The following is a 57,671-nucleotide window of genomic DNA, read 5'->3' on the forward strand; positions in this document are numbered from 1 at the left end:
TGCTTTGTATCTTGGTCAATTAGCGTCTAAAGACGGTAATGCTTCTAAAGCTTTAGAGTATTATAACCAGTCTGCAGAGTTAGAAGATAACAATTTAGATAAAGCAAGGGTTTATAAAATGATAGCTGGTAATTATAAGAGCAGAGGTCAATATTCTTCTGCAAGAAAATATTATCGTAGAGCTTTAAAAGCGCAACCATCTTTGGGTAGTGCCTATTTGCAAATAGCTAGTATGTATGCAAAAAGTGCTAACGACTGTGGTGATAATATTTTTGAAAAAAGAGCGGTATATTGGTTAGCGGCAGATTATGCCAGAAGAGCTGGTCGTGTAAATCCTGCTATTAAAAGTTCTGCAGATCAGGCAGCCAATAGTTATATGGGTCGTGCCCCGCAAAAATCAGATATTTTTCAATACGATTATAAACCCGGTTCTAGAATTAACATCGGGTGTTGGATAGGAGAGAGCGTTACCGTTCCTTCTTTATAAGAAAATATGCAAATAACATATTCTAATATTATTAAAAGCATTGTTGTAATGATTTTTACAACAATGCTTTTTTCTTGTCAGAACCGTTTAAATCAAGTTAGAAGCTGGGATAAAGATGAGCTGGCCGCACAAACTTCTGGAGAGGGTATTAATCTTTTTTATACCGATAGCGGAAAAGTTAAAGCCAATTTACGCAGTCCGTTTATGTTAGATTTTAGTAACCAAGAATTTCCTTATCGGGAATTTCCAAAAGGGCTAGAAGTAGATTTTTATGGCGAAGACAACAAAAAAAACACTGTAATTGCAGATTATGGTATTGTGTATCAAGAAACCGGCTTGGTAGATTTGCAAGGAAACGTAGAAATTGTAACTAGTGATAGTACCGTATTACACGCAAAGCAATTATACTGGGACCAAAAACAACAATGGGTTTTTTCTGATATAGATTATAGTATAAAAATGAAAAGTGGCGCGTTAAATGAAGGAGAAGGCTTTGACGCCAACGAAAATTTTAATAAATTCAATTCTAGGTCCAATATTGGAACGCAATATATAGACAACGATAAAAAATGATGAAATTTTATAAGTTTTTTGAATATGCCTATTTGGTAGTAGCCGCATTTTTTACCTACCAAGCCATTGTAAGTTGGGCAGACCAACGCGGCAGGGCAATTATGTTTGCTGCCTTTGTGGTAGTGGCAATATTTATGTATTTCTTTAAAAGACGTTTCCGTAAAAAAATAGAGCAACATAAAGAAAAATAATGCAAGTAGATATACTTATAATAATTCTTTCTTTGTTATTTTCTGCTTTTTTTTCCGGAATGGAAATCGCTTACGTTTCTTCTAACAAAATACATATAGAAATAGAAAAAAAGCAAGAAGGTTTTTTGTCTAAAATTTTAAAAAAGCTTACCAAAAAACCTTCTAAATTTATAACCACCATGTTGGTGGGAAATAATATTGCTTTGGTGGTTTACGGATTTTTCATGGGCGATTTAATCGTAAATTTGCTGGCAGATTTAAGCTTTGATAGCGCCTTAATAAACTATTGGTTAACCAACGGTATTTTGCTTACCAAAACCATTATTTCTACAGTTATTATCTTGTTTACTGCAGAGTTTCTTCCAAAAGTATTTTTTCAAATTTATGCCAATTTCTTTTTAAAATTCTTTGCCTTACCCGCCTATTTATTTTACCTGCTTTTTAGTTTTATTTCAGACTTTGTAATTTGGATAAGTGATGTGGTGCTAAAACTTTTCTTTAAAACCGAAGGGGATGAAGTGCAATTAGCCTTCAGTAAAGTAGAATTGGGTAACTACATTAGCGAGCAGATGGAAACCGTAGAAAGAGATGAAGAGGTAGATTCTGAAATACAAATTTTTAAGAACGCTTTAGAATTTTCCGAAGTTAAATCGCGCGAAGTTATGATACCGCGTAACGAAATTGTAGCAGTAGATGTGTCTGAATCTCCCCAAAATTTAGTAAAGCTCTTAACAGATACCGGTCTTTCAAAATTGTTGGTATATAAAGAAACCAACGACGATATTATTGGGTATGTGCATAGTTTTGATTTGTTCAGAAAACCAAAAAACATTCGGGAAATCATGATGAAAGTGGTTTACGTGCCCGAGACTATGTTGGCAAAAGACGTATTAAACCTGCTTAGCAAAAAACGTAAAAGTATAGCCGTGGTTATAGATGAGTATGGCGGTACCAGCGGTATGATGACGGTAGAAGATATTGTAGAAGAGTTATTTGGCGAGATAGAAGATGAGCACGACCCAATTGTTTTAATTGAAGAAGAATTACCGGAAAATCGTTATAAATTTTCTGCACGCTTAGAAGTAGATTATATAAACGAGCATTACCGCCTAAACCTTCCGGAAGGCGAAAATTATGAAACCTTAGGCGGTTTAATTACCAACCACACAGAAGAAATACCAGAACAAGGCGGTCAAGTTATTATAGATAATTTTAAGTTTAGCATTTTAGAGGTTTCCAATACCAAAATAGAATTGGTGCAAATAGAAAAATTAGAAGAAGATTAGCCAAAACCAATCTAGAATTTTAAAGAAAGCTTAGCCCAAATTATGTTTGCTAAAAACTGCCATTCTCTTTGGTAGCTATACAAGTACTTTGAAAGTCTACGCAAAGAATAAATAAATTCAAAATATAAGTACAACTTTTTAAGAACTTTAATTTTATAATTTAAGTAATTATCTTATTTTCGCCCCCTATATTTAGACAAATACAATAAAAATGGCAGTATTAAATAAAATCCGGGAACGTTCTGTTTTTTTAATCATAATAATAGCCTTGGCGCTATTTTCATTTGTTTTGGCAGATGTGATTCGAAATGGTGGTTTTTCTTCACAAAAATCGCAAAACGTAATCGCAACCGTAAACGATGAACCTATAGATAGAGAAGAATTTGCGCGACAAGTAGAATCTTACCAACGTAACTCTAGAGGTAACATTACAACAACGCAAGCTGTAAACCAAGTGTGGAACAGCATGTTAAACCAAGCTTTATTAAAAGAAGAGTTTGAAAAACTTGGTATAGAAGTAGGACAAGAGCAAATTAACAACGTATTGCGTCAGCAATTTGCAGGCAATCCTAATTTTACCAACGAGGCCGGTATGTTCGACATAAACTTGATGCGCGAGTATATTGCCAATCTAAAAGCAACTTCTCCCGAAGCTTATAGCCAATGGATTGATGTAGAAGAGAATATTGCAGAGCAAGCAAAAGCCAATATTTACTATAATATGGTAAGAGCCGGTATTGGCGCTACCAATTTAGAAGGTAAACAAGCCTATAAATTAGAAAACGATAAAGTAGATTTTAAATTTGTTTACCTACCTTATGATACAGTAGAAGACGAAGAAATTTCTAAAAGCGAAATAAAAGATTATATTAATAAGCACAAAAAGCAATACGAAACCGAGGCTACAAGAAATATTCAATATGTGTTTTTTGAAGAAAGCGCTTCTAAAGAAGATGAGCAAGCTGTAGAAGAAAATGTAACCCGCTTATTGCAACAGCGAGAAGTTTATAACGAGGTTTCTAAAATGAACGATACCTTAAAAGGCTTTAAGGATGTAGAAAATAACGAAGCTTTTTTGGTAGAAAATTCAGATTTACCTTACCAAGAACGCTTTATGTTTAAAACAGATCTTCCGGCAGAAAACGCCAATAATATTTCTAACTTAAATCAAGGCGAAACTTTTGGTCCGTACAAAGAAGGTGGTTTTTATAAAGTTTCTAAAGTAACAGCGGTAAAACAAATACCAGATTCAGTAAAAGCAAAAGATATTTTAATCTCTTACCAAGGTACGCCGGTAGGGCAAGAATTAACCAGAACCAAAGAAGAAGCCAAGCAATTGGCAGATAGTTTGGTAGAGGTGTTAAATAACGATACAAGTAAATTTGGTGAAATTGCAGCCAACTATTCTAGCGATACTTCTACAAAAGATAACGGTGGTGATTTAGGTTGGATAACCTACAGCCAAGTAAGCCAAGACTCTGATGTAATTGACTTTTTGTTTACCCAAGACGAAGGCAAAGTAGGAATTGTAGAAGACGAAGAGATTGGTTATTATATCTTATTGCCAGAAGAACAAACTGAAGCTAAAAAGGCTTTTAAAGTAGCAACCTTAGGAAAGGAAATAGAGCCTTCAGAAACTACCCAAAACAGATTATTTACAGAGGTCACCAAATTCGAAATTGCTTCGGGCGAAGGAGATTTTGTAAAACAAGCCGAAGAAAAAGGCTATGAAACTAAGCCGGTAAAAAGTATAAAAAATATGCAAGAAAACATTCCGGGTATTGGTAACCAAAGACAAATTGTACAATGGACTTTTTCTGAAGAAACGAAAGCTGGTGATATAAAAAGATTTGACACGCCAAACGGTTATGTGGTGGTGCAAGTTACTGCAGTAAACAAAAAGGGTTTGATGAGCGTAGAAGAAGCTTCGCCAAAAGTAACACCTGTATTGCGTAGAGAGAAAAAAGCAGAGAAAATAAAAGCGGAAATTAACAGTAGCTCTTTAGCAGAAATTGCCAGCAGTCAAAATGCCTCTGTGCAAACCGCTAACGCTGTTACTAGAAAAAATCCAACTATTCCTGGGGCGTCTAGAGAGCCTAAAGTAGTAGGTGCTGCTTTTGCTTTAGAAACCGGAGAAACCAGCAAGCCTATTGCAGGCAGAAAAGGAGTTTATGTAGTAGAGGTAACTAACAAAACAGAAGCTCCAGAGCTAGGGTCTTATGCTACTTTTGCTAAGCAGGAAACACAAGCGAGTAATGCAAGAGTAACACAACGCCTGACAGAGAGTTTAAAAAATAGCGCAGAGATAGAAGATAACCGTGCTAATTTTTACTAATTGGTAAAAATGAATAATATAAAAAAAAGCTTGTCTGTTTTAAGGCAAGCTTTTTTTGTTTAAAATCATTTGGTGGTAATCTAAAATGGTAGAATAGTTTTTACTTAAAAAGTAGTTCTTTTGTTTTTGGCTGCCGGTAGCCAAAATAAAATCGCCACCCCAACCGCCTAAACTCTTTATACTGCCGGAATAATCGGGAAATAAGCGTTGTTTAACAGGGCGAATGTTTAAAGCCTTTGCTACAATTTCTTCGTGCAGATCTAGAAGTCTTTCAAAATCTGACAGATTTTTACATGCTAGGATTTTCTGCGTGACCTTATTTATTGCTTTTAAAGATTTTTGATGATTCTCCGGCTTTTGTTTGCGATAATGCGCAATAGCTTCTCTACTATCTTGTTTCTGATTAAGGTGTACAAAAAATAATTTTTCCGTAAAGGAAGGTTTAAAATCTACCGTTTTAATTATCGGTTTCTTATCTTTTAAAGCATATAAAATGGGCGTGTCGTGCATTGCACAGGCAATGTCATAACCGCTGCCGCCAAAACTGTTTTCCAATAGTTTATACGGATTTATATTTGCCCATTTTGCCAAATTAGCAATTAAAGTAGAAGAGCTGCCCAAACCCCAATCTCTATTAAAATCGAGATGGGTTGTAAAAGCTAAACTTTTATCGGTAAATAAATCTGGTTTTTCCTTTTTGAGGAAATTTAGAAGCTGTACAATTCTTTCGGCGGTTTTTTCTTCCGTAAAGTTTAAATTGTTCTTCAACTTTAGCACGCCAGAATCGTTTTCTAGCTGTAGGGAGAACCAGCAATTTTTTTGGGCATCATAACTTTTCCAGCTAATAGTATTTTCTGCTTCCGTAAAGCTTTTAACGCGCAAATCCTGGCCGTAATTGCTTGGTAAAGCCAAGGCTGTGGCGCCATCTAAAACAAAATATTCTGCGGTTAAAAGCAACTTGCCGTTACTGTAAAACTTATGCTCCATTTCTAATATTTTCTAGGACTTTTACTACAGAGCTATGCGAAACCGTATGTGATTTAAAGTATTCTATTACTTTTTCTTTTTCTGAATTAGTGGCTTGAAACTGGTTTAAAATATTCATTAAATGCATTTTCATATGTCCTTCTTGAATGCCGGTGGTAACCAAACTTTTTAAAGCTGCAAAATTTTGGGCCAATCCGGCTACGGCAACAATCTGCATTAATTCTTTTGCAGAAGGTTTTCCTAACATTTCTAAAGCCAGTTTAACCAAGGGATGCAAGCTGGTTAAACCGCCAACGGTTCCTAGAGCTAAGGGCACTTCTATCCAGAATTTAAAAATACCATTTTCTATGCTTGCTTGCGTTAAACTGCTATACTGGCCGTTGCGGGCAGCATAAGCGTGTACGCCGGCTTCTACTGCTCTAAAATCGTTTCCGGTGGCTAAGATTACCGCATCTATTCCGTTCATAATTCCTTTGTTGTGCGTAACGGCACGGTAAGGTTCTATTTGAGCAATTTTAACGGCTTCTACAAACTTTTGCGCAAACAACTTTGCTTCTTCTTTCTCGTCTAATAAGTCTGCCACCGGACAAGATACTTCTGCGTGTGCAATGCAATTGGGAACATAATTAGACAAAATACTCATAATAACTTGCGGTTTTTTGTCGTCTAATTGCTGGATTGCCAAATTTTTAAAACTGCTAGCTATCTGCTCTAAACACGAATTTATAAAGTTGGCACCCATGGCGTCAAGGGTTTCAAAAGTGCAATAGAGTTGGTAATAATTCTCTAGGTCTTTTGTTTTATCGCGAAGCTCTAAATCTAAAATTCCGCCTCCGCGCTTAACCATATTGGCGGTAATATTTTCGGTTTCTTTTAAAAGTTGCGCTTTGTTTTTATGGAAGAAATCTTTTAAAGTAGAAAAATTACCCGCATAAGTAAAGTGAACTTGTCCTACTTTTTGGGTGTCTATAACCTTTGCGGAAAAACCTCCTTTGTCATTCCAGAATTTGGCTGCTTTACTAGCCGCGGCAATCACAGAACTTTCTTCGATAGTCATTGGGATAGCATACACCTTATTGTTGATGGTAAAATTTGGAGCTACGCCAAAGGGAAGGTAAAAGTTAGAAATGGTGTTTTCGCTAAACTCGTCGTGCAATTTTTGCAATTTGAGATCGCTGTTCCAGTACAGTTGCAGTAATTCGCGAGCTTTTTGTGCATTGTCAAAATATTTTGTGGTTAGCCAAGCTATTTTTTCGTCTTTGCTGAATTTAGAAAAACCGGAAATTTTTGTCATTCTTTTTTGTGTTCTTGTCTGGTGCAAAGATACAATTCTTGGCTTTTAAGACTGCTTAATAATGATTTTAGCAAAGATTTTTTAGCAAATTCAGCTTTGGTAAATATTCCGCGGAAGCTTAGTTTAACAAAATGTTAGTATTTAACACTAAAAGTAGCCTGTTTTTGCTGTTTTTTTAGTAAACTTGACCTGCAAAATTTCGACGTATAATTTTTATGAAAACTACAGGTTTATTTTTGGTGACCTTTTTAACGGTTGCCAGTATTTTAACAGCCCAAAAAAAACAAATTGAATTAGAAGAATTGTGGAACGGCACTTTTAGACAAGAACGTCTACAAGCCTTGCAATCTTTAGATAACGGCAAAGAATATGTGGTGCAAAACTACAACCGTGCTACGCAAAGTGTAAGCGTAGACAAATACAGTTATAAAACCGGTGAAAAAACCGGAACTTTAATCGATTCTAAAAATATACCGGAGCTAAATTATTTTCAAAGCTATACATTAAGCGAAAATGAAAATAAAGCTTTGTTGGCTACCCAGTTGCAGCAAATTTATAGACGCTCTGCGAAAGGAATTTATTATGTATACGATTTACAATCGGAAAAACTAACCCAAGTTTCGGATAAAAATATACAAGAGCCTTCTTTTTCTCCGGATGCCTCTAAAGTGGCTTACGTGTACAACAATAATATTTACGTAAAGAATTTAGAAAACGGAGAAACAAAACAAATAACCTTTGACGGGATAGAAAATAAAATCATAAACGGGATAACAGATTGGGTTTATGAAGAGGAATTTGCTTTTGTACAAGCATATGAATGGAACAAAACCGGCGATAAAATTGCCTATCTGCGTTTCGACGAAGAAGAGGTTCCAGAATTTTCTATGGATGTTTATGGCACTTACGGAAAACAACTTTATCCGCAGCAAGATGTTTTTAAATATCCTAAAGCCGGTGAAAAGAATGCAGAAGTGAGTTTGCATATTTACGATTGGAAAACAGAAGAATCTTCGAAAATAGATTTCGATAAAGATTACGAATATTTACCGCGTTTAAAATGGAGCAACGATAATCAAATTTTAAGCGTACAGGCAACCAATCGTCACCAAAACAAATTAGATTTACTCTTTGTAAATACAAAAGATAATAGCACAGAGTTGGTTTTAGAAGAAACAGACGAAGCTTATATAGATGTTACAGACAATCTTACTTTTTTAAACGACAATAGCTTTATTTGGACTAGCGAAAAAGACGGATGGAACCATATTTACCATTACGGAAAAGATGGCGATTTAATCAAACAAATCACTAAAGGTAACTGGGAGGTTACCAATTATTATGGTTTTGATCCGCAAACAGGTAGAATTCATTACCAAAGCACAGAAAACGGCAGCATAAACCGCGATGTATTTTCTATAATGGCAAGCGGTAAAAACAAAGCGCAATTAACCCAAAGACGCGGCACCAACAGTGCAGATTTTAGTGCAGATTTTACTTATTTTATCAATACTTACAGCAGCGTTTCTACACCAAATGTTTATACACTGCACTTGGCACGAAACGGTAAGTTGGTGCGTAAAATAAAAGATAATTCTAAACTGGAAGAAAAATTAGAAGACTATAAGATTTCTAAAAAAGAATTGTCTACCATCAATATTAACGGCAACGATTTAAATATGTCTATGATTAAGCCGTTAAATTTTGATCCTGAAAAGAAATATGCGGTTTTAATGTACCAATATTCCGGTCCTGGTTCACAATCTGTATCCAATAGTTTTTTGGGCACGAATGATTATTGGTACCAAATGTTGGCAAACGCCCACGATATTATTGTGGTAACTGTAGATGGTCGTGGTACCGGCTTTAAAGGCGCCGAATTTAAAAAAGTAACCCAAAAAGAATTGGGAAAATTAGAGTTGGAAGATCAAATTGCAGCGGCAAAAAAGTTAGCTCAACGAGAATATATAGATGCAAATAGAATTGGTATTTGGGGTTGGAGTTTTGGCGGTTTTATGTCGTCTAATGCAATTTTTCAAGCCGGCAATACTTTTGAGTTGGCAATTGCAGTTGCCCCGGTAACCAGTTGGCGTTTTTACGATAGTATTTATACAGAGCGTTATATGACAACACCACAAGAAAACCCTAGTGGTTACGATCAAAATTCGCCAATTACGCACGTAAACGAATTTGACGACAGTAATCATTATTTATTAGTACACGGAAGCGCAGACGATAATGTGCACGTGCAAAACACTATGCAATTAATAGAAGCTTTGGTGCAAGAAAATAAGCAATTTGATTGGCGTATTTATCCCGATAAAAATCATGGTATTTATGGCGGTAATACCCGTTTGCATCTTTACACGCTTATGACAAATTTCTTAAAAGAAAACTTATAAAAATAATTTAAACAGCTATATGGCAGCAACGATAAAACCGGAGAATAAAGAACTATTTGGCCACCCAAGAGGTCTTTATGTGTTATTTTTTACTGAAATGTGGGAGCGTTTTTCTTATTACGGAATGCGCGCAATTTTGGTACTATATTTAGTAAGTGCAACCACAGATGGCAACGCAGGATTGGGATGGACCTCTGCAGAGGCTTTTGCCCTTTACGGCTGGTATACAATGTTGGTATACGTATCTTCCATTCCCGGAGGTATGATTGCCGATAAATTGCTTGGTCAGAAAAAAACGGTACTATGGGGTGGCGTAATCTTAGTTGCAGGTCACGGTATTTTGGCTGTAGAAGAAATGTGGGCCTTTTATACCGGTTTAGTTCTAATTGTAATTGGTGTTGGTATGTTAAAAGCCAATATCTCTACTATGGTAGGTGGTCTTTATAAAAAAGGCGATATTAGGAGAGATAAAGGTTTTACTATTTTTTACATAGGTATCAACTTAGGAGCCTTACTTTCCAGTATAATAGTAGGTTATGTAGGCGAGCAAATTGGCTGGCATTACGGCTTCGGAATTGCTGGAATTGCGATGGCCTTAGGACTATTGGTTTACTGGTGGGGACAACCTTACCTTAGAGAAGTAGGTAATTTACTTTCTAAAGCAGAACGAGGAGAAGGCGCATCTTTAGGCGGATTATTTAAAGATTTATTTAAAACCCGATTACAGCTTATAATTAGCGCAGGCTTGATGCTTTTTTCAATTTACTGGTTAATAGTAGAAGATATAGCTTATGGTCTATTATTTATATTTTTAAGCTTAGTTACCGCGATGATGCTAATGATCTATGAAGATCTTACCACCAAAGTAATGAAAGACCGTTATATTGTAATTGTACTTTCGTTTTTATTGGTAATTGTTTTCTGGGGAGCTTTTGAGCAAGCCGGCGGTTTAATGAATATTTACGCACTAGAAAAGACGAACAGAACTTTACCTTTTAGCCTTCCTTTAATCGGATCTGAAGTGCCGGCATCCTGGTTCCAAGCTTTAAATGCCTTGTTTATAATTATTTTTGGTGTTTTGATTGCCAATTTCTGGGCCAAGCGTAAGATAAAAAATAAAGAGGCTTCCAGTCTTTTTAAAATGGCAACCGGCGTTGTAATTATGGGGCTCGGTTTCTTGTTTATGGCGGGAGCAGCTTGGCAGTACGAAAATGAAGGCGCCGCAGCTATGTACTGGCTGGTCTTAGCATATTTATTACATACTATAGGAGAGCTTTGCTCGTCTCCGGTAGCTTTGTCTTTTATTACCAAATTATCGCCGGTACGTTATGCTTCTTTAATGATGGGGGTGTATTTTGCCGCAACCGGTTTGGGGAATAAAATGGCTGGGGTAATTGGAGAATTTTCGCAAGGTGAACCTACTAAAATAGATCTTATTGCTTCCAAAAGCGAAATAGAACCTTTCTTAAATCCGCAAGACAGTGTTTTGGTTATGGATAAAAACTTCAAATTAGAAGCTAAAATTTATCCAACCGAAGATGGTGTGCGTACCGAAGAAATAAATACAAACGAATCTCTTTTAAACCTGATTAAGTTTCATTCCGAAAAGGGAGAAGACGAAATAGCAGCAGTGTTAAGAGAAGATAATATTACTGCGCAAAATCCTTATCACGCAGAGCTAAGCTTCAAAAAAGCAGAAGACTCCGCGCAAGCAGAAGAAGGTTTGGGTTATACAGGAACTTTAATTATAGAAGAATTACAAACAGAAATGGAGTTCCGTACCTTTATAGGTATAACCATTTTTACCGGTTTGTTTGGGTTTATAGTAATCTTAATGCTAAAACCACTTAAGCGTCTAACCCACGGGGTAGAAGACAACGAGGTAGAAATGTTAGAACAAGAAGGTTACGAAATATCAGATACAGAAAAAGAGAAATAAAATGGCAGCAATAGCTTCAAACGAGCACGAAGAGTTTTTTAAAAGTAAAGTATTAGGTCATCCCGCCGGACTTTTCGTATTATTTTTTACTGAAATGTGGGAGCGTTTTTCCTTTTACGGAATGCGTGTTTTGCTTATCAACTTTTTAACAATGGCAGCGGTTGGCTACAATCCTGGTTGGGAATGGACCACCGAAAATGCCGGAGCACTTTTTGGTACCTATGCAATGTTGCTTTACATTACGCCAATTATTGGTGGGGTTATAGCAGATAAACTTACCGGTTATCGCTGGGCAGTTGTAATTGGAGCAGTAATTATGACGTTGGGGCACGCCGCAATGGCTGTTGAGACAGAATTTTGGCTGTATGTAGGGCTTGCGCTCTTAGTAATTGGTACCGGTTTCTTTAAACCAACTATGACTTCTATTATTTCTGAAATGTATAAAGATCTTCCTAAAAAGAAAGATGGAGCATATACCATATTTTATATGGGAGTAAATGCAGGGGCTTTCTTTGGAATGATGCTTTGCGGTTACTTGGCAGAACGTGTAGGTTGGTCTTGGGGCTTTGGTTTAGCCGGAGTTTTTATGCTTTTAGGAACTTTACAATTTTGGCTTGCCAAACCTTTATTTGGTAAAATAGGAGATGTGCCCAATAAAGAGGAAGAAACAGAAGAAATTACTGAAGGAGAAACCACTACCAGAAAAGAGAAGAAAAATATTAAGTACAATCCGTTTACGGCTTTAGATAAAATACTTATTGTAATTACTTCAATAATAGGGTTGGCTTATGCTATAAACGATCCTTTATCAAAAATTGCTAACTTTAACTTATTCCCGTTTGAGTTTCAAGGTATGGAAGGTCAGTATGTAGTAGTGCTTTTTGGCTTGGTCTTATTCTTATATTTGGTAATAAGCAGGATAAATAGATATGCGCCGGTTGTTAGAAATAGAATGTATGCTGTAATAGTTTTTGCTTTTTTTACGGTTTTATTCTTTTTAGGATTTGAGCAAGGCGCGACTTCTCTTGTCTTGTTTGCACGAGATTATATAGACAGAGAACTCATAGGAAATGCGGCAATAATATTTAATATCGTAAACGCCCTTTTAACTATTGTGCCATTAGCCATTATTACCTACGTTCTTATATTATTGGCAAAACGAACCTTTGGGAAAATTCCCGGTTCAAACATTGTTTTAGCCATCTGTTTTATTGGTATTTGGGGCGTAGTAATTTATATGCTAAACCGCGATTTTAACACTACGGCTTACGAAGTAGAGTTTGATGCACAAAAAGTGGCGGTAATAGATGAAAATACCGGTGAACCGAAAGTAACCAAAAACGGTGATTTTGTATATTTAGAAGTTCCTGTTTCTACAGACCAAAATATAGACGAAGTAGAAAATGAAACTTTCTCTAAAAAAATGGTTATTGGTGAAGCTTTTAGCGATTTTAAAGAAGGTCAAGAGATTAATATTATTACCAAAGACGAGAATTACAATAAATTTGGATATTTAACCCCAGAGCGTTTAGAAGATGCAGAGAAAAATGCAGAAAGTTTGGGTAGAGATAGCGGGGTTGTAAAAGCCACCGTTACCGAAGTAAAAAACCATTGGGTAGAGATTACTGCCTCTTGGTTTAGTATTTTAAACTCTTTCTTTATCATTGCTTTTGCCAGCCTGTTTTCTAAGTGGTGGGAAAGCAAGTACAATCCTTCGGCACCACAAAAATATGGTATAGGTCTTATTTTATTAGCTTTAGGCTTTGGAATGCTAGCCTTTGGTACCTTTGGTGTTGCAGAAGGCGTAAAAGTAAGTATGATTTGGCTTATTCTGGCCTACCTCTTCCATACCTTTGGCGAGCTTTGTATATCGCCGGTTGGTCTTTCTTACGTAAGTAAACTGGTGCCGGCAAGAATGATAGCTTTTATGTTTGGTATGTGGTATTTGGCAATTGCCATAGGAAATAAATTTGCCGCCGTTCTAGGAGGTCAATTAGAAAATATTCGCGAAGAATACTCGTTAACCACCTTCTTTTTAATTTTTACCGTAGTACCAATTTTAGCCGGTTTATTAATTATTGCTATTAATAGACCTATCAAAAAATTGATGCAAGGGGTGAAATAATTTTTTTTTGGAATGAAATTTGAAATAATGTACAGTATGAGATGGATATACACACTTGTAATTTTTTTATCAGTTTTTGGCCTTTCGGCACAAGAAATTAATTGGATGACGATGAACGAGGCTTTAGAAGCTCAAGAAGAAAAACCCAAGAAAATTTTTATGGATGTTTACACAGATTGGTGCGGTCCGTGCAAATTACTAGATAAAAGAACCTTTAAAAATAAAGATGTTGTAAATTATGTAAACAAACATTTTTATCCGGTAAAATTCAATGCAGAAGGTACAGAAAAAATAGACTATCAAGATTTTACCTATACCAACCCAAATTACAAAGCCAGTCGTAAAGGGCGTAACAGTCAGCATTTATTTGCACATGCACTTAAAATAACGGCTTATCCTAGTATGGTCTTTTTCGATGAGAATTCAGATATTATATCGCCGGTTACCGGTTATAAAACAGCAGAAGAATTAGAGGTTTTTTTAAAAATGATAGCTTCAAACGATTATAAAGAAGTAACTACAGGCGAAGCTTGGAAGGATTACCAAAAGAATTTTAAAGGTACTTTCAAAAATAAAAACTAAATTGAGGTTGAAAATTCGCTAAGATGTTCAATACTCAATTACAAAAGCTCCTTTTTTAGTAGTGTTATAAAAAAGGAGCTTTTTCTTATTACAAGTTTTCTTCCAACGCTTTATATAACTACGATAATTACTTCCGTCTGCTATGATAGTTGTAGGTTGCAAATACTGCAAAGCACGCTCTAAATTTATTTTAGGAGAATTGCGCAATAAGAGATATTCTACAGGAAAATTGCGTTTAGGATACACACCTAAACTGTCTATTACCAGCAACTTTTTTTCAGCCAGCTTATAATAATCGGGTATGGGTTTTACTGTATTTTGTCGGCTGGCCTGATGTGTTAAAACGGGGTCTAATAAATATTTCTTTACGGAAGCAGTTAATGCAGAATCACTAAAAACAGTTAAACCGCTATGTTGTTTATCTGCCAAAATCGTACGTTTATATTGCTGAAAAACATAAAATTTCTTTACGGAATTTAACGCGCTTCGTTCCCAAATATAAATACCTTGAAACATGATTATGCCTGCCATAAATGCAAATAGCCAAACTTTTTTACGCTGGTAAATATAAAATAACAACAAAAGCAAAAATCCGTAGAAAGACACCAACAAAAGTTCCGAAAAATAGATGTTTTTCATCACATAGGCTTTTTGCGAAGAAACCATTTCTACCGTTTGTAGAAGTAAGTTTAATCCGGTTTCTAAAGTCAATTTTAAAAATTCGGGTAAGATACCGGCCAAACTTAAAAAAACACTTAAAATACCCAGTGCCAATAAAATTCCTAAAAAAGGAACAATTAAAAGATTGCTTATAAAAAACAATCCCGGTAACTGATGAAAATAGAACAAACTTAGCGGCAAAACCCCAATTTGCGCGGTAAAAGTGACACTAAAAATTCCCCAGAAATAGTTTACAATTTTATTTTTTGGTCGCAGCAAGCCATAAATTTTAGGTTGAAAACAAACAATCATAAATACGGCAGCATAACTCAACTGAAATCCCACCGAAAAGATAAAATAAGGTTCTGCTATTAACAACACCAAGGCAGACAAAGCCAGCATATTTAAAGAAAACACTTTCCGGTTGCTTGCCAAGCCTAAACCCAGGAAGGAAAACATAGTAACTGCGCGCAAAACAGAAGGACTAAACCCCACCAAAGCTGCATATAACCATAGTAAAATAATGGCAATAAGCATACGTATTGTTTTTCCTTTACGGAATCTTCCCAACGGAAATAACAAAGCATAAAGCAAATAAAGTATAATACCTACGTGCAAGCCCGAAACTGCCAAAACATGCACCACGCCGGCTTCGGTAAAGCTGGTATAAACATCTTTAGAAAGTTCTTGTTTTTGTCCCAGAATTAAAGCTTGTATAAGATTAATATGCGCGGTACTAAACCCGTTTTTTGCCAGAGATTGGGTAATAGAAGTTCGTATGTGCGAGGTTTTAGTAAACAAATTTTGTGCAACCGGCAAAACCCGAATATTTTCTTGATCAAAACTAACGGCTTGTCTTAAAACTCGTTGTTTTTCTAAATAATTTCGGTAATCAAATTGGTGCGGATTTCCAGATTTAAAAACTGGTTTTAATTGTGCATTTAGCATAAGACGTTGCCCCGGCGTGTAAACAATAGAAGAAGAATCTTTTCTAACAGAAAATAAAATTTTCCCTTGGGTAGTTTGGTTATTTAGACGGTTTATTTCTGCTATATAATTATGGTAAAAAGCAGAAGATTTTAGTTGTTTACCAATTTTAATCGCAATGCTGGCTTGGGTTGGAGCTTTTTCAGTAAAATGAATATAATGCTGTTTGTTGTTTTGTGGTTGCTTATTAAGTGCCGCCAGATAACCCAAACAAATAAAAGCCAAAACTGCGCCACCGGCAAAAAACCGATCTTGAAAAAGTAAGAAATGTGTACGGATAAAACTTCCCAAAAAAACGAGGAAACTCGCTGCAAAACAGAACCAAAAATAGCCTGATCCAAAGTTAAAATTTAAACAAAGGATAATACCAATTATAAACGAAAAGCAAAGCAATAAAATTGCAGGATTGAGCAGTTTCATGAATTAAAACTACTAAAAAGCTTTAAAATATCCTACAAAATTCTTCTGGCCATTACAAAAGAACGGTTCCAATATTTTTCGTTTAATGAAGAAATTATAACCCCACGCGAGGTAGAAGAGTGAATAAAATTTACCTCTCCCGGAATAATCTGTACAATTAAACCAACGTGGTTAATTCTTCTACCGCTTTTTCCGGTTTTAAAAAACACCAAGTCTCCTACATTGGCTTTGCTTAAATGTATGCGGTTACCGCGCTTGGCGATGTCTCTGGAAATTCTGGGTAAAGCTATTCCTTCTTTTTCAAAAGCCAAATATACAAGTCCCGAACAATCTAAACCGCGTTTGCTCATCCCGCCATACTTATAACGCGTGCCGTGATAATGTAAAGCATTATTGGCTACTCTTTTTGCAATTTCCGGCGGTTCTTGGCGGTAAGAACTGCTTTCTTTTATTGGTGCATTCCCAATGTTTTTAGAGCTGCCACAAGAGGCCAAAACAAAAACTAAAGCGAGAATCGGAAGAATATTTTTCATACAAACTTGGCTTATAGTCCCAAATATAGAAGAAAACTGAAAAGTAGCCTGCCTAGTTTTAAAATTTATTGCCTCAGTTTGTTATAAATAAGTTTTGCGGTGGTTTGGCTTGCTCCTGTTCCGCCAAGTTTTTCTTCCAATGCATTGTAATTCTCCATCATTTCTGTTCTTTTTTCAGAATTTAGAATTTTGTTGAGTTCTTGTTTTAGACGCTTGGCATTAAAATCTTGCTGAATTAATTCGGTAACTATCTCTTTATCCATAATTAGATTTACCAAAGAGATGTAATTTAATTTAATGATGCGTTTGGCTATCTCGTACGAAATTTTGCTGCCTTTATAACAAACTACTTCGGGCACTTTAAAGAGCGCGGTTTCTAAGGTAGCGGTGCCAGAGGTTACCAGAGCAGCCGTAGCAACGCTCAATAAATCGTAAGTTTTGTTTTGTATTAAAAAAACATTGCTCTTTTTAAGATAGGGCGCATAAAAAGATTCTTCTTGGCTGGGCGCGCCGGCAATTACAAATTGATAGTCCGGAAAGTCTTTGGTTATTTGCAACATGGTTGCCAGCATTTTACTTATTTCTTGCTTGCGGCTGCCGGGTAGTAAAGCTATAATGGGTTTATTGGAAAGTTTGTACCTTTCTATAAACTGATTAAAATTTATTTCTTTTCTAGCGTGAATAGCGTCTACCAAAGGATGCCCCACAAAATGCACCGGAAAATTATGTTTGTCTTCGTAAAACTTTTTTTCAAAAGGCAGGATAACATACATTTCGTCTATATCGCGTTTAATTGCGTTAATCCGGTTTTCTTTCCAAGCCCATATTTGTGGCGAAATATAATAATGGGTTTTATAGCCTTCTTTACGTGCCCATTTAGCAATTCTAAAATTAAAACCAGGATAGTCTATAAAGATAATAACATCTGGTTTATAGCGTGCAATATCTTTTTTACAGAGCTTGATGTTTTTGAAGATGGTACTAATATTCAGTAAAACTTCTACAAAGCCCATAAACGCTAAATCGCGATAATGTTTTACTAAAGTTCCGCCTTGCGCTTGCATCAAATCGCCACCCCAAAACCTAAACTCTGCATTTTTATCTTCGGTTTTTAAAGCTTTCATCAGGTTGGCAGCGTGTAAATCTCCAGATGCTTCCCCGGCAATTAAATAATATTTCATAGGCAAAAGTTTAGATTTAGCTATTTTAGGTTAGTAAAACTTAAAATAAATTATTGCTATTGCGGCAAGTATAGTAGCAATTACCACTCCACGAGAGCGGTAAATTTGTCGTTTTTTTAAGAACACAAAAAACGGTAGAAAATTGGCAATGGCTCCTAAAGCAATAATACTGCCCATATAATCGCCTTTTATGGCTTTACCCAACGTTACTTCAAAACTATCTGGCGAAAACGCAGCAATATAGAGGTAAATTCCTGCTAAGTTCGCAAAAACACCCACCAAAAATCCAATAAGAATTTCTTTTTTAATCATTTAACTCCCAGTCGTTTAAAGTTTTTATAGCGTGGTGCGCTGTCAAATCAAATTGTACGGGCACTAGAGAGACATATCCTTCAGAAAGGGCGTGTTCATCTGTATCCAAACCTTCATCTTGATTGATGAATTTTCCGGTAAGCCAGTAATAATCACGCCCCTGCGGATTGGTTCTTTTGTCAAACTCTTCTACCCAATTTGCTTTTGCTTGTCTACAAACCTTTATACCTTTAATTTCCTTTTCGGAAAGTTTTGGGATGTTTACATTTAAAACCACGCCGTCTGGTAAACCATTTTTCAAAACATTTTTGGTAATGGCTTTTACAAATTTAGAAGTATGGCTAAAATCTGCCGTAAGGCTATAATCTAGTAGAGAAAAACCTATAGCCGGAATCCCTTCGGTGCCAGCCTCTACTGCTGCACTCATCGTACCGGAATAAATTACATTTATAGAAGAATTAGAGCCGTGATTAATGCCACTAACACACAAGTCTGGTTTGCGTTTTAGAATTTCTTGCTTGGCAATTTTTACGCAATCTGCCGGCGTACCGGAACAAGAAAATTCTTTGTGTTTTTCGTTGTTGTTAAGTTTTACAGGATCGCAATATAAATTGTTGCTCACAGTAATAGCATGCCCCATTCCGCTTTGTGGACTATCTGGTGCTACCACTACCACTTCGGCAATTTCCTTCATTAATTTAATTAAATGTCTAATTCCGGGAGCTGTAATTCCGTCGTCGTTGGTAACCAAAATCAATGGCTTTTCTTTTTTCATAAACTATATTTTTTCGCGCCACAAAAATAAACAATAAATTTGCAAAAAATCCTTTTGTCGCTTTAAGATAAAGAATTGCTTAGATTATAATTATTTTATGAATTAGGTATAAAAAAAGTCTTACTTTTAGCTTGCCTTTTTTAATCTTGCAGTTTTGCAGGATTTTTTAAAAGTAAAAGATTGGCATAGTTTTTAATGTATTACAGCATAGGATGCGAATGAAATTAACGAAGTATATGAAAAAGAATTCAAAGATATTTTTATTAGGGCTACTGCTTGCGGTAGCTTCTTGTAGTTTTACCACCAAAAAATTTGATACAAATTCAGACAAAGACGCTGTTTTAATCGAGTTAATTACTTATGTTTTACAAAAAGGGCATTACGACCCAAAACAAATTAACGATGCGTTCTCGCAAGAAGTATTTGATAGTTATATCTTGAGTCTAGACCCGAGAAAACGCTATTTTTTACAAGAAGACATCGATAAATTTGAGGACTATAGAAATAAAATAGACGATGAAATTCATAATAAAAAAGTAGATTTTTTTAACCTTACCTATAATACCTTACAACAACGCATAGAAGAATCTAAAGAGCTTTACGGAAGTATTTTAGACAAACCTTTTGATTATACGAAAGAAGAAGATATCAATACCAATTATAAGGAAATACCTTACGCAGAATCTAAAGCTGCGTTAAAAGACCGCTGGAGAAAACAACTAAAGTTTACGGCTTTAAGCAACTTTTACGATTTACAAAAAGACGAAGAAAATAAAAAGAAAGACGATCAAGAGTACACGCCAAAACCAGACCCGGAGTTAGAAAAAGAAGCAAGAAAATCTACTCAAAACTCGTTGGAAGAAGCCTATGATATTTTGGATGATGTAGATCGTAAAGATTGGTTTTCTATGTACATTAACTCTATTGTAGAGGTTTTTGATCCGCATACCAATTATTTTGCTCCTCGCGATAAAGAACGTTTTGATATTCAAATGTCTGGAAGTTTAGAAGGCATTGGTGCTCGACTTCAAAAAAAGATGGATAATATTAAAGTATTAGAAATAATCTCAGGAGGTCCTGCTTGGCGCGGAGAAGAACTAGAAGTTGGCGATATTATTCAGAAAGTAAAACAAGAAGACGAAGAAGAACCTGTAAGTATTATAGGTATGCCATTAGACGATGCGGTAGAACTTATTAAAGGTCCAAAAGGAACCGTTGTTACTTTAACCGTAAAAAAAGTAGACGGCACGGTAGAAGATATTAAAATGGAGCGGGATATTGTAGAAATAGAAGAAACCTATGCAAAGTCTTCTTTGGTAGAAAAAGATGATTATAAATACGGACTTATAAACTTACCACGATTTTATTTTAACATCGAAGATTACGACAAACGCAATGCTGCCAGCGATATTAAAAAAGAAATAAAGCGTCTTAAAAAAGAAGATATGGACGGCTTGGTATTAGATTTAAGAAATAACGGCGGTGGTTCGCTTTCTACAGTAGTAGATATTGCCGGTATGTTTATAGAAAAAGGTCCAATAGTGCAAGTGCGTACTAGTGATAATCAACGAGAGGTTTTACACGACGAAGATAAAAGTATTTTGTGGGACGGTCCATTAGTAATTTTGGTAAACGAACTTTCAGCTTCAGCATCAGAAATTTTGGCAGCCGCTATGCAAGATTACCAACGTGCAATTATTATAGGAAGTAAACAAACCTATGGAAAAGGTACTGTGCAAAATGTAATAGATTTAAACCGTTGGATGCGAAACAGCGATTTAGGCGATATGGGAGCTCTAAAAATGACCACGCAAAAATTTTATCGCGTAAACGGTGGTTCCACCCAATTAAAAGGTGTAGAGAGCGATGTAGTAGTGCCAGACCGTTATAGTTATATAGATATTGGCGAGCGCGATATGGAAAACCCTTTACCTTGGGATCAAATAGAACCGGCAGATTATAATAAATGGACCGGTTACGTAGATTTTGATAAAACTATAGCAAAAAGTAAAGATAGAATGACTAAAAGCGCGCAACTAAAATTAATTGACGAAAGCGCTAAATGGATTGAAGAGCAACGCCAAAAAGACATCTATCCGCTAAACTTTGCTACCTATAAAGAAAAAATACTGTTTAGCGAAGAACAAGCAAAACGTTTTGACTCAATAAGCGATTATAAAACCAGTCTTTCTTTTGTCTCGCTTCCTTACGAGCAAAAAATGTTTAAAACAGATACTACTCTTGCAGAAAAAAGAGATCGTTGGCACGAGAATTTAAGTCAAGACGTATATGTAGAAGAAGCAATTCTGGTCTTGGAAGATATGAAAATCAATTCGTTAAAACGTTCTAAAGTGGCCAACTATAAAAAGTAAATCTTGCATAGTAAGTCTAAATCATTAAGTCAATTAGCGCTCCAAAAGTTTAAAAAAAACCTTTGGGGCGTTTTGAGTTTTTGGTTTATTGTAGCTTGTACTTTTACGGCAATTTTTGCTTATGTCTTAGCACCCGATAATTCTGAAAATGCCAACCAAATGCATTTGGCAATCCATTCTAAACCGCCTGGTTTTAAAGTGCAGATGTTAGAATTACCAAAGCAAAATAAAAAAGAGAAAGCTTGGTTAGACCAGGTTTTTTTCGGTAAAAAATATACTGCTACACAGATACCTATAGAAAGTTATCAGTTTTCGGAGGGAGAGTTAAAAGTATTTCCTTATACAGGTCAAGAAAAAAAAGGTTTGCCAAAAAGCTATTCCTTAATAGAAACCTTTAAAGGCTATAGCAAAAAAGAAATAAAAGAAAATTTAATTTTCTCCAAAACTTTTCTGTTGGGAACAGATAAATATGGGAGAGATTTACTAAGTAGAATGTTAATAGGCATTCGCGTATCCTTATCTATTGGTTTTGTAGCGGTTTTTATCTCTTTGGTAATTGGTATTGGTTTAGGAGCTATTGCAGGCTATTTTGGCGGCAAAGCAGATGCAGCCATTATGTGGCTCATTAACGTAACCTGGTCTATCCCAACTTTACTTTTGGTAATTGCCATCACTTTAGCACTAGGCAAAGGTTTTTGGCAAGTGTTTATAGCAGTTGGTTTAACAATGTGGGTAGAAGTAGCCAGAGTAGTGCGCGGCCAAGTAATGGGCATAAAAAAATTACAATTTGTAACTGCAGCCAAAGCGCTGGGTTATTCTAATTCGCGTATAATTACACGGCATATTTTGCCCAATATTATGGCACCGCTTATTGTAATTTCTGCAGCCAATTTTGCCGCTGCTATTTTAATAGAAAGCGGCTTGAGTTTTTTGGGCATTGGCGCACAACCTCCTATGCCAAGTTGGGGTGCAATGATAAAAGATCATTACAGTTATATAATTTTAGGGAAAGCCTACTTGGCCGTAGTTCCCGGTCTTGCAATAATGAGTATGGTTATGGCTTTTATGCTTATAGGAAACGCACTTCGGGATGCTTTTGATGTTAAAAGTTAAGAAATTTTGTTATTTTTAAAAGAAAAATTATGGCTTCAATATTTACAAAAATAATTAACGGCGAAATACCTGCTTATAAAGTTGCAGAAAACGATGATTTTCTGGCCTTTTTAGATGTTAATCCTAATGCTAAAGGTCATACACTTTGTATTCCTAAGAAAGAAGTAAATAAGATTTTTGACCTAGATGAAAATACTTATATGGCATTGATGCGCTTTTCGCGGAAAGTAGCAATTGCCTTAGAAAAAACCGTTCCCTGTAAACGCATAGGAATGGCTGTGGTTGGTTTGGAAGTGCCACACGTGCACGTTCATCTAATTCCGTTAAATGCAATGAACGATATGAATTTTAAAAACAAAGTAGAACTTTCTGAAAACGAATTTGAACAATTAGCCGAAAAAATTCGACAGAACTTTTAATGCTTTAAAAAAATGGCATACAAGGCAAAAAGTTTCTGTTTTTAAGGCTAAAAATCAGCACTTTAATAGTTTAATTTCAAAGGTGGTGCCTTTATTTGTTTCGCTTTTCAGCACACGAATTTTTCCGTTATGGTAATCTTCAATAATACGTTTGGCTAAAGACAAGCCAAGTCCCCACCCACGTTTTTTGGTAGTATAACCCGGGGTGAAAATTTTCTTGTAATTAGATTTCGGAATGCCTTTGCCGTTATCGCTAAGGCAAATTTTAACCCATTTTTGGTCTTCGGTAATTTCTAAATTAATTTTTCCTTTTCCGCGTAAAGCGTCTATAGCATTTTTAACCAAATTTTCTATGGTCCAACTGTACAATTGCTCGTTGAGTTTTACCATAATTGGGTGAGAAGGCAAACTAATGCTAAATTCTATCAATCTGGAATTGCGAGCTTTAAGATAATCGTAAGATTGTTTAGTGGCTTCTACAATATTGGTTTCTTTAAGGGTTGGTAAAGAGCCTATTTTAGAAAATCTTTCTGTAATGGTTTTTAAACGGTTAATGTCTTTTTCCATTTCTTGTAAATAGCTTTTATCTACATTTTCAGATTTTAAAATTTCTGTCCATCCTACCAAAGAAGAAAGTGGCGTACCAATTTGGTGTGCGGTTTCTTTGGCCATACCGGCCCATAACTTGTTTTGCTCGCTGGTTTTAGAAGTGGTATAAAAATAATAGAGCATTGCCAAAAAGAGTATAACAACTAAAACAATACCTGCCGGAAAATATTTTAGTTTGGTAAGCAATTCAGAATTTCCGTAATAAATAATACTTAGCAAATCGCCTTGGTCGGTAACTTCAATGGGTTTATTTTGGGCTTGATAAGAAGCTACCAATTTTTCTATTTCTTCTTTGGTGTCTACATCATTGGGGGCAATATTACGGGTGTCGTAAGTATCTTCGCGCAACGAATAAATAATCATTGGCGTAGAAGTATTTTTCTCGATTACTTTTAATTCTACCGAAATCTCATCGTCTAAGCTACTTTGTAAAATTTGGGAATAGGCGCTTACCCAAATTTCCATCTTATCGCGTTCCTCCTGCTTAATACGATTGAAAAAAATAAAAACATTCCATAAAAAAAGCGCGACAATAATAATAGAAGAAATAGTAATAAACCATCTTGTATACCGCTCTTGATCTGAAAATACCATTCTTCTTAAGTTGTTTTTAAAGATTTAAAGATATAGTTTTTATCTTAATTATTGCCGGCGGCTAAATTTTCATTAGTATTTAGAATAACTATATTTGTGAAAATTTATAAGAGTTCATGCACACAATAGATCCTAAGCAAACACCAACGCAAAAACTTTATGGTTTAATGGTAAGCTCTATAGGGCCGCGGCCAATTGCTTTTGCCAGTACTTTAAATAGCGATGGCAAGCCCAATTTGGCGCCTTTTAGCTTTTTTAATATGATGAGTCCTAACCCACCAATTTTAGTTTTTTCACCGGTTTTGCGCATAAAAGATGCTTCTAGCAAACACACGTTACAAAATGTGCAAGAAAATAAAGAAGTTGTTATCAACTTGGTAAATTATGAGATGGTGCAACAAATGTCTCTTGCCAGTTCTAATTATGCCGACGGAGTAAATGAGTTTGAAAAAGCCGGCTTTACGATGTTAGATTCTGAAACAGTAAAACCAGCTCGTGTTAAAGAATCTCCGGTTCAATTTGAGTGTAAAGTAAAAGATGTTATTAAATTAGGAGAAGACGGCGGCGCGGGAAATTTGGTGGTTTGCGAAGTTTTAAAAATGCACATTGCCGAAAGTATTTTAGACGATAACCAAAAGATAGATCAGCATAAATTAGATCAAGTAGCGCGTATGGGCGGTAATTGGTATACGCGAGCCAATGCCGGTATGTTTGAAGTGCCTAAGCCAATCTCTACTGTTGGAATGGGCATAGACAATATTCCTGGATTTATTAAAAACAGTTCTGTTTTAACCGGAAATGATTTGGGTAAATTAGGTACGTTAGAAGAACAACCAACTGCCAAAGAAATAAAAGAATTTTTAGAACAAGAAGACCTGCATAAGTTGGTAGAAAAAAGCACTACGGAAAAAATACACGCAGTAGCACAAGAATATCTTAAAAAAGACAAGGTGGAAAACGCCTGGAAATTATTATTAGCAAAAAAGTAAAAAAAGATGGAAGTACAAGGAAAGATTAAAAAAATAGACGAAACAAAAACCTACGGCAGCAATGGTTTTAGAAAGCGAGAAATGGTAGTTACCACGCAAGAACAATATCCGCAGCATTTATTAATTGAATTTATACAAGATAAATGCGATATTTTAAATAATTACCAAGTAGGGCAAGATGTAAAAATTGGAGTAAATCTAAAAGGTCGCGAGTGGGTAAGCCCGCAAGGCGAAACAAAATACTTTAACTCTATACAAGGTTGGCGAATAGAAAATTTGCAAGCAGAAAATTCTGCCGGACAAGCAAATACGCCTCCGCCGCCACAAGATAATTTTGAACCTACTACAGATTTTAACGAAGAAGAAAACGACGATTTGCCGTTTTAAATTTATAAGTTTTTTATAAAATAAAAAGCAAAAATCCGACCCCTTAAGGTCGGATTTTCATATTATAGTCTAATCAACCTTAGTAAACAAATTCAAAAAAAGCAATGATGAACAAAATTTATCTCAATAAGGTTGCTTCAAATATCGTTAAAAATTTGATAAAAAACAATTAAAACCCAGTTTTTTTTTTGTAAGTAATTATTATTCAGATAAATGGAAGAAGAACAGTTTCAATATGGTTTTCCGCCTGTAGAAAATGCAAATTCGCAAGGCTTATTGGCTTATGGAGGAGATTTGTCTCCAGAGCGTTTAACAGCGGCATATAAATCTGGTATATTTCCTTGGTATAGCAAAGACGAACCAATTTTATGGTGGAGTCCCGACCCTAGAATGGTGCTATTTCCGCATGAGCTAAAAATTTCTAAAAGCATGCGAAAGCTTTTTAAAAAACAAGAATTTGAAGTTAGTTATAATAAAGCTTTTGATGCTGTGATAGAAAATTGCGCTACTATTAAAAGAGAAGGCCAAGAAGAAACCTGGATTACGCAAGAAATGTTAACAGCTTATAAAGAATTGCATAAAACCGGCCTCGCACAATCCGCCGAGGTTTGGAATAATAATAATTTGGTAGGAGGTCTTTACGGAATTTACCTAAAAGAAAAGCAAGTATTTTGTGGCGAAAGTATGTTTACCAAAGTGAGCAATGCGTCAAAATATGGCTTTATCAGCTTGGTGCAAAAACTCGAAAAAGAAGGCGTGCAGCTAATAGATTGCCAAATTTATACGCCTCATTTGGCAAGCTTGGGCGCTCGCGAAATACCGAGAAAAGAGTTTATACAATATTTACGCTAAGCTATAATTACAAATTTACACTAAACCCAAGTAAAAAATATAATTGCGAAAATGGATTATTGGTAAAATCTCTATAACGGTATTCAAAACCTACATCTGCGGTTGTGTTTTTGAAAACGGTAAAACCTATTTTAGAAGTTAAACGCTGGCCTAAACTTGGTTTTTCATACTTGCCAAATTCGTAAACAGTTTCGGTTTGTATGGCTAGAGATAAGGGTTTTTTAGCCATTTTTCCGTTTAACGGAAACTCTACTCCAAATCTATAACGGGTTCTAAAAGTAAGTCGTTCTCTATAGCGTTGCGAAAACCGAAACCGGTGTTTAAAACTCATTACACCTCTTTTATTTTTATAGCTCAATTGCTGCAAAACCCGTAATTCGTCCTGCTTCTTATCGTCAAAAAGGTTTTTGGTGTAGTAACGAAAACCGGCGCCAACTTTAAACCCGCTGCCAATTTTTAATTGGGTAACTTGCGTAATTTCAAAGTGTTGGCCTTGTATTTCAAACCTTTCTTGACCATAAAGCACATCGCGTCTGACAAAATCAAAATCGAAGCTCCAAATGCTGTCAGTTTCAAAATTTATATTTGCTTCTACTTCGCTTAAACCAGTAAAATCTTTTTGAGCCACTACAAAAACAGGAAAAAGCAAGAAGACAAAAAATAAAGAATACTGGGTACATGGTTTTTTCATTAGAGGTTTGTTAAGCAAATTTTATAAAAATATTAATTAAGTAAAAATATTAAACTAATTGCACTGGCAAAACTTCCGTTCATAAAATTTAAAGTTCTTTTTTAAAGCAGGTGTTTTCGTGATCGTCTACCATTCCTACCGCTTGCATAAAAGCATAAACGGTAGTTGGTCCCAAAAATTTAAAGCCTTTTTTCTTTAATGCTTTGCTTAAATTTTCGCTTAGGGCAGTTTTGGCAGGCACGTTTTTATAGTTCTTTACGGAATTTACAATAGGCGTATGGTCTACAAATTCCCAAAAATAGTTACTTAATGAACCATGCTCATTTTGTATTTCGATCACGCGTTGCGCATTGTTTATTGCAGCTTCAATTTTTAATTTATTTCTTACAATACCTGCATCTTGTAGTAGTCTTTCTTTGTCGGTTTCAGTAAAATTGGCAACCTTTTGAATATTAAAATCGGCGAAAGCTTTTCTAAAATTCTCTCGTTTTTTTAAAATGCTAAGCCAGTTTAATCCGGCTTGGAAACTCTCTAAAATCAAAAATTCAAATAAAACTTTGTCTTTATAAACCGGCACACCCCATTCTAAATCATGATATTTCTCATATAATGCGTTTCCTTGGCACCACGGACATCGTTTCTTGCTCATAATTGCTTAAATTTGGGGAAATTTAAAGAATTGTTTTAAAAAATTCCCCCGAAAGGGAAAAATATATTTTTATGGATACACAAGTTTTAAATACCGAAATAATCGATGCTTTAAAGAAAAGCATGACCTACGAAGAATTTCAAAATATGGTAGCCAAACTTTATGAAGATGGCAAGGTTACCGGAGACGAGCAAACAGAAGATTTAATGAATTATACCGAGCTGAATTTACGCCGCATAAAACGTTGGAATAAAACCCTAAAAGTAAACGAGCCGGAAAGAGAAGTTTTTGAAAATAACGGTAGAGAGGTTTATTGGATTGTTATTGCAGAAGGTTGGTGTGGCGATGTTGCGCATTCTTTGCCCGTTATTAACAAAGCGGCAGAACTAAACGAGAAAATAGATTTACGCATTGTTTTGCGCGATAAAAATGTTTCTTTAATGGATCATTTTTTAACCAACGGAGCGCGCTCTATTCCTAAATTATTAATGGTAGATAAAGAAACTTTAGAAGTTCTTAATGTTTGGGGTGAGCGACCCGCACCGGCAAAAAAATTAATAAAAGATTATAAACAAGAACACGGTAAAGTAGACAATTATATTAAAGAAGAACTACAACGTTGGTATAATACAGATAAAGGTCAAACCGCTTTAAAAGAGCTGGCAAATAGTATGAGCTAAAAGTTTTTGTAAAGAAAAACATAGCGTTAATTGTGATAGGCGTTTTCTGAAAAGAATTCGCCTATTTTTGTTTTAGAAATAATAAGCAAATTTTAAAAGCCTATTCTTGTTGAGGTTTTGGAGGAAGTTTATAGATAAACTCCTCTAAACTCATAGCATTTTCTATAGTAAAATCTCCAATTTTAGTTCTTCTCAGCGAAGAAAGATGTGCGCCGCTGTTTACGGCTTTTCCAAAATCGTGCGCTAAACTTCGTATATACGTTCCTTTGCTGCAGGTAACTTTAAAATCTACTTCCGGCAAGGCTATCCGCGTAAGCGTAAAGGAAGAAATACTAACCTCTCTCGGGTCAATTTTTACTTCTTCTCCTTTTCTGGCGTACTCGTATAAACGTTTTCCTTCTTTTTTTAAAGCAGAAAATACCGGTGGGTATTGTTCTATTTTTCCGGTAAATTGTTTGGTGGCGTTGTTGAGTTGCTCTTTGGTTAGGTGTTTGGTTTCAAAAGTTTGGTCTATTTCTGTTTCCAAATCGTAAGATGGAGTAGTGGCGCCCAAAGTAAAAGTGCCGGTGTATTCTTTTTCTAAGCCTTGCAACTCTTGTATGCGTTTGGTAAACTTGCCGGTACAAATAAGTAACAAGCCGGTAGCAAGCGGATCTAAAGTACCGGCGTGACCAACTTTTATTTTTTTAATTCCGTAACTTTTCTTGATAAGCCAACGCACTTTATTAACCAACTGAAAGGAAGTCCATTCTAAAGGTTTGTCGAGTAATAAAAGTTGTCCGTTTTTAAAATCTTCTAACGTAAAATGTTTCAAAAAAATGGCTTTTAAAAATTAGTGTTTATTTAATAGCTCAAGGCTATGGCAATAATACCTACTATCAAGCAATAAATGGCAAAATAAGATAATTTGCTTTTACGCACCAAGGCAATCATCCAGGTGCAAGCAAAAAGTCCGGCTACAAATGCTGCAATAAATCCTACAATAAGCGATAAGTTATTTCCGCTATGGGTTAAATCTCCGCTTAAAAAATCTTTGGCAATTTTGCCTAAAATAAGTGGTACCACCATCAAAAAAGAAAAACGTGCAGCTTTAGTTTTGTCGTTTCCCAATAAAACCGATGTAGAAATAGTAGCGCCACTTCTGGAAATGCCGGGTAGCATGGCAACTGCCTGCGCAAGCCCAATTACAAAAGCGTTTTTATAACTTACTTTTTTCTGGGTATTTTTTGCTTTGTCTGCCAACCAAAGTAAAAGCGCGGTAATAATAAGCATAAAGCCAACCAATAATACGCTGCCGCCAAAAAGTTGTTCGAGTTCTTTTTCAAACAACAGGCCAATAATCACGGCGGGAAACATAGAGACAATAATCTTTAGGGAGAATTTGCTCTCTTCGTTCCATTTAAATTGAAATAAACCACGCAAGATTTCCCAAACATCTTTTCTAAACACAACCAAGGTACTTAAAGCGGTGGCAAAATGTAGCACCACGGTAAAAAGCATAGATTCTTGCGGAATGCTGTTATCGCCCAAAATGGCTTTTCCTAATTCTAAATGACCGCTGGAAGATACCGGGAGAAACTCTGTTAAACCTTGAATAATACCAAGAATCAACGCATCTATTACACTCATTTCTGCTTTTTGTCGGGATTAAGGAGTATGGCATATATTTGTATGGCAAAGCCCAACAAAACCAAGGTTGGTGCCAAGCGTATCCTGCGCCAGCTGTAAATTTCGGGATTAAATACCGCGGGATCGTCACTGCCGCCACCTGCCATTAAAATAAAGCCTAAAGCAATTACACCAAGGCCAATAGCCATTACTTGGTAGTTTTTCTTTTCGAAAATAAAATAGGGTTTGGTTTTTTCTTGGGTTTCTATTTTTCGTTTTTTCTCTCCCATAATCAAATTTTTAGCAAAGGTAGGCTTATTTAATAATAAAGCTCATCTGTTTTAAGGTTTAAGAAACGTTGTGTGGCAAAGAAAGTGCTTAGCCAAGCAATAAGCAAACCAAGTATAAACACGCCTGCAAATAAGCTTGCTAAAATTATTTTATCTGCCAGCAAGTGCAATTCGGGGAAACCGCGATTTACATAATATAAAACTGCGGCCATACCTATAAGTGCCAAAACAGCGCCAATTATTCCTAATTTAATATTTTTCCAGATAAACGGGCGGCGTATAAAACCTTTTGTGGCACCAACCATTTGCATGGTTTTTATGGTAAACCGCTTGGCATAAACAGAAAGTCTAATCGAGCTGTTTATTAGTAAAACGGCTATAAAAGTAAATATGCCGCAGATTACCAAAATCCAGAAGCTAATGCGTTTTATATTTTCGTTAAGTAAAGAAATAAGGGGTTTATCGTAAATTACTTCGTCTACAAAGCTTTTTTCTTGTAAGTCTCGAGAGATTTCGGCAATTTTTACTTCAGAAACATAATCGGCGTTAAAAAATACGTCTATCGAATTCTGTAAGGGGTTATACCCTAAGAATTCCATAAAGTCTTCGCCAATTTCTTTACTGTGCGCTTTTGCCGCTTCTTCTTTAGAAACAAAATTGGTGCTTTTGGTATAATCTGCCAAAGCAAGACTTTTTTCTAATTGGTTTATTTCTACTTCTTTTGCCGTGTCTTTTAAATAGATGCTCAAAGCAATTTGCTCTTTAAAATGGTCTGCCACTTTTTTAGTGTTTAATACCAGCAAACCCAGTAATCCTAACAAAAATAAAACCAAGGCAATACTAATAACTACCGAAAAATAGGAAGAAATCAAGCGCCTTTTTTGGTATTTTTCAAACGATGAACTCATATAAATTTCAAAAGATTTTCTGTAAAAATAGTAAAGTAATTGAAATGCTACTATTATAAACGACCGCTTTTTGCAATAATTGCTTAATTCTTTTTTACAGCTAATGCTCTTTTTAGCCTTTACGGAAGTTTATTGCAAACTTTACGGAAAAATTAAAAATTTTCTTGCCGTAAATAAAGTAGCTAAAAAATGTTTTTTTAAACTAAACCAAGCTTTTGAGATAAGTATTCAATAGAAAAATACAAAAAGCAGCAGTTCTCAAACTATTTGTGTGCCTTGGGTTTAGTACTTTCAACATTAATAGTATTTTTGTGCTTTAAAATTCAGCAGTTGTAACGCCGAAAATCCAAAAAGAAATGAGTTATAATTTTAACGATATCGAGGCCAAGTGGCAAGCCTATTGGCACAAAAACCAAACTTTTAAAGCCGCTAATCATAGCGATAAAGAAAAATTCTATGTGTTAGATATGTTTCCGTATCCGTCTGGCGCGGGTTTGCACGTTGGGCATCCGTTAGGTTATATAGCAAGCGATATTTATGCGCGTTTTAAACGCCATCAAAATTATAATGTTTTACACCCGCAAGGCTACGATTCTTTTGGTTTGCCAGCAGAACAATATGCTATCCAAACCGGGCAACATCCTGCTATTACTACAAAAACTAATATAAAACGCTACCGAGAACAATTAGATAAAATTGGTTTTTCTTTTGATTGGAGTCGGGAGGTACGCACTAGCGATCCGGATTATTATAAATGGACACAATGGATTTTTATTCAGCTTTTTGAAAGCTGGTACGATTATAAAGAAGACAAAGCCCGCGATATTGCAGAATTAAAAGAGATTTTTACTTCCAAAGGTAACACGAGCGTAAATGCTGCTTGCGATACAGATGTATCTGAATTTTCTGCGGAAGAATGGAAAAGTTTTTCTACGCAAAAACAACAAGAAATACTACTAAAATACCGCCTAACCTACCTTGCCGAAACAGAAGTAAACTGGTGTCCGCAATTAGGAACCGTTTTGGCCAACGACGAGATTGTAAACGGCGTTTCAGAACGTGGCGGCTATCCGGTAGTGCGTAAAAAAATGAAACAATGGAGTATGCGCATCTCAGCCTATGCAGAGCGTTTATTGCAAGGTTTAGAAAGCCTAGATTGGACAGATAGCTTAAAAGAAAGTCAGCGTAATTGGATTGGCAAATCTGTTGGGGCGATAGTTGAATTTCAGGTGCTTTCTTCAGATAGAAGCAAAACTGCCTCCCATCCCCAACCCTTCCCCGAGGGAAGGGAGAGTGCACAGGAAAAAGAATACTATAGACGGCTAACCGGTAATCCTAAGATAGCTGGAGAATTGCTAAAAAGAGCAAAAGAAATGCGCAAAAATCCTACGGATGCAGAAAAAAAAATGTGGGATAGTTTAAGAGCGAAAAAATTAGGAGTAAAATTTAGACAGCAACACCCAATAGATAATTATATTGTAGATTTTGTATGTCTTGATAAAAAATTAATTATTGAAGTTGATGGAGAAATCCATCAGTTCCAAAAAGAAAAGGATGAAGAACGTCAGCTTATTTTAGAGCAAAAATTAGGTTATAAAACTTTACGTTTTACTAACGATGAGGTGAAAAACTTTCATTCTAAAGTAATAGATGAAATTAAAGCGAAATTAGAAGTCCTCCCCTCAGGGGAGGATTTAGGAGGGGATGCCTCATCAACAGCCTCGTCTAAAAAAAACAACGACAATAATTTAAAAGAGAACGCTTCCTTCACAAACTCAATCCAAAACTCAAACCACAAATTTGAAGTTTTCACCACCCGCCCAGATACTATTTACGGCGTAACTTTTATGACCTTGGCACCGGAACATGAATTGGTAGATCATATTACCACAAAAGAACAAAAAGAAGCGGTACAAGCTTATAAAGAAAAAACCGCCAAACGCAGCGAGCGCGAGCGTATGGCAGATGTAAAAAGCATCACCGGCGTCTTTACCGGCGCGTATGCAGAGCACCCGTTTACCAAAGAAGCTATTCCTATTTGGATTGGAGATTATGTCTTGGCAAGCTATGGCACCGGAGCGGTAATGGCCGTTCCTTGTGGCGACCAGCGCGATCACGATTTTGCTAAGCATTTTGAAGGAAAACCCGGCATGCCGCCAATCAAAAATATTTTTAAAGATGTAGATGTTTCGGAAGCTGCATACAGCGGAAAAGAAAACACGGTAATCACTAATTCTGATTTTTTAAGTGATTTACCTTATAAAAAAGCCTTAAAAAGAGCCATTTTTGAACTGGAAAAAACCGGGCAGGGCAAAGGAAAAACCAATTACCGTTTGCGCGATGCCGTTTTTAGTAGACAGAGATATTGGGGCGAGCCGTTTCCGGTATATTATGTAGATGGTTTACCGCAAATGATTGCAGAAGAACATTTACCTTTAGAATTGCCTGAGGTAGAAAAATATTTACCTACAGAAGAAGGCGAGCCGCCTTTGGGAAGAGCAGATGTTTGGGCGTGGGATGCTAAAAACAAGAAAGTGGTAAAAAACCATTTAATAGACCACACTACTGTATTTCCGTTAGAACTAAATACCATGCCGGGTTGGGCAGGTAGCTCTTGGTATTTTTTCCGTTATATGGAAAAAGAAAAGCGGCAAGATGTTTTCGCTTCCGCGGAAGCGTTAAATTATTGGAAAAACGTAGACTTGTACATTGGTGGTAGCGAGCATGCCACCGGGCATTTACTTTATGCCCGTTTTTGGACAAAATTTTTAAACGATAGAAATTTGGTGCCAGTACAAGAACCCTTTAAAAAATTGATAAACCAAGGCATGATTTTAGGGGAAAGTGCTTTTGTGTATAGATTAGAAGGAGAAAATAAATTTGTGAGCGCAAATAAAATCAAGGACTTGAAAGTGCAACCCATTCACGCCGATGTTGTTTTAGTAAATGCCTCTAATGAATTAGATATAGAAGCCTTTAAAAACTGGCGCCCCGAGTTTAAAGAAGCAGAATTTATTACTGAAGAAGACGGCAAATACATTGTTGGTCGCGAGGTAGAAAAAATGTCTAAATCTAAATACAACGTAGTAAATCCCGATGATATTTGCGAAGAATACGGCGCAGACACTTTACGGATGTACGAAATGTTTTTAGGTCCCTTAGAACAATCTAAACCTTGGAGTACCGCCGGACTTAGCGGCGTACATAATTTTTTAAAGAAACTTTGGAAACTTTACCATAATGGCGATGAGTTTCAGGTTAGCGAAGAGGCGGCAAGCAAAGAATCGTTAAAAACCCTGCACAAAACCATCAAAAAGGTAACCGATGATATTGAGGAGTTTAGTTTTAATACCTCCGTCTCTACTTTTATGATTTGCGTAAACGAGCTTAGTTCACAAAAATGCAATAACAGGGAAGTTTTAGAACCTTTAGCAGTATTAATTGCCCCATACGCGCCGCATATCGCCGAAGAGTTATGGCAAAAATTAAGAAATAAATCGAGTGTTGCTTTTGCTGCGTATCCAAAATTCGAGGAAAAACACGTAAAAGAAAGTGCAAAAACCTACCCGATTTCCTTTAACGGAAAAATGCGCTTTACTTTAGATTTAGCCTTAAATTTATCGAAAGAAGAAATCGAAAAGATTGTTATGGAAGACGAACGCACGCAAAAACAACTTAATGGACGCGAACCTAAAAAAGTAATAATCGTACCGGGAAAAATTGTTAATATTGTCGGGTAAAAAACCAAAGCAGGCAAGTTGGCAGTTTTAAAACGAATTGGCGGGGTTTTTGCTTTAGTTTAATTTCAATTTAAAAAAACAAATAAAAAAATATGTTTGGATATTATATACTTATCGGGCTTATTATGTTGACCAGTTGGTATGTTAGCCATAAGCTAAAAACCAAATTTAAGAAATACTCAAAAGTTCATTTGCAAAACGGAATGAGCGGAAAAGAAATTGCCGAGCAAATGTTGACAGATAATGGTATTACAGATGTAAAGGTAATTTCTACACCGGGACAATTAACAGATCATTATCATCCTACAAAAAAAACCATAAATTTAAGCGAATCGGTTTATAATCAACGTAACGCTGCCGCCGCTGCTGTTGCTGCGCACGAATGCGGCCACGCCGTACAACACGCTCAAGCTTATAGTTGGTTAACGATGCGCAGCACCTTGGTTCCTGTTGTTAGCGTTGCTTCTAACCTTAGTCAATGGGTAATTATGGGCGGTTTAATTTTAATGGGTATGGTTTCGGTAGGTGTCGGACAAATGGTTTTACTTGCCGGAATTGTTATGTTTGGCTTAGGAACCCTGTTTAGCTTTATTACCTTGCCGGTAGAATACGATGCAAGTAACCGCGCATTAGCTTGGCTTAAAGCCGAAAATATAGTAACTCCCCAAGAATATGAAGGCTCTGAAGACGCCTTAAAATGGGCTGCCAGAACTTATGTAGTTGCCGCAATTGGCTCTTTGGCTACCTTATTATATTTTATAGGAATATTTTTAGGAAGAGATTAAAAAAAAATTAAGCATAAAAAAGAGCTGTTTCTAGAAATTGAAACAGCTCTTTTTTTACTACAAGTTCCTATTAGCCTACAATATTATCTATATTATAGCCTAAATATTCGCGTTCGGTTTCTGTAAACTCGATGCCGTTTTCTGCTAGTTCTTTTAAAATAGGGTTGTAAACCTCTTTTAAAATAGGGCGCAAAACACCGGGAGTTGTTATTTCTTTATTCAAGATTTTAAGCGTAGCAATGGCAACAGGCAACCCAACGGTTTTTGCCATAGCGGTGTAAGTTTGATCTTCGCCTATATGCACCATAGTGGAGTCTATTTGCTTTTTTTCGCCGTCAAGCTCATAGCCAAATTTATGATACATTACAATCATATCTTTGTCTTCTGGGGCTAGCGTCCATTTCTCTTCTAAAATCTTTTGCAAGGCTTGCGCCGGCGTAGTATCTTTTAAACCTATTTTTTTATTCGGATTAAAGATGTCTAACTCTTCCAGTTTATCCCACATCAAATCGTCTTGATCTATTTTTAAACTGTGACGCATTTTAAGTTCTACAGAATCTGTAGGAGAATAGGGTAAAAAAGAGTTTACAAAATCGCGATAACTCATATTTTCAGAGTTTTGCATTGCATAGGTGTCGTCTGTCATTCCCAGTTGTACAAACATATTCCAGGCTTTGCTAAAACCAACTCTTCTAAGCGTTCCGCGATAAAGGGTTTTTATATCTTCTAAACCGTAAACGCCTCTGTATTTTAAAGAATTTCGGTTAGCTAAGCCTTCAAACCTTCCGTAACCTTCAATTTCCAAAAATTCTGTTCTTCTAAACAAACGGTGATACGGAATGTATTTATATTGTCCTTCTTGAATAAACTCTGCCGCGCCACCTTGTCCGGCAACCACAACATTTCTTGGGTTCCATGTAAATTTGTAATTCCATAAATTGGTATCGCTTTCGGGAGCTACCAGACCACCGGTAAACGACTCGAATAACAGCATTTTGCCACCTGCATCTCTAATTTTATCAATTACCTGCATAGCACTCATATGGTCTATACCTGGATCTACGCCAATTTCGTTCATAAATACCAAACCTTTTTCTTTTACCATATTATCTAAGGCTTGCATTTCTTCACTTACATAAGAGGCCGTAACCATGTTTTTATTAAAGGCAACGCAATCTTTAGCCACTTGAATGTGGAAACGCGCCGGCAACATAGAAATAACTATATCTGCCTCTTTTACGGCTTTTTGGCGTTCTTCTTCTTTAAAGATGTCCAATTCAATTGCTTTAGACCTGTTATGGTTACCGGCAACTTTTTTGGCGTTCTCTAAAGAAATATCTCCAATGGTAAGTTGCAGATCTTCAGATTCACTTTTTTCTTTTAGGTATTTAATGAGCGAAGAAGTAGATTTTCCTGCTCCTATAATTAAAATATTTCGCATATTATTATTACTTGATTAAATTTGTTTTTTCAAAGTAATTAATAAATTATTGTATATAAAAATTAAATCATGCATCAAAGGTTATTGATTTTAGGAAGTATTTACGGAATGACGGCAGTAATACTTGGAGCTTTTGGCGCTCATGGTTTAGAAAAAATACTGGATACCAGTTCTTTAGAAACATTTGAAGTAGGAGTGCGTTACCAATTTTATCACGCTTTATTTGCATTGGTTTTGGGTGCAACAAATTTTTTACAAAATAAAACTAAAAATAGTGTGTTTTACTTGCTTTTGGTTGGGCAGATTTTATTTTCGGGCTCCATTTATTTACTAGCTACAAATTCTCTTACACAAATAGATTTTACTTCTATTGCATTTAGCACTCCAATAGGCGGTTTATTATTGATAATAAGTTGGTTGTTGGTGCTTATAAAAGCTATAAAATATAAAAAAGGTTAAATATCACCTCTAAATCTTCAATTATCTGGTATTATTTATATTTTTGTTTATCAAACACAACAATTAAAATTTTATGGTGTCTAATAACCACACAACAAAAGAAATTTCGTTAAGCAAATACGGAATTGAAAACGCAACAATTCACTACCAACTATCTTCAGAAGAACTACACCAAGAGACTTTAAAAAAAGGAATGGGTGTAGAAACCAAATCTGGCACTTTAGCTGTAAATACCGGTGAATTTACCGGAAGGTCTCCCCAAGACAGGTTTATAGTTAAGGATGCGATTACAGAAGATAAAGTTTGGTGGGGAAACATCAACATTCCGTTTGAAGCTGATAAATTTGATAAATTGTATGATAAGGTAATGGCTTATTTGTCTGATAAAGAAATATATGCCAGAGATTCCTATGCTTGTGCAGATCCCGAATATCGTTTAAATATACGCGTTATAAACGAATACCCGTGGAGTAATATGTTTGCTCATAATATGTTTTTACGTCCAACCGAAAAAGAATTAGAGAACTTTGAAGAAGATTGGTTGGTAGTAAATGCTCCGGGTTTTGAAGCAAACCCAGAAGAAGATGGTACACGCCAACATAATTTTGCTATTTTAAACTTCAGTAAAAAAATTGCTTTAATTGGTGGCACCGGATACACTGGCGAGATTAAAAAAGGTATTTTCTCTGCTCTTAATTTTATTTTACCGGTAGATAAAAATGTTTTGCCAATGCACTGCTCTGCTAATATTGGAGAAGAAGGAGATACTTCTATTTTCTTTGGGTTATCCGGTACGGGAAAAACCACGCTTTCTGCAGATCCTAGTCGTAAGTTAATTGGAGACGATGAACACGGATGGACACCAAGCAACAAGGTTTTTAATTTTGAAGGTGGTTGTTATGCTAAAGTAATTAACCTTTCGCAAGAAAACGAACCGGATATTTTTAATGCAATCAAACCGGGGGCAATTCTTGAAAACGTTATCTTAAACAAAGACAAAGAAGTAGATTTTGAAGATACCAGTATTACGCAAAATACGCGGGTAAGTTATCCTATCTATCATATAGACAACATACAGCAACCCTCTATTGGTAGCAATGCTAAAAATATATTCTTTTTAACCGCAGACGCTTTTGGTGTTTTGCCTCCTATAAGCAAATTAACACCCGGGCAAGCGGCTTATCATTTTATTAGTGGTTATACAGCCAAAGTAGCCGGAACAGAAGCTGGAGTAGATGAGCCCGTACCAAGTTTTTCTGCTTGTTTTGGCGCGCCATTTATGCCGTTGCACCCAACAAAATATGCAGAAATGCTTAGCGCGAAAATGAAAGACAACGGCGTTAATGTATGGTTGGTAAATACCGGTTGGACCGGCGGACCTTACGGTACCGGTTCGCGTATGAAGCTTAAATATACCCGCGCTATGATAACCGCAGCTCTAGAAGGTAAATTAGAAAAAGCTTCGTATACCAAACATCCTATTTTTGGTTTGGAAATGCCGGAAGAATGTCCTAATGTTCCTTCAGAAGTTTTAAATCCTAAGGAAACATGGAGTGATGCTGAGGCTTATGATAAAAAAGCAGAAGCTTTATCGCATTTCTTTAAAGATAACTTTAAAAAGTTTGAAGAATATGCCAACGATGAAATCATGGATGGCAGTCCAGTTTAAATTTTCAATAGAACAGTATAAAAAAGCCCGAAATAATAATTTCGGGCTTTTTTATACTTCTAATCTGTAGCGTAGTTTTTTTTTATTTTTTATTGTTCTCTTTTATATAGCGTTCTAAAGCCATTGTCATAGAAGGCGTTTCGGGTGTTGGTGCTTTTATGTTTACCGTTAATCCGTGGGCTTTGGCAGCTTTTATAGTAGAATTACCAAAAACGGCTATTCGCGTATCTTTTTGTTCAAAATCCGGAAAATTTTCAAACAGAGATTTAATACCGCTGGGACTAAAGAAAACCACAACGTCGTAAAATACTTCTTTTAAGTGAGAGAGATCGCTAACTACAGTGCGATAAAATATACCGCGCGTCCAGGTAATTTTAAGCTTGTCTAACTGCTTTGGAATTGCCGGTTTTAGCATATCTGAAGACGGTAAAAGAAACTTTTCGTTTTTATATTTTTTAATAAGTGGTAACAGCTCTGGAAAAGTACGTTTACCTACATATATTTTACGTTTTCTGTATACCACGTATTTTTGAAGATAATAAGCCACAGCTTCACTTTGGCAAAAATACTTTAAGCTATCCGGTACTTTAAAGCGCAATTCTTCGGCTATTCTAAAAAAATGGTCTACAGCGTTTCGGCTCGTTAGAATGATGGCTGTAAACTGCGATAAATCAATTTTTTGTTGTCTAACTTCCTTAGAGGAAGCCCCTTCCACATGAATAAACGGAATAAAATCAATTTTTACTTTTTGCTTTTGCTCCAGCTCAAAATAAGGTGAGTTTTCAACCTTTGGTTCCGGCTGTGAGATCAAAATTGTTTTCACTTTCATAGGCGGTATTTTTAGGGTATAGTTTAGCTCGCAAGCGTAAATACTTTATATAAAATGAAATACGGTGCGATTTCAAGGGTGCAAAGGTACAAAATAAAATAAAACCAATGCCCTAAAACTATGTTTTGATTTTTTTTGTAATAAGAGATCAAAGCAAAAAAATTAAATGCTAGAAAAATCACTATGGCTATTATGACTCCTATTTTGTTTGGTTGCCAAGCGTAAAAGAATATTAAAATTATGGGTAAAAAAACCAAGGCAAGGAGGTTTTTAAAAGTTAATTTATAAAATAAATAATTATCAAATATTTTTTCTATACTGAATAAGTTAGCAACTATTTTTTCTAAAAGATACTTACCTCCAACTATAATATTATAAAGTACAAAAATTTGTAGAAAGAGTGTAAATTCATTTTGCTGCGCAGGCAAATCATAAACACGCCAAGCTATATAAATACCCAAACTTAAAATAGCCGCCTTCAATAAATAAAGGTAAAAACTAAAAAAGTTAAGCACTTTTAAGGATTTTTTATGTGTGGTAAAATATTTATTGGAAAAAGCTATTCTAGAAAAATCATAAAAACGGCCTGGGTAGCTGGTTTTTATCAAAACCAATCCGCAAAGAATAAATACCAGTAAAAGAGTAACCCAGTCTAAAGAGGTTATATTTCTTTCTATGGCTTCCATTATTTATTTTTCGGCAAAGTTAAAAATTAAATAGGTGTAATTCTTAGAAAAATACATCTTAAAAATATATACATTTGCGAAAAAGAAAAAATGGCCACGCGCTTAGTCATAATTCCAACTTTTAACGAAATTGAAACAATAGAACGTATTGTACGTAATATCTTTGCGCAGCCACACCATTTTGATATTTTGGTGGTAGACGATAATTCGCCAGATAAAACTGCCGATAAAGTTAGAGAATTACAACAAGAATTTTCTGAGCAGCTTTTTTTGGAAGTCCGTAAAAATAAATCAGGTTTGGGTACGGCCTATATTCATGGTTTTAAGTGGGCGTTAAAACGCGATTACGAATATATTTTTGAGATGGATGCAGATTACAGCCATAATCCAAACGATTTGATTAGGCTGTATAAAGCCTGTAAAAAAAATAAGGCGCAGATGAGCATAGGCTCGCGATATGTTACCGGTGTTAACGTCATAAATTGGCCTATGAAGCGAGTTTTATTATCGTGGTTAGCTTCTAAATATGTAAAAACCATTACCAGAATGGATATAGAAGACACTACAGCCGGTTTTGTTTGTTACCATCGCAAAGTTTTAGAAAAAATAAATTTAGATAGTATACAGTTTGTAGGCTATGCTTTTCAAATAGAAATGAAATTTAAAGCCTATTTACTGAATTTTAAAATAGTAGAAGTGCCGGTAATATTTACAGATCGTACTAAGGGCAAATCTAAGATGAATAGCAATATTATTTCTGAAGCTGTTTTTGGGGTTATAAAAATGAAGATAAAAAGTTTACTGGGTAAAGAAGTTTAAAAAATGGAGAAAAAAATACTAATTAAAAACGCCAACATCGTTAACGAAGGAAAAGTTTTTGAAGGCGATGTTTATATAGAAGGCGATAGCATTGTAGAAGTTGCAAGCAGTATTAGTGCAAAATCGCAAGATGTGCAGGTTATAGATGCAGAAGGCCAATATTTGCTGCCCGGTGCCATAGATGACCAAGTTCATTTTAGAGAACCCGGATTAACGCACAAAGAAGATATAGCTTCCGGCTCTAGAGCAGCTGTAGCGGGCGGAATTACTTCTTTTATAGAAATGCCCAACACCAATCCGCAAACCACTACTATAGAAAAACTAGAAAGTAAGTTTGCCTTAGCGGAAAAAAACGCCTACGCTAATTATTCGTTTATGTTTGGCGGTACGAACGATAATCTAGAAGAAATAAAAAAAATAAACCCGAAAACCACCGCAGCATTAAAACTGTTTTTAGGTTCTTCTACCGGTAATATGCTGGTAGATAACGAAAAGGTTTTGGAAGAAATCTTTAAAAATTCTCCTGTTTTAATCGCTACCCATTGCGAAGACGAAGACACTATTCAAAAGAACTTGGCAAAACAAAAAGAGAAATATGGTGATGACATTCCTATAGAAAATCATCCTAAAATAAGAAGCGAAGAAGCTTGCTATTTATCTTCTTCTAAGGCCGTGAGTCTGGCAAAAAAAACCGGCGCACGTTTACACGTTTTTCACTTGTCTACCGCGAAAGAGCTGAAATTATTCAGTAACAAAAAACCATTAAAAGATAAGAAAATAACAGCAGAGGTTTGTATTCATCATTTGTGGTTTAACGATTCGCAATATGCAGAAAAAGGTACCTTTATAAAATGGAATCCGGCGGTAAAAACAGCAAAAGACCAAGAAGCTTTATTAAAAGCTTTAAAAGATGATAAAATAGATGTTGTTGCCACAGACCATGCGCCACATACCAAAAAAGAAAAAGAAAATGTTTATACCAAAGCCCCAAGTGGCGGACCTTTGGTACAACACGCTTTACCAGCAATGTTAGAGTTTTACCATAGCGGAAAGTTATCTTTAGAAAAAATTGTAGAAAAAATGAGCCATAATCCGGCAATTTTATTTCAAATAGAAAAACGCGGTTTTATAAAAGCCGGGTTTAAAGCAGATTTGGTTTTAGTAGATTTAAATGCGCCGTGGACGGTAAAAAAAGATAATGTTCTTTACAAGTGTGGATGGTCTCCTTTCGAGAAAACAACTTTTAAATCTAGGATTACCCATACTTTTGTTAACGGTCGTTTGGTTTATAAAAATTTTAAAGTTTTAGAAGTCAAAAACGCCCAACGCCTAACTTTTAACCGATGAAAAAAGTAGTTTTTACCGTTTTAGTTCTCGGTTTGTTTGCAGCCTGCCAAAGCGTAGAAAAAACAGAGAAACCGGAAAATTTAATTCCGGAAGATAAGATGATCGAGGTTTTAACAGACTTAGCCAAGTTAGACGCTAGCCGGAGTTATAACGAAACCTCTTTTAGTAAACGCGACGTAAAAATTAAAAAACTTATTTACGCAAAATACGGGATAGATAGTACACAGTTTGCCAAAAGCAGTAATTATTACGCAGAAGATTTTAATGTAAATCAACGTCTGTACGATAGCGTTAGAGTTAGGTTAGAAAGAGATAAAGCACGCGTAGACGCGTTGATTAAAAAAGAAGACAGCCTAAAAAACGCCAAAAAACAAGCAATTATAAAAAAATCCGAAAAACTTTCTAAAAAAGAGAATAATTAGTTGCGACTTTTTATAAACGCTTTAGCTGTTTCTTTTATACTTTTAGAAATAGGCGTAAACTTATTATTAATAGCCTTTTTTACTTTGTGGTTATCAAAATAAGATTGGTTGCTAAAACCTTTGATAGATTGGTAAGTTATTTCTTGTTTGGTATTAAATAGACCGTTACCTATACTTTGTATAAGCCAGGCCATAAAAACCATCCAAGGTTTTAAAGCCTTTTTGGGTTTGGGTTTGTTGAGGTTTTCGGCTATTTGATCTAATACTTGTTTAAAGCTTAGATTTTCTCCTACCAAAATATAACTTTCATTTTTTATAGTAGAATTGGTAAGTTGTATCATAGTTTTTACCACATCTTCTACGGCTACAAAGCCTGTTGTTAGTGGTAAATAATATGATAGACCTTTATTTATGCGCTCAAATAAACGTCCGCTGCCGCTTTCCCAAAAACCTTTGCCAATTATTAATCCCGGATTAACAATTATTACCGGCAAACCTTCTTGCGATGCACGCCAAACTTCCATCTCTGCGCCGTATTTACTAATAGAATAGTTGCTGTGTGGTTTTTCGTTATTACGCGGAGAGTTTTCGGTAATTTTTTTCTTGCCAATTTCTTCGCCCAGAGCTGCAATAGAACTAACGTGACAAAATTTCTTTACGGAATTTGCCAAAGCAATATTTACCATATTGGCCGTGCCTTCTATATTTATTTTCCGTAGTTTTTTGTAATCACGAACATCATATGAAATAAAACCGGCGCAGTGATAAACAATTTTAATGTCTTTAAAAGCGTCTTGCAAAGCCGGTACGTTGGTTATGTCTGTTTGCACCCATTCAATATTATTGTAATTGGGTAAGTTTTCTTCCGTAAAGTAAGAAGCAATAATACTTTTACACTCTGCTATTTTTGCTTTATTGCGATATAAAGCCCGTATTTTTACATCTTCTTGCACCAAATGCGCAAGTAGGTGCGCGCCTACCAATCCTGTTGCTCCGGTAACTAAAATCATTTGGTAAATATAGGAATTTCTGTAGCGAAAAAAATTAGGTTTCTAGTATCTTTGTCATTCGTTAAAAATAAAAGAAAGAAAAGATGGCCAAAAATTTTGTTGAAGAATTAACCTGGCGCGGAATGTTAAACGACGCAATGCCGGGAACCGAAGAACATTTGCAAGAAGCAATGCGAACCGCTTATGTTGGGATAGATCCTACTGCAGACTCGCTGCACATTGGTCATTTGGTGGGCGTAATGATGTTAAAGCATTTTCAGTTGGCCGGTCATAAACCGGTTGCTTTAATTGGTGGCGCAACGGGAATGATTGGCGATCCGTCTGGGAAATCGCAAGAGCGAAATTTGTTGGACGAAGAGAGTTTACGTCATAATCAAAATGCAATTAAAGCGCAATTAGAGCGGTTTATAGATTTTTCTACCCAAGATGCCAATAACGCGGTTTTGGTAAATAATTACGATTGGATGAAAGATTTTTCTTTTCTAGACTTTGCCCGTGATGTAGGAAAACACATTACCGTAAATTATATGATGGCAAAAGATTCTGTAAAAAAACGTCTAGCTACAGAATCTAAAGAAGGTATGAGCTTTACGGAATTTACCTACCAACTTATACAAGGTTATGATTTCTTGCACCTTTATAAGAATTTAGATTGTAGTTTGCAAATGGGCGGTAGCGACCAGTGGGGCAATATTACCACCGGAACAGAATTGGTGCGAAGAATGGCTGGCGGCAAAGCTTATGCGCTTACTTGTCCGTTAATTACCAAGGCAGACGGCACAAAATTCGGTAAAACCGAAGGCGGCAATATTTGGTTAGATAAAGAACGCACTTCTCCTTATAAATTTTACCAATATTGGTTAAATACAAGTGATGAAGATGCAGAAAAGTATATAAAGATTTTTACTTTTTTGAGTAAGGAAGAAGTAGAGGCTCTCGTAAAAGAGCACCAAGAAGCACCGCATTTGCGTTTGCTGCAAAAGCGTTTGGGCGAAGAAGTAACAAAGATGGTACATTCTGAAGAAGATTTAGAAAACGCCAAACAAGCTTCTGAAGTTCTCTTTGGAAAAAGCACCGCCGAAGCTATACGAAAACTAGATAATAAGACATTTTTAGATGTTTTTGAAGGCGTGCCACAAGCTGAGGTAGAACGCAATAAGTTAGAAGAAGGTTTAGATATGATTGCAGCACTTTCTGCAGAAACCAATTTCTTAAGCAGTAACGGAGAAGCAAGAAGGGCTTTAAAAGCAAATTCTGTTTCGGTAAACAAAGAAAAGATAAAAGAAGATTATAAGATTGGTACAGAAGATCTTATCAATAATAAATACGTTATTATAAATAAGGGAAAGAAAAACACTTATATAATTTCGGTAAAATAGTGCTAAAAAGAAACCCCGAGAGTAAATCTCGGGGCTTCCAACTAACTAACCAATCTATTATGAAAAAACTTCATCTTAGCACTATATAAGACGTAGAAAAGTGGCTTTTATTACATGCCTTAACAAAAGAATAACAATTTTAACTTATAAAGCCATTAAATTACACCCTCTAACGTCACTATTGTCAAATCTACCTAAAATCTCGTATTGATTTGTTCCTGTTTTTTTGCCTAAATCTTGGGTTGCAATAAAAGCACAGGAGTATAAATTGGCTAAATCTACCACATTTATGCCACCGGTTTTATTTTCTGGTAGAAGACTAAGAGCATCTTCGGGATCTCGAATTAGAAATTGCATATGTTTGGGACACTCAAAAATACCGTCTCCCTTAGAATAAGCTTGTGAAAATAATTCTGTCATGCCGTATTCGCTGTGAATTTTACTTACGCCAAAACCGTTTTTTAAAATTTCGTGCAATTCTTTCCTAATAATTTCTTTCCGCCTACCTTTCATCCCGCCAGTTTCCATAACAATGGTATTCTTTAACCGAAATTTTTTTTGCTCTATCAAGTCTAAAAGAGCAAAGGAAACACCTATTAGCAAAATCTTTTTTCCGGTTTTATCCAGTTTTTCTAAGAATTTACCCAGTTGCTCTAGCTCATTTAAATAAAAACCACTTTCAGGATGTTTACTTTCTTTAATAAAATAATCTGCCATAGTAACCAAAGAACTTCCTTTGCGCTCCAGATATGACGGTAATAAAGCCAGAACTACATAATCTTTAATGGCACCGTAACTTTCCGTAAAGCAATTTATAAAACTCTGTTGGTATAAGCTTAGCTTTTTTACCGGATGTCTGCTGGGCGTACTTCCTGTGGTGCCGCTGCTGGTAAAAACAATTTCTGGAGAAAAACTGGTGGTTTTAATGCTGTGCGATTTAAAAAAAGAAATGGGTAAAAAAGGAATATCTTCTAATTCTTTTACGGTATTAGGATGTCTGTTTATAAGCGAACAAAATTTATTATAAACCGTATTATTTTGATACTGAAATTGAAAAACCTCTAAAGCAGTTTGCTTAAAATCTTGTTGGTTTTTAATAGAGAAAATAGCCTTTTCCAGTTGCATGCGCTTTTTTTTACAAAAGTATTAAAATAAGAAAAGCGCCCCTAATGCAGAGCGCTTTTCCAAATAATTGTTTATTTAATTGCTTACTGAACAATCAATTTCTTGGTAGCGGTTTTACCTTCTTGCGTGATTTGCAATAAGTAAACGCCAGTAGCCAAAGTTTGTATGTTTAAGCTATTGTTTACAGTTTTTGTCATTACTTGTTTCCCTAACATATTAAAAACATTCACTTGTATACTTCCAGCTTCTTTAGTTTGTATGTTTACCATATTACCGTTAGCAGGGTTAGGGTAAATGCTTACATCTGTCAAAACAGGATTGTCTGTTGCTAGGTTTGCATTAAAATCTGCCAAGCTTCTAGGGAAGATTTGTGGTTCTACAGGATCTGTACCATTGTCAAATTGTGCTGCAATACCAACAAGATTATCTAAAGTGGTAGCAGGAATTTCTGTACCAATATAATCTGCATCATAAAATTGTGTTCTTAAAACAATGTCCAAACTTCCGTTGGTTAAGGTGTAGTTGGTGCCGGTGCTAAAGGTTGCAGTACCATCTCCTTCTGCAATAGAAACGTTTTCAAAGGCAATAACTTCAGACTCATAATCTTCATAGTTTGCAATATACTCACTCAACGTGATTATTTGTGGGCCAACAACGTTTCCCGTTGTGGTGGGAGTTCCCGGATCTTCGGTAGGAATTAACTGCATAATTCCGTTATATTCGTTTAACTCTCCGGTAATAGCGGTAATACCATCGCCCATATTATAAGTAGTAGTTATAACGCCAGAAGGATCGTCTATAAGAATAGCTCCAGTATTATCTTCGATATACTTTTGGCCTCTAAAGTCTTGTTGAAAAGTTAGTATTACTTCTCCTGTAACTGTATAAATCTCACCAACTGTGCCTTCTCTTAATTCTGAGATGGTCAACACCTCGTTAGCAGGATCGCAAGTTGGAGCTGTAATAGTGTTTGTGATATCACAATTGCCACCAATAATAGAGTAATCAAAGTTTACACCCTCGTCTACGCCGGTAATATTGATTACACCAGTTTCTTGCGTAGATGGATCGTCACCGCCAATAGTGCCTTCTGTAGATGTAAGCGTGTAAGTTTCAGAGCCGCCACCGCTAAATTCTATAATGGTAGTATACGTGTCTGTTCCGGCAGTTTCTGCATCGCAAGTAATGGTTTCAGAAATAACTACTAACATACAAGAATTTGCTCCCGCAGAGAAAGTTCCTATCTCTATAATAGATTCAAAAGTACTTCCACCTTGGCAAGTTCCTTCGCCGTCTAATACGCCGTTAAAGTAGGTCCAATCGCTTGCATTAAAAGTTCCGGTAGCAGTTGTGCCATTGTTTCTTTTGGCATAACCATCTTTGTATTCCCAAACTTCGCCGGTACCATCAACGCTGTCTTCACCATATTGGTCAATAACTGCACTGTTACTATCCTGTATAATTCTAATACGGTCATCTCCGTTAAAATTCACTACAGAAGAAGTAGTGGCAAGAGTAATGCTGGCACTCGGGTATTCTGAAGAAAAAGATGCATCGTCTGCATAAACGTAAACAAAATCATCTGTTACTGTACCCAAATCTGCTAAGTTTAGCGTGTTGCCCCAATCTGTATTTGCATTGGTTTGATTTTCTAAAGAGTAGTTAGAAAAATCTACAGTGCCTTGTGCGTAAATTTCCACTATCTTAGGATTTCCACCCGGGCAGTCCCCATCAGAAATCATCGTCAAGATAGGTGTTTGTGCAAATGTTGCTATAGAAGCAAACATTAGCAAGGTTAAAAAAGTAATTTTTTTCATAATGTGTTGTTTTTATTAATTTATACAAAGATAAATGTTTTTTAATAGATGGCAGGGTTTAAATAGAATAGGAATAAAGATATAATCTTAATTTAACATTGAACTGCAATAGTTTATAACCAATAACGGCTTTGGCAGTGCAGAAAAAGGGAAAAAGCGTTGCTTTACGGAAAGAGAACTATATTGAAAAATATTATTAGCCTTAACGGAAAAGGTGATAATAAAAAGCCGGCTTTTGAGAAGGTAGAATTAACTAGAAGTTTATGGAATTAGTAATGCTCAATTCCGTAAAGTTATTTTAAAAATTTATAATTATTAACAATTATTTCACGCCGCGCTAATTTTTGGCTAACGGTGGCTTGAAAAATTATACGTATTTTTACTACTCAAAAATTAGTAAGAATGGAAAATAGCGCTGTAAAAATACTCTTGGTAGACGATGAGCCCGATATTTTAGAAGTAATAGGATATAATTTGTCTAATGAAGGGTATCAAGTAATTACCGCAGATAACGGAAAAGAGGGTTTAAAAAAAGCAAAAAAACACCAACCGCAACTCATTATTTTAGATGTGATGATGCCAGAAATGGATGGCATTGAAACTTGCGAGCGTATAAGAAAAGAAGCTTCGCTAAAAAATAGCATTATAACTTTTTTAACCGCTCGTGGCGAAGATTATTCGCAAGTTGCCGGCTTAGATGCGGGCGCAGACGATTATATTACCAAGCCCATTCGGCCTAAATTGCTGGTGAGTAAAGTAAAAGCTTTATTGCGCAGGCTAGAAAACCGAGAAAGTACCAATAATTTACTTGAAGTAGGTAATTTGACCATTAACAGAGAAGAATATACCGTTACCAACAATAAAAGAGAAATCAATTTGCCGCGCAAAGAATTTGAATTGTTGGCTTTATTGGCCTCCAAACCCGGTAAAGTCTTCAAACGCGACGAGATTTTAGATGAAATTTGGGGAAACGAAGTTGTAGTTGGCGGTCGTACAATAGATGTGCATATTAGAAAATTACGAGAGAAAATAGGAAAAGATACTTTTAAAACCGTAAAAGGAGTGGGATATAAATTAGAAATCTAATGGCAAAAGCTTTTAAACGTTCTTACAAATTTGCGCTGTTTACTGCTTTTTTTATTAGTGTTTTTGCTACGGTATTTTTTGGTGTTTTTTTATTTATTTATGCGGAGGTTGAGGTCGTGGCTTTAGTATTATTTGCCGCTGTATTTTTTGTGTTTTCTTTTTTAATAATTCAATTGCGTATAGAGCATTTTATCTACAAGCGGGTAAAAGAAGTTTATGATAATGTATCTTTATTAGAGTCTGCAAATTTGCAAGAAAGCCCAATAACTTCAGATATGGTTACACTTACCAAAGAAGTTAAACGTTTTGCCGAAGGAAAAAAGCTCGAAATAGAAGCGCTTAAAATTCGCGAAAATTACCGCAAAGAATATATGGGTAATATTTCGCACGAGTTAAAAACGCCGTTATTTACCGTGCAAGCTTATATATTGACGCTTTTAGATGGAGCGATGCACGACAAAACTTTACTTGAAAAATACTTAAGACGCACCAATAAGGGCGTAGAGAGGCTACTTTATATCGTAAAAGATTTAGATATGATCACCAAGCTGGAAGTTGGCGAATTGCGCTTGCAGATTAAAGTTTTTGATCTGGTAGAAGTTATTAAAAACGTTTTTGACCTTTTAGAAATGAAAGCTACCAAAAAAAATATAAGCTTTGATTTTCAAGAAGAATACACCACTCCAATTTGGGTAAAAGCAGATCCCGAACAGATACAACAAGTAATTATTAATTTGATGGTAAACTCTATTAAATACGGACAAGAAGGTGGCACCACAGAAGTGTATATAGAAGATATTACTACAGATAAAATAATGCTTTGCATTACAGATAACGGCGAAGGAATTCCGCAAGAGCAATTGCCGCGTATTTTTGAGCGTTTTTATCGCGTAGATAAAAGCGGCTCGCGCAAAGAAGGCGGTTCCGGCTTAGGTTTGTCTATTGTAAAACATATTATAGAAGCGCACGACCAAAAAATATACGTAGAAAGCGATTATGGTATTGGAAGCGAATTTTCTTTTACTTTACAAAAAGCCGAAAAACCTACCTAGGTCTTGGTTGTGCTCCAAATCAGGAAAACCCTTATAATTCTCTAAAGTTTCTAATTTTTCTAGATCAAAAGTATCTTGCTGGCAAAAATTGGCAATCTTCTGTTGTTTTAAGCGTGCGGCCAAATATTGCTGCTCAAACTGTCCCGGCGTAGGAATAAAAAAAGCTTTTTTGGTGGTTTGTGCCAAATCCATAATGGTAGAATAACCGGAGCGGGCAATAATCAATTCACTTTGTGCAATTGCTTTCGCAAGGTCTTGACCAGTTAAAAAATTATAGATTGTAAGATTTTTATGCTGTTCTTTTGTAGCCTTTTTCTCCATAACGCCTTTTACAAAAAGTACCGGTTTGGGGTAATCTTTCAGTATTTTAAACAAGCGCTTTTCTAAATATTCTCGCTGTGGTTCTGGTCCGGAAAGTAAAACCAAAATTGCATATTTATTAGATTCTGTTTGTTTTTGCAGCCGACTTAACATTCCTATATATTTGATAGGAATTGGGAATTTCTTTTTTAAATGGCTCAACTTTCCGCTTAAATTGGGTTCTTGTGCAAAATCTGGCACCCAACATTCATCAAATTTTTTAATATAAAATTGGTGCAATTTGGTGCTAAAATAAGTAGTTGCGCCACTTAAAACTTGTAATTGGTGGGTAAGGTAAACACTGGGTACATCTTTAGAGTGCACGCCAAGCCTGTTGTCTGAGATAATGCCTTGTATATTTTCTTTTTCAATTATTTTTTGGGTAAGTGCAAATTCTTTACGGATTGCTTTTTGCAATTGTACAGATTTAGAAAGCAGCTTTAATTTTAAAAAATAGCCACGCTTGCTGTAACGCACTTTATAAGAAGGTAACCTGTATATTTTTAAAGTAGGAAACTCGTGTTGCAAAAGTCGTAATGCTTCGCCGTTAGAAGCCAAAACCGGCAAGAAATTATTTTCCAGCAAACTGTAGATAATAGGTATGCACCTGGCAGCGTGTCCCAACCCCCAGTTTAATGGTGCTACTAAAATCTTTTTTTTCGGCATAAATAAAACAGTTGATTTTTGGGCAAAACAAATCAGTTATGCATATATAAGCTTTTTACCCAAGTTAATTAATTATATTTCTATTTTTAGGAAATATTTTTGACTATTAAAGCTTATTTCAGTAAAAAATTAACAGCCAGCTAAGAAGTTTTTCTTCCGTATAGTAAAAAGTAGCAAGAGTTGAATTATAAAGACATAATTGCTCTTTTATGTATAAGCAGGGAGAAATGAAAATAATTTTTTTAATTTTGAAAAAATTTTAACAAAAAGTGGGAAGCAAAAATAAATTACAACGTTTTAAAGAAAACGAAACTTTTACTAATGTTATACAACCTAAACGAGAAGAAATTGTAGATGGTAATTTTCCCTTAAAGGGAAAGTGGGGCAGCGAGTTTTTTAAAAACAACCAGCCAATTGTTTTAGAATTAGGCTGCGGCAAAGGAGAATACTGCATAGGCCTTTCTAAAATGTTTCCCGATAAGAATTTTCTGGGCATAGATATAAAAGGTGCCAGATTTTGGCGTGGCGCTAAAACAGCCTTAGAAGAAGATAAAGAAAACGTAGGTTTTTTACGAACACAAATAGAGCTGGTAGATCAAATTTTTGCAGAAAACGAAATAGACGAAATCTGGATAACTTTTCCGGACCCGCAAATAAAATATAAACGCACAAAGCACCGCTTAACCAATAGTGAGTTTTTACAGAAATACAAAAAAATACTAAAACCTGAAGGTCAAGTGCATTTAAAAACAGATAGCGAGTTTATGCACGGTTACACCTTAGGGCTTTTGCACGGCGAAGGGCACGAAATTATAGATGCCAACCATAATGTTTATAAAAATGAATATTCGTCAAAAGAAGTTGTAAATATTCAAACATTTTACGAAAAGCAGTATCTTGAAGAAAATAAAAAGATAACCTACATCAACTTTAGAATTAAATAACAAAAACTTGGAAGAAGTTAAACTATTTATCTTTACCTATTTTGCTGCTTTATTGGGGGTTTTGCCTCCTGGTTTGGTAAATATGACGGTAGCAAAAACCTGTGTAGATAAAGGTAAGCAGAGCGGTATTTTTGTTGCTTTGGGATCTACGCTAATAGTTTTTTTCCAAGCTTTGGTTGCCATTCTAATGGCTAAATATATTTTTACGCATCCGTACGTACGCACAATGTTGTTGCGAGCGGGGTTGGTTATTTTTGTCATTTTGGCTATATATTTTTTTATACAAGGCAGGAATAGTGAAAACAAAAAGATAAAAACGGCTAAAAAGCATAGAACCAAAAGCTTTTTAAAAGGTTCTACCATAGCCTTATTAAACGTATTCCCAATACCGTATTTTGTAGTTTTAAGTACTTTGTTTAACGCTCAAGGCGGATATGATTATGGCATGCTAAGCATTATTTTGTTTTCGACAGCTGCGGCTTCCGGTAGTTTTAGCTCGTTATACATATATGTAGTGTTTTTTATGAAAATTGAAAAGCATACCCAGAAATTTGCCAAATATTCCAATTACTTTATGGCAGGTTTAATGGTGCTTTTAATTATTGTTGCATTAATAAGAATGTATTTTACAGCGTGAAAGATAAAAATTTCTTCGATAAAGTTTATAGCGTAGCAGCACAAATTCCTTACGGAAGAGTTACCAGTTATGGCGCTATTGCCAAAGCAATTGGAGCGGCAAAAAGCGCCAGAATGGTTGGCTATGCTTTAAATAGCGCTAAAGATAAACCAGAAGTGCCCGCACATCGTGTTGTAAACAGAAAAGGATTGCTAAGCGGCAAACAACATTTTGGCGGCACCAATCTTATGCAGCAATTGTTAGAGAGTGAAGGGGTTGTGGTAAAAGACAATCAGGTGCAAAACTTTGCGGAAATTTTCTGGGATCCTCAATAAAAACAGCAAATTCCACTACAAAAAATCTACAGTCCGCAGGCATATATAAATTCCTGTAAACTACTTCTTAATCTTATACTTAAACTGTATATTTGTACTTTAGAATAATTCTAAGTAAGCAATAAAATAAAATAATTTCTAATGAAATTAAAGAAGCAAGATATTCTTAAAGCATTGGAAACCATTAGTGTTTCTGGCGAAGGAAAAAATATGGTAGAAAGTGGCGCAGTAAAAAATATAGTCACTTTTGGAGACGAAGTAGTAGTAGATTTACAATTGGCAACTCCTGCTTTACACATAAAAAAACGTGCAGAAGTAGACGTTTTAAAAGCTATTCACGAGCATGTCTACGATAAAGCAAAAGTAAAAGTAAATATAAAGGTAGAAGCACCGCCAAAAGAAGATGCCAATAAAATTAAAGGCAAACCAATACCCGGTATAAAAAATATAGTTGCCGTGGCTTCTGGTAAAGGTGGCGTAGGAAAATCTACAGTTGCGGCCAACTTAGCCGCCAGTTTATCTGAGATGGGCTTTAAAGTAGGTCTTTTAGACGCAGATATCTATGGGCCGTCCGCAACCATTATGTTTGATGTAGAGCGCGAACGTCCTTTATCTGTAAAAGTTAACGGAAAATCTAAAATGAAACCCATAGAAAACCATGGGGTTAAAATTTTATCTATAGGGTTTTTTACAAAACCAGATCAAGCGGTTATCTGGCGCGGACCAATGGCTGCAAAAGCATTAAATCAAATGATTTTTGATGCAGATTGGGGAGAGTTAGATTTTCTGTTGGTAGATTTACCTCCGGGAACCGGCGATATTCACTTGTCTATAATGCAAAGTTTGCCCATAACCGGTGCAGTAATTGTTAGTACGCCGCAAAATGTAGCCTTGTCAGATGCCAAGAAAGGTGTGGCAATGTTCCGTCAAGAAAGCATAGATGTGCCTGTTCTTGGTATAATAGAAAACATGTCGTATTTTACTCCAGAAGAATTGCCGGACAATAAATATTACATTTTTGGCGAAAAAGGAGCTAAAAACTTAGCAGACGATTTACAAATACCATTCTTAGGAGAATTACCTTTGGTGCAAAGCATTAGAGAGTCTGGAGATATTGGTAGACCTGCAGCCTTGCAAAAAGACACCCCGGTTGCAAAAGCAATGGGAGAAATAACCAAAAATGTAGTGCAACAAACGGTTAGTCGTAACGAAAATCTACCACCAACCGAAGCAATAAAAATCACGACAATGGCCGGCTGTAGTGCCGTTAAAAAATAAATAGCTAAACCATGACAACAGTTGATGAGAATTTGAAAGCGAATGTAGAAAAAGCTTTAGAAGAGATAAGACCATTTCTAAATAACGATGGTGGTGATATTTCTTTAATAGAAATAGACGAAAAAGAAAATGTTGTAAAAGTGCAATTAGAAGGCGCTTGTGTGGGATGTAGTGTAAACCAGATGACCTTAAAATCTGGCGTAGAAATGACGATAAAAAAATACGCACCACAAATAGAAAAGGTAGTAAATATAGAAGCTTAAGCTGATAATTGTCATAGTATATGAAGCATTATTTCTCGAATTTTACCGAGAAAATTGTTGTTTTTAATTCGAAGGATTTCCATTTATGATTAAAACAGATATATTGATAATAGGTGCAGGACCAACAGGCCTGTTTACCGTATTTGAAGCAGGACTATTAAAATTAAAATGCCATTTAATTGATGCTTTGCCACAACCTGGCGGCCAATGTGCAGAAATATACCCAAAGAAACCTATTTATGATATTCCGGCCTTTCCGGAAGTTTTGGCGGGAGATTTGGTGAATAATTTAATGGAGCAAATAAAGCCTTTTGAACCGGGCTTTACCTTGGGCGAAAGAGCAGAAGATATAGAAAAACTAGAGGATGGTAGTTTTATAGTAACTACCAACAAAGGTACAAAACACCACGCACCAATTGTTGCTATAGCAGGAGGTTTGGGTAGTTTTGAACCTCGTAAGCCGCCTATTCCCAATTTAGCAAATTACGAAGATAGAGGCGTTACTTATATGATAAAAGATCCCGAACAGTATCGGGGAAAACACGTAGTGATTGCCGGAGGGGGAGATTCTGCTTTAGATTGGAGTATTTTCTTGGCAAATGTCGCCGCCGAAGTTACTTTGGTGCATCGCAGAAATGAGTTTCGTGGTGCATTAGATTCTGTAGATAAAGTAAAAGAGCTTAAAAATTTGGGTAAAATTAATTTGATTACCCCGGCCGAAATTGTTGAGGTTGACGGGGAAACCAAATTAGAGTCGGTTTTAATACGTAAAAACGACGAAGCCAAAGAAGAGATTCTTTTAGAGGTAGATTATTTTATTCCGTTATTTGGGCTTTCGCCAAAATTAGGTCCTATAGCAAATTGGGGCTTAGAAATAGAGAAAAACGCTATAAAAGTAGACAATAGTTTAGATTATCAAACCAACATACCTGGTATTTATGCTATTGGAGATGTAAATACCTATCCGGGAAAATTAAAATTGATTTTATGCGGTTTTCACGAAGCAACCTTAATGTGTCAAAGTGCTTACCAACGCATTTTTCCGGATAAAAAATATGTAATGAAATATACAACGGTTGGCGGCGTAACTGGATTTGATGGCTCTAAAAAAGAGGCGCCAAAAGCGGTAGTAAAAGCCATAGATTAATATGGAAAACGAAGTAAATATTACTGTTGTAGATAGAGAAGGAGAAAGTCACGATATTTTGGCGCCAACAGATATGGCAATGAACCTAATGGAGGTTGTACGCTCTTACGAGTTAGCGCCCGAGGGAACTATTGGTATTTGTGGCGGAATGGCAATGTGCGCCTCCTGCCAATGCTATGTGATGAGCGATCACGATTTACCGGAGATGCAAATGGATGAAGAAGCCATGCTTGCAGAAGCTTTTTATACCAAAGACAATAGTAGGTTGGGATGTCAAATACATATCACGCCAGAGCTAGAAGGTTTAAAAATTGAACTGGCACCAGAGTCCTAAAAAAGAATAGGTTATTCTAAAAAAATCTAAAACTTATTTGCAGAAATCGATGCTAATTCTCTTAAAATTTAATTAGTTTGTGCTAGCAATTAGCTTTTTTCTTTTTATTTGTTTTTATATTCCTGTAAAATTTGTAATATTACTAAATGTTTAAAAATTAGGCTTGGGGTATCCTAGTTTTTATATGAAAGCTTCGGTCTAACCGGAGCTTTTCTTTTTATTTGCTTTTCTTTAAGATAGATATAAAAAGAGGTTTTATACTTTTGTAAGTGGTGGGTAAAACGCCGTATAATAAGAGTTTCTATGCAATTAAAACAAATAAATCGTGTGGCCTTTACTGAAAAAGAAGCGTTTATAAACTATTATGTAAAACCAAAGAAACCGGTAGTATTTACCAATCTATCTAAAAATTGGCCTGCATATAAAAAATGGAACTTAGACTACTTTGCAGAAACAGCCGGCAATATAGAGGTACCACTTTACGACAGTGAACCCGCTAAAGGAAAAGAAAATTCTAGAAAGCCTGCCAAAATAATGAAAATGAAAGATTATGTGACCCTTTTAAAAAAAGGCCCTACAGATCTTCGTATTTTCTTTTTTAATATTCTGCAAAAATCTCCGCAATTAATAGAAGACTTTAACTATCCCGATATTGGCTTAAAATTCTTTAAACGCTTGCCAGTATTGTTTTTTGGCGGAAGTGGTTCACGTGTTTTGTTGCATTATGATGTAGATTTGGCAGATAATATGCATTTCAATTTTCAAGGTACTAAACGCGTTATTTTATTTCCGCACGAGCAAAAAAAACACCTTTATCACGTACCGTATTCTA

At 35.7% G+C, this 57,671-nt stretch carries 55 protein-coding genes (2 of these 55 cut by a window edge); 34 read left to right on the top strand and 21 right to left on the bottom strand.

All coding sequences use genetic code 11. From position 1 onward, the window contains the following. From FKR84_RS08905 to FKR84_RS08925, 5 genes are all read left to right on the top strand, one after another. A protein-coding gene (locus tag FKR84_RS08905) for a tetratricopeptide repeat protein (RefSeq protein ID WP_141421955.1) crosses the window boundary here: on the top strand, window positions 1-487 show its final stretch. It extends 887 nt beyond the left edge of the window; only the last 487 of its 1,374 coding nucleotides appear in the window; its start codon lies beyond the left edge, outside the window; the stop codon is at window positions 485-487. A gap of 6 nt (window positions 488-493) precedes the next feature. Then, window positions 494-1,060 carry an LPS export ABC transporter periplasmic protein LptC gene (lptC, locus tag FKR84_RS08910; protein ID WP_141421956.1) on the top strand — a complete coding sequence of 189 codons (567 nt, stop codon included), beginning with the start codon at window positions 494-496 and terminating at the stop codon, window positions 1,058-1,060. Further along, window positions 1,057-1,251 (top strand): hypothetical protein, encoded by a 195-nt coding sequence (locus FKR84_RS08915; protein ID WP_141421957.1) that lies wholly within the window; start codon window positions 1,057-1,059, stop codon window positions 1,249-1,251. The genes lptC and FKR84_RS08915 overlap by 4 nt, the downstream gene beginning before the upstream one ends. Beyond that, window positions 1,251-2,537, top strand: coding sequence for a hemolysin family protein (locus FKR84_RS08920; RefSeq protein WP_141421958.1), 1,287 nt, complete (start codon window positions 1,251-1,253; stop codon window positions 2,535-2,537). Before FKR84_RS08915 ends, FKR84_RS08920 begins: the two co-directional genes overlap by 1 nt. 211 nt (window positions 2,538-2,748) lie before the next feature. Further along, window positions 2,749-4,872: a SurA N-terminal domain-containing protein gene (locus tag FKR84_RS08925; RefSeq protein ID WP_141421959.1), complete on the top strand. Its 2,124-nt coding sequence runs from the start codon at window positions 2,749-2,751 to the stop codon at window positions 4,870-4,872. Window positions 4,873-4,911: 39 nt separating this feature from the next. On the opposite strand, the gene FKR84_RS08930 is transcribed toward FKR84_RS08925, so the two are convergent. Together FKR84_RS08930 and FKR84_RS08935 are read right to left on the bottom strand one after the other, a co-directional pair. Continuing rightward, entirely contained in the window at window positions 4,912-5,859 is a 948-nt protein-coding gene (locus FKR84_RS08930) for a GYDIA family GHMP kinase (protein ID WP_141421960.1), read from the bottom strand. Then, window positions 5,849-7,153 (bottom strand): hydroxymethylglutaryl-CoA reductase, degradative, encoded by a 1,305-nt coding sequence (locus FKR84_RS08935; protein ID WP_141421961.1) that lies wholly within the window; start codon window positions 7,151-7,153, stop codon window positions 5,849-5,851. Before FKR84_RS08935 ends, FKR84_RS08930 begins: the two co-directional genes overlap by 11 nt. A 215-nt stretch (window positions 7,154-7,368) precedes the next feature. Between FKR84_RS08935 and FKR84_RS08940 the strand changes: the two genes are divergently transcribed. From FKR84_RS08940 to FKR84_RS08955, 4 genes are read left to right on the top strand one after another with little or no spacing between them, the layout of a single operon-like run. Further along, window positions 7,369-9,555 carry a S9 family peptidase gene (locus tag FKR84_RS08940; protein WP_141421962.1) on the top strand — a complete coding sequence of 729 codons (2,187 nt, stop codon included), beginning with the start codon at window positions 7,369-7,371 and terminating at the stop codon, window positions 9,553-9,555. Window positions 9,556-9,574: 19 nt separating this feature from the next. Next, the gene (locus FKR84_RS08945; protein ID WP_141421963.1) at window positions 9,575-11,494 is read left to right on the top strand and encodes a peptide MFS transporter; all 1,920 of its coding nucleotides are present in this window, start codon (window positions 9,575-9,577) and stop codon (window positions 11,492-11,494) included. 1 nt (window position 11,495) lies between these two features. After that, window positions 11,496-13,619 carry a peptide MFS transporter gene (locus FKR84_RS08950; protein ID WP_141421964.1) on the top strand — a complete coding sequence of 708 codons (2,124 nt, stop codon included), beginning with the start codon at window positions 11,496-11,498 and terminating at the stop codon, window positions 13,617-13,619. Between the two features lie 36 nt (window positions 13,620-13,655). Further along, entirely contained in the window at window positions 13,656-14,201 is a 546-nt protein-coding gene (locus FKR84_RS08955; RefSeq protein WP_141421965.1) for a thioredoxin family protein, read from the top strand. A gap of 27 nt (window positions 14,202-14,228) precedes the next feature. On the opposite strand, the gene FKR84_RS08960 is transcribed toward FKR84_RS08955, so the two are convergent. The 5 genes from FKR84_RS08960 to surE form a co-directional block, all read right to left on the bottom strand. Beyond that, window positions 14,229-16,268, bottom strand: a complete 2,040-nt coding sequence (locus FKR84_RS08960; protein WP_141421966.1) for a ComEC/Rec2 family competence protein — start codon at window positions 16,266-16,268, stop codon at window positions 14,229-14,231. 32 nt (window positions 16,269-16,300) lie between these two features. Next, complete coding sequence (locus FKR84_RS08965; protein WP_141421967.1) at window positions 16,301-16,801, bottom strand: C40 family peptidase; 501 nt, start codon at window positions 16,799-16,801, stop codon at window positions 16,301-16,303. Window positions 16,802-16,866: 65 nt separating this feature from the next. Next, the gene (lpxB, locus tag FKR84_RS08970) at window positions 16,867-17,982 is read right to left on the bottom strand and encodes a lipid-A-disaccharide synthase (protein ID WP_141421968.1); all 1,116 of its coding nucleotides are present in this window, start codon (window positions 17,980-17,982) and stop codon (window positions 16,867-16,869) included. Between the two features lie 30 nt (window positions 17,983-18,012). Next, the gene (locus tag FKR84_RS08975; RefSeq protein ID WP_141421969.1) at window positions 18,013-18,294 is read right to left on the bottom strand and encodes a hypothetical protein; all 282 of its coding nucleotides are present in this window, start codon (window positions 18,292-18,294) and stop codon (window positions 18,013-18,015) included. Further along, window positions 18,287-19,069, bottom strand: coding sequence for a 5'/3'-nucleotidase SurE (gene surE, locus FKR84_RS08980; RefSeq protein WP_141421970.1), 783 nt, complete (start codon window positions 19,067-19,069; stop codon window positions 18,287-18,289). Before surE ends, FKR84_RS08975 begins: the two co-directional genes overlap by 8 nt. A 236-nt stretch (window positions 19,070-19,305) precedes the next feature. On the opposite strand from surE, the gene FKR84_RS08985 reads away from it, so the two are divergent. The 3 genes from FKR84_RS08985 to FKR84_RS08995 are packed head-to-tail and all read left to right on the top strand — an operon-like array spanning window position 19,306 to window position 22,973. After that, window positions 19,306-21,441 (top strand): carboxy terminal-processing peptidase, encoded by a 2,136-nt coding sequence (locus tag FKR84_RS08985; protein ID WP_141421971.1) that lies wholly within the window; start codon window positions 19,306-19,308, stop codon window positions 21,439-21,441. 3 nt (window positions 21,442-21,444) lie between these two features. After that, a complete protein-coding gene (locus FKR84_RS08990) occupies window positions 21,445-22,554 on the top strand; it encodes an ABC transporter permease (protein WP_141421972.1) in 1,110 nt (369 codons plus the stop codon). Between the two features lie 29 nt (window positions 22,555-22,583). Beyond that, window positions 22,584-22,973 carry an HIT family protein gene (locus tag FKR84_RS08995; protein WP_141421973.1) on the top strand — a complete coding sequence of 130 codons (390 nt, stop codon included), beginning with the start codon at window positions 22,584-22,586 and terminating at the stop codon, window positions 22,971-22,973. A gap of 54 nt (window positions 22,974-23,027) precedes the next feature. Here FKR84_RS08995 and FKR84_RS09000 read toward each other — a convergent pair whose 3' ends face one another. Then, complete coding sequence (locus tag FKR84_RS09000) at window positions 23,028-24,176, bottom strand: sensor histidine kinase (protein ID WP_141421974.1); 1,149 nt, start codon at window positions 24,174-24,176, stop codon at window positions 23,028-23,030. A 116-nt stretch (window positions 24,177-24,292) separates the two neighbouring features. Here FKR84_RS09000 and FKR84_RS09005 point away from each other — a divergent pair, with 116 nt between their 5' ends. From FKR84_RS09005 to aat, 3 genes are all read left to right on the top strand, one after another. Then, window positions 24,293-25,165 (top strand): flavin reductase family protein, encoded by an 873-nt coding sequence (locus FKR84_RS09005; protein WP_141421975.1) that lies wholly within the window; start codon window positions 24,293-24,295, stop codon window positions 25,163-25,165. A gap of 6 nt (window positions 25,166-25,171) precedes the next feature. Beyond that, window positions 25,172-25,552: a DUF3127 domain-containing protein gene (locus tag FKR84_RS09010; protein ID WP_141421976.1), complete on the top strand. Its 381-nt coding sequence runs from the start codon at window positions 25,172-25,174 to the stop codon at window positions 25,550-25,552. A gap of 213 nt (window positions 25,553-25,765) precedes the next feature. Beyond that, on the top strand, window positions 25,766-26,404 hold the full coding sequence (gene aat, locus FKR84_RS09015; RefSeq protein WP_141421977.1) for a leucyl/phenylalanyl-tRNA--protein transferase: 639 nt from the start codon (window positions 25,766-25,768) through the stop codon (window positions 26,402-26,404). A gap of 7 nt (window positions 26,405-26,411) precedes the next feature. Here aat and FKR84_RS09020 read toward each other — a convergent pair whose 3' ends face one another. Then, a complete protein-coding gene (locus tag FKR84_RS09020) occupies window positions 26,412-27,095 on the bottom strand; it encodes a DUF2490 domain-containing protein (RefSeq protein WP_141421978.1) in 684 nt (227 codons plus the stop codon). Window positions 27,096-27,183: 88 nt separating this feature from the next. Further along, window positions 27,184-27,744 carry a DNA-3-methyladenine glycosylase I gene (locus tag FKR84_RS09025; RefSeq protein ID WP_141421979.1) on the bottom strand — a complete coding sequence of 187 codons (561 nt, stop codon included), beginning with the start codon at window positions 27,742-27,744 and terminating at the stop codon, window positions 27,184-27,186. Between the two features lie 71 nt (window positions 27,745-27,815). Between FKR84_RS09025 and FKR84_RS09030 the strand changes: the two genes are divergently transcribed. Continuing rightward, window positions 27,816-28,424 (top strand): thioredoxin family protein, encoded by a 609-nt coding sequence (locus tag FKR84_RS09030; RefSeq protein ID WP_141421980.1) that lies wholly within the window; start codon window positions 27,816-27,818, stop codon window positions 28,422-28,424. A gap of 100 nt (window positions 28,425-28,524) precedes the next feature. Here FKR84_RS09030 and truB read toward each other — a convergent pair whose 3' ends face one another. The 4 genes from truB to FKR84_RS09050 are packed head-to-tail and all read right to left on the bottom strand — an operon-like array spanning window position 28,525 to window position 31,230. Beyond that, a complete protein-coding gene (gene truB, locus FKR84_RS09035) occupies window positions 28,525-29,244 on the bottom strand; it encodes a tRNA pseudouridine(55) synthase TruB (RefSeq protein WP_141421981.1) in 720 nt (239 codons plus the stop codon). Window positions 29,245-29,267: 23 nt separating this feature from the next. Continuing rightward, complete coding sequence (locus tag FKR84_RS09040; protein ID WP_141421982.1) at window positions 29,268-30,053, bottom strand: undecaprenyl-diphosphate phosphatase; 786 nt, start codon at window positions 30,051-30,053, stop codon at window positions 29,268-29,270. Beyond that, window positions 30,050-30,322, bottom strand: a complete 273-nt coding sequence (locus FKR84_RS09045) for a DUF3098 domain-containing protein (RefSeq protein ID WP_141421983.1) — start codon at window positions 30,320-30,322, stop codon at window positions 30,050-30,052. The genes FKR84_RS09040 and FKR84_RS09045 overlap by 4 nt, the downstream gene beginning before the upstream one ends. A gap of 29 nt (window positions 30,323-30,351) precedes the next feature. After that, the gene (locus FKR84_RS09050; protein WP_141421984.1) at window positions 30,352-31,230 is read right to left on the bottom strand and encodes a cell division protein FtsX; all 879 of its coding nucleotides are present in this window, start codon (window positions 31,228-31,230) and stop codon (window positions 30,352-30,354) included. Window positions 31,231-31,586: 356 nt separating this feature from the next. Here FKR84_RS09050 and leuS point away from each other — a divergent pair, with 356 nt between their 5' ends. Together leuS and FKR84_RS09060 are read left to right on the top strand one after the other, a co-directional pair. Further along, on the top strand, window positions 31,587-34,970 hold the full coding sequence (leuS, locus tag FKR84_RS09055) for a leucine--tRNA ligase (RefSeq protein WP_141421985.1): 3,384 nt from the start codon (window positions 31,587-31,589) through the stop codon (window positions 34,968-34,970). A gap of 92 nt (window positions 34,971-35,062) precedes the next feature. Then, window positions 35,063-35,755: a zinc metallopeptidase gene (locus tag FKR84_RS09060; RefSeq protein WP_141421986.1), complete on the top strand. Its 693-nt coding sequence runs from the start codon at window positions 35,063-35,065 to the stop codon at window positions 35,753-35,755. 70 nt (window positions 35,756-35,825) lie between these two features. Here the strand turns inward: FKR84_RS09060 and FKR84_RS09065 are convergent, their stop codons facing one another. Continuing rightward, a complete protein-coding gene (locus FKR84_RS09065) occupies window positions 35,826-37,196 on the bottom strand; it encodes a saccharopine dehydrogenase family protein (RefSeq protein ID WP_141421987.1) in 1,371 nt (456 codons plus the stop codon). A gap of 69 nt (window positions 37,197-37,265) precedes the next feature. Between FKR84_RS09065 and FKR84_RS09070 the strand changes: the two genes are divergently transcribed. Continuing rightward, window positions 37,266-37,655 carry a DUF423 domain-containing protein gene (locus FKR84_RS09070; RefSeq protein ID WP_141421988.1) on the top strand — a complete coding sequence of 130 codons (390 nt, stop codon included), beginning with the start codon at window positions 37,266-37,268 and terminating at the stop codon, window positions 37,653-37,655. Between the two features lie 73 nt (window positions 37,656-37,728). Next, complete coding sequence (gene pckA, locus FKR84_RS09075; protein ID WP_141421989.1) at window positions 37,729-39,324, top strand: phosphoenolpyruvate carboxykinase (ATP); 1,596 nt, start codon at window positions 37,729-37,731, stop codon at window positions 39,322-39,324. Window positions 39,325-39,406: 82 nt separating this feature from the next. On the opposite strand, the gene FKR84_RS09080 is transcribed toward pckA, so the two are convergent. Both FKR84_RS09080 and FKR84_RS09085 read right to left on the bottom strand, forming a co-directional pair. Then, window positions 39,407-40,153 carry a uroporphyrinogen-III synthase gene (locus tag FKR84_RS09080; protein ID WP_141421990.1) on the bottom strand — a complete coding sequence of 249 codons (747 nt, stop codon included), beginning with the start codon at window positions 40,151-40,153 and terminating at the stop codon, window positions 39,407-39,409. Between the two features lie 23 nt (window positions 40,154-40,176). Next, a complete protein-coding gene (locus FKR84_RS09085) occupies window positions 40,177-40,839 on the bottom strand; it encodes a DUF4271 domain-containing protein (RefSeq protein WP_141421991.1) in 663 nt (220 codons plus the stop codon). Between the two features lie 90 nt (window positions 40,840-40,929). On the opposite strand from FKR84_RS09085, the gene FKR84_RS09090 reads away from it, so the two are divergent. The 3 genes from FKR84_RS09090 to FKR84_RS09100 are packed head-to-tail and all read left to right on the top strand — an operon-like array spanning window position 40,930 to window position 43,427. Beyond that, a complete protein-coding gene (locus FKR84_RS09090) occupies window positions 40,930-41,658 on the top strand; it encodes a polyprenol monophosphomannose synthase (protein ID WP_141421992.1) in 729 nt (242 codons plus the stop codon). A 3-nt stretch (window positions 41,659-41,661) separates the two neighbouring features. After that, the gene (locus FKR84_RS09095; RefSeq protein ID WP_141421993.1) at window positions 41,662-43,005 is read left to right on the top strand and encodes a dihydroorotase; all 1,344 of its coding nucleotides are present in this window, start codon (window positions 41,662-41,664) and stop codon (window positions 43,003-43,005) included. Further along, a complete protein-coding gene (locus FKR84_RS09100; protein WP_141421994.1) occupies window positions 43,002-43,427 on the top strand; it encodes a DUF4296 domain-containing protein in 426 nt (141 codons plus the stop codon). The genes FKR84_RS09095 and FKR84_RS09100 overlap by 4 nt, the downstream gene beginning before the upstream one ends. On the opposite strand, the gene FKR84_RS09105 is transcribed toward FKR84_RS09100, so the two are convergent. After that, window positions 43,424-44,437, bottom strand: coding sequence for an NAD-dependent epimerase/dehydratase family protein (locus FKR84_RS09105; protein ID WP_141421995.1), 1,014 nt, complete (start codon window positions 44,435-44,437; stop codon window positions 43,424-43,426). The genes FKR84_RS09100 and FKR84_RS09105 overlap by 4 nt on opposite strands. An 83-nt stretch (window positions 44,438-44,520) precedes the next feature. Here FKR84_RS09105 and tyrS point away from each other — a divergent pair, with 83 nt between their 5' ends. Then, complete coding sequence (tyrS, locus tag FKR84_RS09110; protein WP_141421996.1) at window positions 44,521-45,816, top strand: tyrosine--tRNA ligase; 1,296 nt, start codon at window positions 44,521-44,523, stop codon at window positions 45,814-45,816. Window positions 45,817-45,960: 144 nt separating this feature from the next. Here tyrS and FKR84_RS09115 read toward each other — a convergent pair whose 3' ends face one another. Continuing rightward, the gene (locus FKR84_RS09115) at window positions 45,961-46,941 is read right to left on the bottom strand and encodes a LuxE/PaaK family acyltransferase (RefSeq protein ID WP_141421997.1); all 981 of its coding nucleotides are present in this window, start codon (window positions 46,939-46,941) and stop codon (window positions 45,961-45,963) included. A gap of 83 nt (window positions 46,942-47,024) precedes the next feature. Further along, window positions 47,025-48,758: a T9SS type A sorting domain-containing protein gene (locus FKR84_RS09120; protein WP_141421998.1), complete on the bottom strand. Its 1,734-nt coding sequence runs from the start codon at window positions 48,756-48,758 to the stop codon at window positions 47,025-47,027. Between the two features lie 402 nt (window positions 48,759-49,160). Between FKR84_RS09120 and FKR84_RS09125 the strand changes: the two genes are divergently transcribed. Then, entirely contained in the window at window positions 49,161-49,844 is a 684-nt protein-coding gene (locus FKR84_RS09125) for a response regulator transcription factor (RefSeq protein WP_141421999.1), read from the top strand. Further along, window positions 49,844-50,896 carry a sensor histidine kinase gene (locus FKR84_RS09130; protein WP_141422000.1) on the top strand — a complete coding sequence of 351 codons (1,053 nt, stop codon included), beginning with the start codon at window positions 49,844-49,846 and terminating at the stop codon, window positions 50,894-50,896. The genes FKR84_RS09125 and FKR84_RS09130 overlap by 1 nt, the downstream gene beginning before the upstream one ends. On the opposite strand, the gene FKR84_RS09135 is transcribed toward FKR84_RS09130, so the two are convergent. Beyond that, window positions 50,870-51,922, bottom strand: a complete 1,053-nt coding sequence (locus tag FKR84_RS09135) for a glycosyltransferase (RefSeq protein ID WP_141422001.1) — start codon at window positions 51,920-51,922, stop codon at window positions 50,870-50,872. The two genes, FKR84_RS09130 and FKR84_RS09135, sit on opposite strands and share 27 nt — an antisense overlap. Window positions 51,923-52,191: 269 nt before the next feature. Between FKR84_RS09135 and trmB the strand changes: the two genes are divergently transcribed. From trmB to FKR84_RS09175, 8 genes are all read left to right on the top strand, one after another. Further along, a complete protein-coding gene (trmB, locus tag FKR84_RS09140; protein WP_141422002.1) occupies window positions 52,192-52,866 on the top strand; it encodes a tRNA (guanosine(46)-N7)-methyltransferase TrmB in 675 nt (224 codons plus the stop codon). 7 nt (window positions 52,867-52,873) lie between these two features. Next, window positions 52,874-53,503 carry a LysE family translocator gene (locus FKR84_RS09145; protein ID WP_141422003.1) on the top strand — a complete coding sequence of 210 codons (630 nt, stop codon included), beginning with the start codon at window positions 52,874-52,876 and terminating at the stop codon, window positions 53,501-53,503. After that, window positions 53,500-53,817, top strand: coding sequence for an MGMT family protein (locus FKR84_RS09150; protein WP_141422004.1), 318 nt, complete (start codon window positions 53,500-53,502; stop codon window positions 53,815-53,817). The genes FKR84_RS09145 and FKR84_RS09150 overlap by 4 nt, the downstream gene beginning before the upstream one ends. Before the next feature lie 141 nt (window positions 53,818-53,958). Beyond that, window positions 53,959-55,095, top strand: a complete 1,137-nt coding sequence (locus FKR84_RS09155) for an Mrp/NBP35 family ATP-binding protein (protein WP_141422005.1) — start codon at window positions 53,959-53,961, stop codon at window positions 55,093-55,095. 11 nt (window positions 55,096-55,106) lie between these two features. Continuing rightward, a complete protein-coding gene (locus tag FKR84_RS09160) occupies window positions 55,107-55,358 on the top strand; it encodes a NifU family protein (protein ID WP_141422006.1) in 252 nt (83 codons plus the stop codon). An 85-nt stretch (window positions 55,359-55,443) separates the two neighbouring features. Next, the gene (locus FKR84_RS09165; RefSeq protein WP_141422007.1) at window positions 55,444-56,505 is read left to right on the top strand and encodes an NAD(P)/FAD-dependent oxidoreductase; all 1,062 of its coding nucleotides are present in this window, start codon (window positions 55,444-55,446) and stop codon (window positions 56,503-56,505) included. A gap of 1 nt (window position 56,506) precedes the next feature. After that, complete coding sequence (locus FKR84_RS09170) at window positions 56,507-56,839, top strand: 2Fe-2S iron-sulfur cluster-binding family protein (RefSeq protein ID WP_141422008.1); 333 nt, start codon at window positions 56,507-56,509, stop codon at window positions 56,837-56,839. 303 nt (window positions 56,840-57,142) lie between these two features. Continuing rightward, a protein-coding gene (locus FKR84_RS09175; RefSeq protein ID WP_141422009.1) for a cupin-like domain-containing protein crosses the window boundary here: on the top strand, window positions 57,143-57,671 show its 5' portion. 338 nt of this gene lie beyond the right edge of the window; the window shows 529 of its 867 coding nt (coding positions 1-529); the start codon lies at window positions 57,143-57,145; its stop codon lies off the right edge, out of view.

Source organism: Haloflavibacter putidus, from assembly GCF_006546625.1.
Taxonomy (GTDB): Bacteria; Bacteroidota; Bacteroidia; order Flavobacteriales; family Flavobacteriaceae; genus Mesonia; species Mesonia putida.

Bases quoted from the DNA above. Each gene is read 5' to 3' on its own strand.
- FKR84_RS08935 (WP_141421961.1), bottom strand. From the start codon at position 7,153: ATGACAAAAATTTCCGGTTTTTCTAAATTCAGCAAAGACGAAAAAATA.
- FKR84_RS09130 (WP_141422000.1), top strand. From the start codon at position 49,844: ATGGCAAAAGCTTTTAAACGTTCTTACAAATTTGCGCTGTTTACTGCT.
- FKR84_RS09125 (WP_141421999.1), top strand. From the start codon at position 49,161: ATGGAAAATAGCGCTGTAAAAATACTCTTGGTAGACGATGAGCCCGAT.
- FKR84_RS08930 (WP_141421960.1), bottom strand. From the start codon at position 5,859: ATGGAGCATAAGTTTTACAGTAACGGCAAGTTGCTTTTAACCGCAGAA.
- tyrS (WP_141421996.1), top strand. From the start codon at position 44,521: ATGGCCAAAAATTTTGTTGAAGAATTAACCTGGCGCGGAATGTTAAAC.
- FKR84_RS09070 (WP_141421988.1), top strand. From the start codon at position 37,266: ATGCATCAAAGGTTATTGATTTTAGGAAGTATTTACGGAATGACGGCA.
- FKR84_RS09040 (WP_141421982.1), bottom strand. From the start codon at position 30,053: ATGAGTGTAATAGATGCGTTGATTCTTGGTATTATTCAAGGTTTAACA.
- FKR84_RS08995 (WP_141421973.1), top strand. From the start codon at position 22,584: ATGGCTTCAATATTTACAAAAATAATTAACGGCGAAATACCTGCTTAT.
- FKR84_RS09095 (WP_141421993.1), top strand. From the start codon at position 41,662: ATGGAGAAAAAAATACTAATTAAAAACGCCAACATCGTTAACGAAGGA.
- FKR84_RS09090 (WP_141421992.1), top strand. From the start codon at position 40,930: ATGGCCACGCGCTTAGTCATAATTCCAACTTTTAACGAAATTGAAACA.
- FKR84_RS09160 (WP_141422006.1), top strand. From the start codon at position 55,107: ATGACAACAGTTGATGAGAATTTGAAAGCGAATGTAGAAAAAGCTTTA.
- FKR84_RS09155 (WP_141422005.1), top strand. From the start codon at position 53,959: ATGAAATTAAAGAAGCAAGATATTCTTAAAGCATTGGAAACCATTAGT.
- FKR84_RS08920 (WP_141421958.1), top strand. From the start codon at position 1,251: ATGCAAGTAGATATACTTATAATAATTCTTTCTTTGTTATTTTCTGCT.
- FKR84_RS08955 (WP_141421965.1), top strand. From the start codon at position 13,656: ATGAGATGGATATACACACTTGTAATTTTTTTATCAGTTTTTGGCCTT.
- FKR84_RS09080 (WP_141421990.1), bottom strand. From the start codon at position 40,153: ATGAAAGTGAAAACAATTTTGATCTCACAGCCGGAACCAAAGGTTGAA.
- FKR84_RS09115 (WP_141421997.1), bottom strand. From the start codon at position 46,941: ATGCAACTGGAAAAGGCTATTTTCTCTATTAAAAACCAACAAGATTTT.
- FKR84_RS08915 (WP_141421957.1), top strand. From the start codon at position 1,057: ATGATGAAATTTTATAAGTTTTTTGAATATGCCTATTTGGTAGTAGCC.
- aat (WP_141421977.1), top strand. From the start codon at position 25,766: ATGGAAGAAGAACAGTTTCAATATGGTTTTCCGCCTGTAGAAAATGCA.
- FKR84_RS09010 (WP_141421976.1), top strand. From the start codon at position 25,172: ATGGAAGTACAAGGAAAGATTAAAAAAATAGACGAAACAAAAACCTAC.
- FKR84_RS09045 (WP_141421983.1), bottom strand. From the start codon at position 30,322: ATGGGAGAGAAAAAACGAAAAATAGAAACCCAAGAAAAAACCAAACCC.
- FKR84_RS09050 (WP_141421984.1), bottom strand. From the start codon at position 31,230: ATGAGTTCATCGTTTGAAAAATACCAAAAAAGGCGCTTGATTTCTTCC.
- FKR84_RS09135 (WP_141422001.1), bottom strand. From the start codon at position 51,922: ATGCCGAAAAAAAAGATTTTAGTAGCACCATTAAACTGGGGGTTGGGA.
- FKR84_RS09120 (WP_141421998.1), bottom strand. From the start codon at position 48,758: ATGAAAAAAATTACTTTTTTAACCTTGCTAATGTTTGCTTCTATAGCA.
- FKR84_RS09170 (WP_141422008.1), top strand. From the start codon at position 56,507: ATGGAAAACGAAGTAAATATTACTGTTGTAGATAGAGAAGGAGAAAGT.
- FKR84_RS08960 (WP_141421966.1), bottom strand. From the start codon at position 16,268: ATGAAACTGCTCAATCCTGCAATTTTATTGCTTTGCTTTTCGTTTATA.
- FKR84_RS09060 (WP_141421986.1), top strand. From the start codon at position 35,063: ATGTTTGGATATTATATACTTATCGGGCTTATTATGTTGACCAGTTGG.
- FKR84_RS08950 (WP_141421964.1), top strand. From the start codon at position 11,496: ATGGCAGCAATAGCTTCAAACGAGCACGAAGAGTTTTTTAAAAGTAAA.
- FKR84_RS08940 (WP_141421962.1), top strand. From the start codon at position 7,369: ATGAAAACTACAGGTTTATTTTTGGTGACCTTTTTAACGGTTGCCAGT.
- FKR84_RS09065 (WP_141421987.1), bottom strand. From the start codon at position 37,196: ATGCGAAATATTTTAATTATAGGAGCAGGAAAATCTACTTCTTCGCTC.
- FKR84_RS09085 (WP_141421991.1), bottom strand. From the start codon at position 40,839: ATGGAAGCCATAGAAAGAAATATAACCTCTTTAGACTGGGTTACTCTT.
- FKR84_RS09000 (WP_141421974.1), bottom strand. From the start codon at position 24,176: ATGGTATTTTCAGATCAAGAGCGGTATACAAGATGGTTTATTACTATT.
- surE (WP_141421970.1), bottom strand. From the start codon at position 19,069: ATGAAAAAAGAAAAGCCATTGATTTTGGTTACCAACGACGACGGAATT.
- FKR84_RS09105 (WP_141421995.1), bottom strand. From the start codon at position 44,437: ATGATTTTAGTTACCGGAGCAACAGGATTGGTAGGCGCGCACCTACTT.
- FKR84_RS09030 (WP_141421980.1), top strand. From the start codon at position 27,816: ATGGATACACAAGTTTTAAATACCGAAATAATCGATGCTTTAAAGAAA.
- FKR84_RS08975 (WP_141421969.1), bottom strand. From the start codon at position 18,294: ATGATTAAAAAAGAAATTCTTATTGGATTTTTGGTGGGTGTTTTTGCG.
- FKR84_RS09025 (WP_141421979.1), bottom strand. From the start codon at position 27,744: ATGAGCAAGAAACGATGTCCGTGGTGCCAAGGAAACGCATTATATGAG.
- FKR84_RS09100 (WP_141421994.1), top strand. From the start codon at position 43,002: ATGAAAAAAGTAGTTTTTACCGTTTTAGTTCTCGGTTTGTTTGCAGCC.
- leuS (WP_141421985.1), top strand. From the start codon at position 31,587: ATGAGTTATAATTTTAACGATATCGAGGCCAAGTGGCAAGCCTATTGG.
- FKR84_RS09005 (WP_141421975.1), top strand. From the start codon at position 24,293: ATGCACACAATAGATCCTAAGCAAACACCAACGCAAAAACTTTATGGT.
- FKR84_RS08925 (WP_141421959.1), top strand. From the start codon at position 2,749: ATGGCAGTATTAAATAAAATCCGGGAACGTTCTGTTTTTTTAATCATA.
- pckA (WP_141421989.1), top strand. From the start codon at position 37,729: ATGGTGTCTAATAACCACACAACAAAAGAAATTTCGTTAAGCAAATAC.
- lptC (WP_141421956.1), top strand. From the start codon at position 494: ATGCAAATAACATATTCTAATATTATTAAAAGCATTGTTGTAATGATT.
- FKR84_RS09020 (WP_141421978.1), bottom strand. From the start codon at position 27,095: ATGAAAAAACCATGTACCCAGTATTCTTTATTTTTTGTCTTCTTGCTT.
- lpxB (WP_141421968.1), bottom strand. From the start codon at position 17,982: ATGAAATATTATTTAATTGCCGGGGAAGCATCTGGAGATTTACACGCT.
- FKR84_RS08945 (WP_141421963.1), top strand. From the start codon at position 9,575: ATGGCAGCAACGATAAAACCGGAGAATAAAGAACTATTTGGCCACCCA.
- FKR84_RS08965 (WP_141421967.1), bottom strand. From the start codon at position 16,801: ATGAAAAATATTCTTCCGATTCTCGCTTTAGTTTTTGTTTTGGCCTCT.
- FKR84_RS08985 (WP_141421971.1), top strand. From the start codon at position 19,306: ATGAAAAAGAATTCAAAGATATTTTTATTAGGGCTACTGCTTGCGGTA.
- FKR84_RS09165 (WP_141422007.1), top strand. From the start codon at position 55,444: ATGATTAAAACAGATATATTGATAATAGGTGCAGGACCAACAGGCCTG.